Raw genomic sequence first — 57256 nt, forward strand, 5'->3', positions numbered from 1 at the left:
GTTTCCGTTTCCGTTTCCGTTTCCGTTTCCGTTTCCGTTTCCGTTTCCGTTTCCGGCAGAGTATCTTCAGCCAAGATTAAATCGAGCAAGGGTAAATCTGAGTCGATTAATTCAGCGGATAAATCCGCAGCAAAATCAGCCCCCACCAAAAGAGCATCAATCGGCTCATCCAGATGGTTTTCTACCAACGCTGGCATGGCCGTCGCAGCGCCCACCGCATCGCTCGCCAAAGCGAATGGCGCGACTTCCATACTCAAATCTGGCGATGTACTCGCCTCAAGTTCGCGATGACGTTCATCGCCAATGAGATCAAGTGCCGGTAGATCCAAGAGCGGAGCTTCGATGCTTGCTGCGGTTTGAGTTGCGATGCGCTCGGGCCATGATTCAGCCAGTAATGGCGTCGTCACGGCGGCATCCAATGCTATCGGCAGCACGTCGTCCAATGCATCAAGATCCAATAAATCGGCGTGATCGCTCAGCTCGATCTCATCGGACAGCGTGTGCAGGGCCACTAAGCGGGCAATTAAATCTGCTGCGGTGCATGGCGCTTGCTCAGCAAAAATATCTTGCAACATGCCATCGAGCATTTGCACGGCATCGGCAAATAATGGCACTTGCTCGCGATTAATTTGCGCGCCATTTTGCAAAGCATGTTCTAGGGCGTATGCCAGCTCACCTTGAGGTCTAAAGCCCGCTGTAGAGGCAATCCCCCCTAGGGTATGGGCGGCCAGTACAAATTGAGATTCAACCTCTCCCGACTCGGCGAGGACTTCTACGCCGCGCGATAAAGCCAGCAAATATTTACGCGCCTCTTCACAGAAAATCGCAAATAAGGTGGCAGAGACGGATACTTGGCCAATTTGAATATCGGCAGCGGGGGCCATATCCATTGCAATGGCCGTTTCAGGTAATGACGCTGGCCCTTTCTCTGGTAGATCCGCTTCATGACGTAGCGCCAATGCTTCGGCCTCAATCGCCGCTGACTCAACAGCCACAACGCCAGTTTTTTGTAATTGATCCACCCAAGCAACGAAAGCTTGATGCGTAAAGTCGAGTAAGGCCAATAAACGCGGTGAGGCGGGCTTATCCAATTGCAGCCATTTATTGAGTAATTGCTCAATTGACCAAGCCACTTCACCCAATTGATGCAAACCGACCATCCGGCCACTGCCTTTAAGCGTATGAAAGCTGCGGCGTATGGTGGTGAATGCCTCTCTGTCTTGCGAGTTGTGGTGCAATACGGCTTGCTGGATTTCAATGGTCGCCAGCACCTCAAGCGCTTCTTCTAAATAAATTTCCAGTAATTCGGCATCCATTGCCGCTTCTGACGTTGGCAAAGTCACTTCAATTGGCGCAGGCGCAGCTGTTGGCAAAGCCAACTCGGGTGTCGCGAGCTCTGGCTCGGCTTCCAATGCAATGCGTTCATCCACCTCGGCCGGTGCTGCAGTGCGACCGGTTAAGCGCAATAATAGCGGCAACAGTGCCGCCTCATCATCTCGCTCTTGTGCCAAATCATTGACATAAAAACCCAAGGCCGACAAGGCTTCAGCCAATTCTTCCAATTGATGCAACTCTGGATTGGCGTCATGACTTGCGTGCTGAATAATTCTTTGCAAACACTCATGGCTTAGTTCAACCGCAGTTTGCCGCTCCAGCATCATCAGTGCACCTTGCACTTGACGCAGCATGGGCTCAATCTCATTGAGCGCTTGTCGCTCGTTTGGATCGCGGAAAAAACCATCCAAGATGTCTTCAATGCCTTGCAAATTACTGTGCATTTCTATCGCTAAATGCGACAACAGCAAACGATCTTGTGCTTCTCGGCTCACTTCATCTAAGTGGGGTAATTCATTCTCCGCACTCGGATCAATTAAACGCAGCAATAAAGTGTCTACTTGCTCGATAAAGTCATCGGCCTGACTCGGATAAATAGCGAGCGCATTGTCAGCGAGCAATAAGCCCGTCGCCACTTCAAGCGCTAAATCTTGACTCAACGAGCCTTGCATCACGGCAGCCAACAAACCTTGCCATAAGGCATCTAGGCCATGAATCTGAAGTTGACTGGATTTTTGCGCCAATTGCTGCAGCAAATTTTTAACCGTGCTGGCTTTGTCTAATTGCCCAGCAGCCACTCGCGACCAAGACTCTTTGGCAATGCTTAATTCTTCTCGCAAACTACGCGCCAATTGCTCGGCAGCCATGCTTTCTGGCGACATAATCGTTTGCGCGTTTGGAAATAAATCGGCCAAGGCAAAAGATTGCGCCAAACGCTGCGCGAGGGCGCTATCACAATCGAGCTGTGGCAATAGATACAAAATATCGCGAAATAGCCGCTCAGCGACTTTGCTTGAGCCTTCAGCTAAACGCCGAATTTGGAGGTTAAGCCGTAATACAAGCTGCTGTGGATCAAGATCTAACTCGGCACGATTGCTGCTTAAACCATCCACCACGGCAGCCGCAGCCCACCAAAAATGTCGCGGCAAGCTAGTAGTTTGATATTTAGCCAGCTCAGCCAAACTGGCGGCCATCACCGGTCCAACTTCTTTTTGCCCTTGCACCCAACGCAGTAATGCACGCTCATAACGGCGACGTTGCTGCTTCACAATGCTGCTCATTTCTGCGGCGGAGGCGTGCTTTTGCGGCAAGCCCGCTGGCATGCTTAAAATAAGTTGCGGGAAAAATAGCTCGGCACCCGAGGTACTCGCGCCACGTAATTGCGCTAATTCACCAAAAGTGGGCAGTAAGGCCAGTGGAACATTGGGCATCCCTATCGTTAAACGATTGAGATACTGGCCAATTTCTTCGATCGCCCGTAATGCCAATGGCACGCCGACCGCATCATGCTGGCCTTGTTCCAGCAAGAGCAGCACTTGCTCAATTTCATCACAAAAGCGCGCTAAACCAGTCAATTCAACTAGATCGAGCGCGCCATAAGCTTGATGCAAATGCGTTTTGGCGTGTTTTAAGACTGCGGTATCTTTGTTGCTGCGGTATTGCTCAAGTGCATCACTGGCACGCGCCAAGGTGCTATCAATTTCAGCCTTGACCCACAACAAAGAGCCCTTATCAAATTCAGTATGCACACTCATGGCAGGGCCCCATGAAGAAGACCGGCCGGGCCGGTCTGGAGATTAATTAAGACAGTTTGAAACCAGAAACCGATGCTTTTAGTTCTGCAGCTAGGCCCGTTAACTGCCCCACTGCAATCGCCGACTGCTGAGTACCTGCGGTGGTTTGCTCAGTAATCGACAAAATATCGCGCATCGTGTTACTCACTTTGCTCGCCAATCGGGTTTGATCTTCGGTTTCATGCGCGATAGAGCTAATCAAGCGGGCCAGTTCACGCGAAACTTTACCGATCTCTGACAAAGCACTACCTGCAGCATCAGACAACTTAGCCCCTTCAACCACACCTTGAGTCGACAATTCCATCGCCGCCACCGCATCGTGCGTATCGGCCTGAATGGTTTTTACAATCGCGCCAATTTGCTTGGTCGCCTCGCCTGAACGTTCAGCCAAACGCTGAACTTCTTCGGCAACCACCGAGAAACCACGACCGGCCTCACCCGCAGCTGCGGCCTGAATCGCCGCATTCAATGCCAAGACGTTGGTTTGCTCAGTAATGTCGGAAATCAATTCAACGATTTCGCCAATTTCTTGTGACGATTCACCCAAGCGTTTAATACGTTTGGCGGTTTCTTGAATCTGCTCGCGAATCTCACCCATACCTTGAATTTGATTATTTACCGCCTCAGCACCCGATTCTGCCGCCGCCAATGAAGATTGCGCCACCGTTGCTGATTCGGCAGCGGTACTGGATACACCCTGAATTGAACTCACAATTTGCGCCACATTATAATTTGTGGTTTCAATTTCTTTCGACTGTCGTTCTGCCGCAGATAATAATTCAGTTGAAATACTTTGCGCTTGTGCCGATGAGGCATTTACTTTCTCTGTTGCGCGGTTAATACCGGTAATCAGATTACGTAATTCTTCAATGGTAAAGTTAATTGAATCGGCAATCGCGCCAGTTAAATCTTCCGTTACCGAAGCACGAATCGTTAAGTCACCATCGGCCAAATCACCCATTTCATTGAGCAAACGTAAAATTGCGTCCTGATTTTTACGGTTTTCAGCTTCCGAAGCCAAACGACGTTTCACCGATTCTTGATTAAAGACTCGAACTAATAATAAGAGTGAAGCGAGTGCAATAAAAATAAACGCCGCTTCTACCGCAGCAATAATCATACCGCCGACTGAATTATGATACTGATCAGCCAATGCTTGACTATCGGTTAATAATTTTTCTGAATCACGAACAATCGCTTGATTGGCCAATCGGGTATTCACCAAAGGCTGCATGTTTTTAGAAAACGCACTCACCACCACTTGAAAGTCTTTAAATAAAACTGAAATTTGTTCCAGTTTATCCACCATCTCGGTCGTAGAAACCGGGCGAATATTTAGCTCTGGATTACCGTCGATAAAAGATTTCACAATCTCATTAAATGTAGAAACATCTTTACCCAGCAAAAAGACCACTTCTGGATTAATTAGCTCACTGGCCAACATTGCATTGGCATTTTTTGAGGTTCTTTGCGACAACATCGCCAATTGATTGGCGTAATCTAATTCACGTAAAGTACCACCACCATCGGCAAGTAAAGAAGCAAATTGCTGAGTCAATTCCAGCAATTTTGCATCATTACTATTAATCCCCTCTACGCTCTGACCAATTGACATCAATGCGGTTTTTTGTTTCAAAATCGTATCAACAGTAGGTCGACTTGGATTAGGCCGAAATGAGGTATTCCATACGGTATCAATTTTGGCTAATTGCTCCGCGCCCGACACTTGAAATAAATTCCAAGCGTTACGTGTATTCATGAGGGTATTTAAATCGTCATTAAAATTATTATACGATTCATTAAGAATTTTAAAGGCGTCTGCATCACCACGAATCGCTTGGGTCGATGCGCGAGCAATTCGTTGCGACAACATTTGCATTTCAGTTGCAGTGGCTTGGTTACTGGCATTAATGCTGCTAGAGCGAAATGACAGAAATGCCGTTACTGCAAATAAAATAATCGCCAAAACCATGGTCAGCAAAAAAATTGCCATTTGCTGCCGAGCAGGCAAATGACCAATCAATGGCGTTGGTTTGAGCGCTTTAAGGTCATCCCCTTCGGGTAAACGAATTTTATCTAGAAACCAAGTGGTTCTAGATGGATCGAATGCTTTTTTGCTTTCGCTTTGCTGCGATTTTCCTGCCGTATCGCTACCTGAAAACAAGCCTCTGATGCGCTCCATCACTGCCATGATACCTCCCACGCCACCCCTGAGTGACTTTTGATTTTTTATGCAATACCTGTCTGCAAAAATGCAGCTTCATTGACTAATTTCACGACATCTAGCACTCGCCAAACCTGACCAGCCGCATCTTTATATTGCCCCCCCTCCCATGCGGCAGCGCTAGCATCCAAAGGCAAAGCCTCTAAATCAGACAAATGCTTTAAACCCAACATTTTATTAACCAAGACCGAGGCGTGCGGCAGATGGCGCGATGGCAAAAGCACCAAGCGTGCCAGTTGAGTAAAACCTTGATGAGACTGACCAAAAAAAGCCGGCAAATCAACAACACTGACTAAATTACCACGAATATTGGCAACACCCTTAAACCATGAGTGCGCTAATGGCACACCAGCAATCGTCGGCACTGGCATTACTTCTGACACATCACCGAGATCGACCAACCAATGATCATTACCAATTTGCAGGCCCAACCGTACATCAACCTGTGCCACCGTCGTGGCGCTCTGTAAGCGCTGCATCACGCCTTGCTGATAGTCACGCAGGCTTACCCTTTCGCTTTTTCTTTTTGCCATCGTACGCCCTCAGTGATCAAGCCTTATAGGGCGGCGATTTTATTGAGTAACTCTTGTGGGTCGACCGGTTTTACCACGTACTCAGTTGCACCTTGGCGTTTTGCCCACACCATATCGGTTTCTTGGTTTTTTGAAGTGCACATAATGATTGGAATATTTTTCGTTGGCTCATCACGCGAAATGGTGCGTGTGGCTTGAAAACCATTCATTCCCGGCATCACCACGTCCATTAAAATCAAATCCGGCATGATCTCTTTAGTGCGGCTCACCGCTTCTTCACCGGACTCTAAAGTAATGATTTGAAATCCATTTTTGGTGAGTAATTCACCCAGAAAATGACGCTCGGTTGGCGAGTCATCAACAATCAGAATCTTTTTGATCGTCATAATAAATTAAGTCCATTAGTTTCAATTAAGTTGCGCTTGAGTAAGTGCCTACAGCAGCCAATAGGCTGTCTTTGGTAAACGGCTTAGTTAAATACTCATCAGATCCCACCATGCGGCCACGCGCTCGATCAAACAAGCCATCTTTTGATGAAAGCATCACGACAGGGGTAGATTTAAAACGCGGATTTTTTTTAATTAAGGCGCAAGTTTGATAGCCATCTAAACGCGGCATCATGACATCGACAAAAATGACATCAGGGTTGTGGTCTGTAATTTTGGCTAAAGCATCAAATCCATCTTCAGCCAAAATAACAGTGCAACCAGCTTGCCCCAAAAATATTTCAGCACTGCGTCGAATCGTATTGCTGTCATCGATAACCATGACCTTAATACCAGCAAGACTAGACATTCGTGAATCCTCATGACTGGCTCACAACGAAAAATTCGTGTCAGACTCAGCGCGAACAAATAGTACACCGATGAGCAGGTGAACTGATAAACAGTTTATACGTAGAGGAAAATCATAAGGGCGTGACTGATATTAGACAAGGCTAATAGCGTGAGGTGTTGGCATTTGCAGCCATTTTTGCAGTGAAACTGACAAAAAAAGAAACCCCGACCTAAATAAAACCAGATCGGGGCCATATAGATGCTTCGAATCAACGAAGCCCCGCTCAGGGAGGAAAAGCGGGAGGTGCAGGGGCGCACCTGTAATTAGGATAGTTTCTCAATCGCAAACATCAAGAATTTGATTCGCCACCGGTCGGGTCAAGCTCGGTTCTGAGCTCTAATGCTGCGGCAAACCAAGTACCAACGACTTGTTCAACTTCATCGACACCTTGTTTTTTAAGGCTTGAAAATAGCTGAACAGTAATCATGGCGTCATCAGCAAATTCTGCTTTTACTTTGCGCAGCACTAATGCTTTTTCTTGATTATTTAATTTATCTGACTTGGTGAGTATGCAATGAATCGGCTTTCCGGTTGGGCGAAACCAACTGAGCATATTACGATCCAAATCAGTCAGTGGCCGACGGCTATCCATAATCAGCACTAAGCCAATTAAATTATCGCGATGCGATAAATACTGTGCCAGCAAACCTTGCCAGTGCTTACGAATTCGCTCAGGCACATCAGCATAACCATATCCGGGTAAATCGACTAAACGTCGTTCATTACCAAAATCAAAATAATTAATATGCTGAGTACGCCCAGGCGTTTTTGATACATAGGCTAGACGCGTAATATTCGCGAGTGTATTAATTGCGCTAGATTTACCCGCATTTGAACGGCCAGCGAAAGCAACTTCGACCCCTTCATGAGGTAAAGTCTTTAAATCATTTACAGTAGTGAGGAACTGCAAGCCTTGAAATAGGGACATCTGTGGGTGCCATTGTGGTTTGTATCGGAGTCTTGCTATAGAATACCAGTATTTGAACGATTATCGTCGGCACCTTAGACTGACGTACTCCAACACGGGAGCGGATTTATGCGCAGCATGTCTGTTGCAGTGAGCATTGCAGCACTTTTGATGATATCACCCGCCGCGATTTCGGCGATTGTTAAAGGCGATCCAAGCAAAGGCAAAGTCATCGCTGACCAAGTCTGCGCGGCCTGTCATGGCGTAGATGGAAATAGCGTAGCGAGCGCAAATCCAAACTTAGCTGGACAACATCCAGAATATATCATTAAACAGTTGCAAGAATTTAAAAGTCAAAAGCGTAAAAATGCCATTATGCTTGGCATGGCAACGCCATTAACTGCGGCAGATATGGCCAATGTTGCGGCTTACTATAGCCAGCAAACACCGAAAGCAATTGGCGCATCTGACAAGGCTTTAGTTGACGCTGGGCAAAAAATCTACCGAGGTGGCATTGCCGCCAAAAACGTACCAGCCTGTATGGCTTGCCATGGCCCTTCTGGCGCGGGGATTCCTGTTCAATATCCACTTGTCAGCAGCCAGCATGCTGGCTATACCGCTGCCCAACTTAAAGCCTTCCGTGACGGTCAGCGTGATAACAATGTCCCAATGATGGAAATCGCAGCCAAGCTCTCTGATGCTGAAATCAAAGCCGTTGCAGAATATATCCAATCAATTCACTAAGCGTTAATTGGAACTCATTTCGATTTACGCGTACTAAAGGGGGCGATTCGCCCCTTTTTTGATTTTATGATGACCTCAAATACACACACCTTCCGCCGCGCCCTCTTTGATTTATTATCATCGATGCGTTTTGCAATTAGTTTATTAACACTACTTGCGATTGCCTCAATTATTGGTACCGTGCTCAAGCAAAATGAGCCTTATGTTAATTATCGTGTTGAGTTTGGGGATTTTTGGTTTAGCATTTTTGAACCACTTGGCTTATTCGATGTTTATCATTCGATCTGGTTTTTGCTTATTTTAGCATTTTTGGTTTTTTCAACCTGCCTGTGTATTTGGCGACATTTTCCGGGTGTCATGCGGGAAATACGTAGTTACCGTGACAAAGCCAGCGCCAATTCTTTGCGTTTAATGTCGCATCATCACGAAATCAATCAGCCACTCGAACAAGAACAAGTTTGCCAACATCTCACTGAGCATGGTTATCGCTACCGATTGCGAATCGACGGTGATGCGACCTTAATTGCCGCTAAAAAAGGCAGTTGGCAGCGGCTGGGGTATTTATTTACCCACTCTGCCATTGTGGTTATTTGTATTGGCGGTTTAATGGACGGCAATTTACCATTAAAAGTCATGGAAATGCTGAACATTAAAACCGCAGAAACGCGCAATGTGCCGCAAAGTCAAATTCCTGAAATGTCCCGCCTCGCGTCAAATAATTTGTCTTTCCGTGGCAATGTGAGTTTAAGTGAGGGTAGCTCTGCCAGCGTGGTATTTCTTAATTCTGGCAATGGCTATTTTGTTCAAGAATTACCTTTTATTTTAAAACTGAATAAATTTCATATTGAACATTATTCAACCGGTATGCCTAAATTGTTTGCCAGTGATATTGATGTGCTGGATATTAAAACTGGCAAAGTCATTCAAAGTGGCACCATTAAAGTGAACCATCCTTTAGTTGTGGATGGCGTTGCTATTTATCAAGCCAGCTTTGGCGATGGCGGTTCTGGACTTGAGTTTGTGCAATGGGATTTATTGAGCAATGCCAAATCCAAATTGGCGGCTCAATCGCAAACCGAACTTGCGCTCACGGCAGGCCAAGCCAATTACCGCCTCGAAATTGGCGATCTACGTCCCTTTAATATTGAAACCCTAGATAAAACCGCGACGACGGGTGACACCTCCGCCGTTGCCGTTTCGCCACTGCAAACCGCGTTAGCATCTGCGCAATCGGTGCAAGGCGATCGGAACGTGCGTAATTTAGGGCCAACGATTCAATTTAAAGTGCGGGATGATCGTGGGCAAGCGGTTGAATATCAGAACTATATGCAGCCGTTTATAGAAAATGACAGCAGCTATTTCATTACAGGTATGCGCCGAGAAGTCGCTTCAGCATTTGCATTTACACGTATACCTCTAGATCAAGATATGCAACTTGATGCTTTTATGCGCTTTAGATCGACGATTTTAAATGAACATTTACATGCTGATATTACGAAAAGAACTGCGGCCAAAGCCTTAAAAGCTGGCGGTGTTTCCGCGAGTGGCGAGGCGCAGTTTGCTGAAATTGCTGAGGGCGTGTTGTTTCAATTTAGCCAAGGCGGTTTCCCGGCGATTGAAAGCTTCTTAGAGAAAAAAGTACCGCAGGCTGAGCGCCAAGTGGTCGCGCAAACTTACCTTAAAATACTGCAAAGTGCCGCAATCGATGCGATGGAGCTAGCCCAAGCGCAAGCGGGCCTGCCAGTCACGCCAACCGATAATATGCAGTATCGCTTTTTGATGGATAGTTTGGTCGCCACCAGCAGTTTGTTTGATTACGGCTCACCGGCTATTTTGCAACTCACCGGCTTTAACGAGGTGAAATCGAGTGGTTTTCAACTCACCCGCTCGCCCGGTAAAAACGTAGTCTATTTAGGCTCTTTGTTGTTAATCATCGGAATTTTCTGCATGTTTTATATTCGAGAAAATCGTCTATGGATCAGAATTAGTCCGCATTCAACCTTGATCGCCATGAGTAGCAATCGCAAAACCGACGATTTAAATCGTGAGTTTGCCGCCCATATCGAGCACCTTGCACCAAACCAGCAACAAGCCCCACTTTGAGAGCCTTTGTATGAATTCGCTAAGTTTGAAAAATCGCCGTTTTAATACTGCTGATGTGCTGTTTACGCTGTTTATCGTGGTAACAGCCTTGGTTTCGTGGCAGAAATACCACAGCTTTCTCGACTATTATGAGCAGGGTATTTTAATTGGCTCCGTCGCCGGTTTGTGTTGGTTTGGCTGGTTTTGGCCGGCGATGCGGGTGTTCTTTCCCGTGTGCGGCATTATTGCGCTCGGTGCCATTGAGCTCTATGCCGGTGACTTAAGCCGTGGGCAAACTGAGTTTTGGCTGAAGTATCTACTCTCGAGTCAATCGGCAGTGATGTGGATGTGCGTGCTGTTTTTCCTGGCCACCATCCTGTATTGGATTGGTTTATTACGCCAATCGGCCACCGCACTGAGTATTGCTTCGGGCTTAACATGGGCTGCGGCTGGCGCAGCGATGATTTCAAAACTGGTTCGCTGGTATGAAAGCTATTTAATCGGAGCCGATGTCGGGCATATTCCGGTCTCCAATTTATATGAAGTCTTCATCCTATTTTGCTTGATGACGGCTTTAATGTATCTGTATTACGAAGCGCAATTTGCCGCCAAAACCATGGGCGCTTTTGTGCTCTTGGTGATTTCTGCGGCAGTGGGTTTTATTATTTGGTACTCACTCGATCGCCAAGCGCATGAGATTCAACCGCTGATTCCTGCGCTGCAATCGTGGTGGATGAAAATCCACGTCCCGGCCAATTTTGTCGGTTATGGCAGTTTTGCGATTGCCTCAATGCTGGGTGTCGCGCAACTACTCTCTGCTCGCGGCATTCTCACGAATAAGCTACCCAGTTACGACACCTTGGGCGAGGTAATGTACAAGGCGATTGCCGTCGGATTTTTGTTTTTTACCATCGCCACCGTACTCGGTGCGATGTGGGCTGCAGATGCTTGGGGTGGATACTGGAGCTGGGATCCAAAAGAAACTTGGGCGCTGATCGTTTGGCTCAATTATGCCGCTTGGTTACACGTTCGTTTAATCAAAGGCTGGCGAGGTGATATTTTGGCGTGGTGGGCGGTTATTGGGCTGTTTGTTACTACGTTTGCCTTTATCGGCGTCAATATGTTTTTATCCGGGCTGCACTCTTACGGCGGGCTCTAAATAACGACAGATTAAAAGCCGCTCATCTTATGGGCGGCTTTTTTTATTGCACTGCAACCATGACAAGGTCTTGAATGAATAAACACATTCTGCGAGGTCACCATGGAAAGCACTTTTTATGAAAAAACCGCCGCTGGCATTAGCGAAATCAGCACACGTAGCCAGCAGCTTAATTTTAAAGAGCGGCAACTGCTGATCTTGATCGACGGCAAAATCAGTGTTGCGGCGCTCACTCAACTGATGCCGCTGGCTGATCTACTCCTGAGGCTAGAAAAACTACAAATGGCGGGCATGATTACATGCTCAGTGGCCAAACAAGGCAAAAAGACCGCATTCACCGAAAAATCTTTAGACCCATAGCAAAACCGCATGACAAGCAGAGGTTTTAGTTCAAAAAGTTGCCGCTTTACAACACTTATTAGCCTGCCATTTCATTTGATTTTCGATCAAAACGCGTTTCAATCGGGCCGCAAGCTCAGTTCAAAATAAGCCCTAAAGCATTAAAATCTAAGTCATTTATGCCATCAAGAATCAATATTCAACAACGGATCACGCCCCTAAGCATGATCCATCGCAGGATAAATTTTCAATCACAAGGCGTATACCCGATACCATTAGATTCTAATTATATGTAAGCTGAGGAAAAGGTATACCGAGGTAGTAATGAATCACAATTCTATTTTCAGCAAAACCGACGCGGGCTTTAGCGAAGTCAAAACCCGTAGCCCAGGCTTTCCGATTCGATTGCGACAACTGTTAATCATGATCGATGGCCAGAAACGCGTTGAAGAGCTACTCGCATTACAGCCCGATGGCAATGAGCTGCAAAAACAATTACAGCAATTGATGGATTTACATCTCATTCTTGAGCACGCCGGTTACGCAAGCCATACGCCGTCAGCGCCTATACCGCCATCACCAGCCACACAATCCATTGCTAGCGCAACACCGGCGAGCCGAACACTACCTAGCGCGAGTGCCAGACTCAAAATTCGCCGCATCATCCATATGACCGACCAAGCGTATTTATCCAATAAGCTTGAATTTATGCTGAGCGATGTATTTGACGCGCTAAGCAGCTACGACGAGCTACAATTTTGCATTGATCGCTGGCAAAAAGCCTTAAAAGAAGCTGGCCACCGCGATATGGCCGAGGCTTATCTCTATCAAGTTAAAGCGGCGATGGCGAGCTAATGAGTGTTGCCAGCAAAGCTTGCTGCAACGGTTGCCAATCGGGTGCTGGATCGCTCTGCACAATCACCTCAAAACGACTATCACGCCGATAAGCCGCAGGCGCGGCACTGGTCATGCTGTCGACCCAATCCAAGCGATACCAATCGCGCTCAGTATGAAAAATTCCTTTAGCGCGAGTCAGCCCCTGCAGATTTAAATCACTATTTTGCGACAGTGCCGTCAATAAATCCGCCACCTTGCGACTACTAAAAACCACTTCCGGCGGGAAAATCCAGCCACAGCTATGCGAGCCTAGGCTCGATTGCATTTTACAAATGGGCCAGCTCGTCACTTCGGCCTCCATATCAGTCGATTTGCTGACGACTGAGGAATGGATTTGCTGACTCGAAGTGTAGCGCCCCACTTGGGCATGCGCGCCCGAATGCTGCACCGGCCAACGCTCAGGGTGTAACTCTAAATCAAGTAAGCCAAGGTCAAACTGCCCCTTAATCGCCCGCGTAATGGCCAGCTTAGGCGGAAAGAAAGCCGCAGCCATCGCCTCAGCGCGCACAATTTGCGCTTCATCGGCCACATCGCACTTATTATTCACCAAGACATCGGCCAATTGCAACTGATCGCGCCAAGTTTCGTGCGAGTAATAACGCGAATCTTCCAACTGCCGAGGATCGAGCAAGCACACCACCGCCCGCACTTCAAAAGCGCTAGCGAGCATCGGATCACGTAGCAAATCAATAATACCCGCTGGATGTCCCAAGCCAGAAGGCTCAATCAATAAGCGATCTGGACGTATACCCCTTGCCAACTTCCCCAGAGTTACCCGCAGCATCGGGCTGGTGGTACAGCAGATACAACCGCCGGGCACTTCGGCCACTTGCAAGCCATCGCCAGCGCTCGACAACGTCGCACCATCAATGCCGACCTCGCCAAATTCATTCACGACAATCGCCCAATATTCATCGGCCGGCTTTTGTGCCAGCAAATTCATCAATGCCGTGGTTTTACCAACCCCTAAAAAGCCGGTGATTAAATTAACGGGGATTACGCTGCTTGTCATGAAATTTATCCATAGGTATATAGCCCAAAGCCATTCTGCACATTATTCAGAATGAAATACTTAACTTTTCGTTGGCTCTGGCTTATGTTCACGCTTTTTTGAATCGTCAGTATGCAAGATGCTCATTGCAGCACCTGTTTCGCCAACCACGATCTTTGGCATCACCAGCAAAGACTTATTAATGGCATCATCGATCAAGTCTTGTTCTTCACGCCGTGGTGGCTTGAGCACAAAATTGGCGACTTCATTTTTATTACCCGGGTGGCCGATCCCTAGGCGCAAACGCCAAAAATCAGCCGTCGATAGATGAGACTGAATGTCTTTTAAGCCATTATGTCCACCATTACCCCCGCCTTTTTTCAGCTTCACTAAGCCCGGAGCAATATCGAGTTCATCGTGGACGACTAAAATTTCATCCGGCATGATTTTATAAAACTGCGCCAATGCCACCACCGCCAAACCGCTGCGATTCATAAAAGTTTGCGGCTGCAATAACCAAACATCGTGATTAGCGATTTTAACTTTGCCACACAGCCCATGAAATTTGCTGTCGTGGCGTAAAAAACTCTGTCCATCACGTGCTAAAAAATCGAGTAACCAAAATCCGGCATTATGCCGCGTTGCCGCATATTCACCACCCGGATTACCCAAACCTACGATTAACTTAATCGCCATCTTATTTTCCTCAGTCTCGAGTACACAATCACGACCAGACTCAGTACACCACACCAATCAATCTTGAGTAGACATAAAAAAAACCCGCTGAATCAGCGGGTTTGATGAACTGCGAAGGTTAAATTAACCTTTAGCGCCGTTCAACATAGAAACGGCCAAGTCAGCATCGCGAAGTAACGATACTAATTGAACGCCTTCTGGCAATACGATGTCAGATAAGTGAACTGACAAGTTACCCACTGCCAATTTAGACTGGTCAACAGTAATGAATTCAGGCAGTTTCGAAGCAACGCAACGAACCATAACTTCTTTCAATACATTGCTGATCGCGCCGCCTTGCATTTTAACGCCGAGGCAAACATCGCCATCAACGAAGTGCAATGGCACACGCAATTCAACAACAGACTCAGCGCTAACGCGTTGGAAGTCGATGTGTAGAACTTGTTGTTTGAACGGATGGTATTGAACAGCACGAACCAAAACTTGTTCCGCAGCACCGTCATCAACCGACAATTGGATCAATGCAGTGTGGAATTTTTCGTCTTGCAATGTGTAATACATGCTGTTGTGATCCAAGTTGATCGCAACGGCTTCAGCAGCACCACCGTAAACGATACCTGGCAATTTGCCGGCTTTACGCAGGCGGCGGCTCGCACCAGTGCCCTGCTGTGCGCGGCTTGTAGCTTTTAATTCAAAAGTCATTGTCATACTCCAGTACAGATAAAAACATCAGCCCCCCGCGACCAGAGAAGCTGATGATTCGAGGGAAAATCCCTCTGAATTCTTGCTGGTTTACCGAGGCAAACCCGATGGTGCATCAATCAACGAATAGACTAGAAACCGATTCTTCGTTATTGATACGGCGCATCGTCTCTGCCAGTAAACCGGCAATCGACACCACACGAACACGGCCGCTGGCTTGACCCAATTCGCTAACTGGGATGGTGTCAGTAACAACCACTTCATCCAGTTCAGATTGCATGATGCGATCGACAGCAGCACCAGAAAACACCGCATGCGTGGCATACGCCATTACACGATTAGCACCGAATTTTTTCAACGCTTCAGCGGCTTTACACAATGTATTGGCGGTATCGATCATGTCGTCGATAATCACGCAATCGCGGCCTTTCACATCACCGATGATGTGCATCACTTCGGCCACATTGGCTTTTGGACGACGCTTATCAATAATCGCCATATCTACACCAAGCTGTTTGGCCATTGCGCGAGCGCGCAATACACCACCCACATCGGGCGATACAATCATCAGGTTTTCGTAATTTTTGGCGCGGATATCAGCTAGCAACACCGGAGTGGAATAAATATTATCCACTGGGATATCAAAAAAGCCTTGAATTTGGTCAGCATGAACATCGACAGTCAATACACGATCAACGCCAGCGACTTGCAACATATTGGCAATCACTTTAGCCGAAATCGGTACCCGCGCCGAACGCGGACGACGATCTTGGCGAGCATAACCAAAATAAGGTATCGCTGCCGTAATTCGACCTGCTGAAGCGCGTTTTAGCGCATCGACCATCAACATCATTTCCATGATGTTGTCGTTCGTCGGTACGCATGTCGATTGCAACACAAACACATCACGACCGCGAACATTTTCCAGTAACTCAACGGTAACTTCACCATCAGAGAAACGGCCAACGGTAGCGCGTCCTAATGAGATATCCAGATGATTTACTACACGTTCAGCAAGGCGAGGGTTAGCGTTGCCGGTAAATACCATGAGGCTGTCGTAAGCCATTTCCAAATCCTGAAAAAACGAAAAGCGTGTAATTAATATAATTACACGCTTTCTTTTTATAGGTGGCAGGGGAAGAAGGATTCGAACCTTCGCATGCTGGAATCAAAATCCAGTGCCTTAACCAACTTGGCGACTCCCCTAGCGATTTTTTGCTAATGAATTACTTAGCGTACTCGTATAACGGATGACGATCTAACGTTGAGACGACCAATCCGCTGATACTTTCAAGAAGGCCGGATAATACAGCATCTGCAGCAGCTTGTGAAGGCATTTCTACAAATACACAACTACCTGATCCGGTCATTCTCGCATCACCAAACGGCTTTAATAAAGCCAGCTGCTCAGCGATCTCTGGGTATTGACGAACAGCGCACGCTTGCAAATCATTACGTGTAACTGCCTCTTCAAGGTCGCCAACTTTAATAGAGGGGCTGTTTCTTGTCAAGAGAGGGTCTTTAAAAATTTCAGGGGTAGAAACATGCACCGGGGGGTGCAAAATCACAAAATAACGCGGTGGCGTTGCAATCGCCGTCATGATTTCGCCTATCCCTTCAACAAAAGCATTTTGCCCAAAAATAAAGAACGGCACATCCGCGCCTAAACGCAAACCGAGGGTCATTAAATCGGCGCGTGAATAATCTAATTGCCATAGCTGATTTAAAGCCAATAAAACTGTCGCCGCATCGGAGCTGCCGCCGCCAACCCCTCCCCCCATAGGCAGACGCTTATCGACCCGAATATCCACCCCCCAATCCGATGCCTTCGGCTGCAATAAGCGCGCGGCACGCACCGTTAAATCTAATTCAGCAGGTACGCCTGGCAAAGGATTGTGGTGAACGATTTGTCCGTCGTGGCGCAGTCGTAACCAGATCGTATCGTGCGCATCAATCAGCTGAAACACCGATTGCAATAAATGATAGCCATCCTGACGACGACCAATGAGATGCAAAAACAAGTTCAATTTGGCGGGGGCAGGAAAAGCCGCAAAACCCTGCTCATCCACAATAGGGGTAAAACTCATGGCGCAGCATGACTCCATTCTTTAATCATCACTAAAATTCGCAAATCGTCACGCGTCAGCTCGACCCGATACGGCCAATTCCCAGCCCGATAATCACTGGGGCGAATCCGCCAGCCAGACTGTTCAAAATCATCGGCACCACGGGTAAAAGGTTGTTTCGGATCAGGCAGTCCACGCAGCCACCAGCGCATTCCGGATACCGGCATCACTAAACCCGTCACTTGCGCCAAAAGCGCTTCGGGTTGCTCGGCCACATCCATCGTTGCGCCATGTTGCAGTTGTGCCGCGACAATCTCGCCAGCTTGATACTGAATCGTCAATTGGGCCAAGGTATTGCCCAATGGCGACGACAACGACAACACATCCCGCTGCGGGCTCGCCACCCAATCAAACAAAGCCGTATTGGCTTGATTTTGACTGCGTATATTCACTCGACCCTGTGCCGCAAAGCCCTCGCTGGGTGGCTTTAACGGCACTTGCACACAAGCCGACAGCAAAAACACCGCCAACAACAGGCCAGCAAGCGAACGAAAATGCACTGGCAACGCCAGCTGTTTAGCCAATGTCAGCACTTACCAGCCCATCTTCTGGCGCAGCGCGAGCAAACTCTCATCACTCGGTTCAAGCAAAATGGCCGCATTGATCACCGTCATCGCCTGCTTTTTATCGCCCTTTTGCCAAAGTACTTCGGCATAATGCGCGGCGATTTCAGGGTCGGGCAATTGGGCATAAGCACGTTTTAACAATTCGGCCGCTTCGTTTAGCTTGCCTTGCTTAAAGCGCAGCCAGCCCATACTGTCGAGCACCACTGGATTATTTGGTTCTTTGTCCATGGCCTGACTCAGATAGGTATCTGCCTCTGCGTAACGATCAGTGCGGTTTGCAAGGATATACCCAAGTGCATTCAAGCCATGAATATGCCCAGGATTGAGCTGCAAGTAATAGCGTAAATCGGCTTCTGCTGCGGGAATATCCCCGGCCAAATCCAGATATAAAGAACGATCATAATAAAGCTCAGCCGCACTCGGATGGCGCTTGATCGCGGCATTCATCACCGCAACGGCCTGAGTAAAGTTTTTGCGTTCACGCCAAACTTGCGCTTCGATTTGTGCTTTATTGATTTGCTCACTGAGCGACGCGACCGGCAACGCCGCTAAGGCCGCATCGGCAGTTTTTTGCTCGCCAATTCGGGCGTATAAACGCGGCAAGCGCGCCTGTACTCGCTCAGCTTGCGCATCAGGTACTTGCAAATACCATTGAATGGCATCACGTTCACGATGCTGCTGTTCGGCAATTTGTCCCAAATAAACCGCCAATTGCGGCGTGATTTTTGGATTTAACGCCACCGCTTGCTCAAGATAACGCTGCGCACGTTCTAAATCATGCAGCTCCAGCGCGATCAAGCCAGCACCAATTAAAGCCTCAATTTGCTGCGGATCACGATTCAAAACGGCTTCGTATTGCTGCTGTGCGGCAGGATAATTTTGCCCCTCGGCCATATTGCGCGCTTGCGCCAAAGTAATCGCTGTCGACATCGGGTTGGCTTTGGCCGCTTCTTGTAATAATTTAGTCAGCGCCGGGTCTTTTTTGCCCGAGAGCAGTTGCGCCTTATACAGTACTGCGGGCTCCCACGAAGCACGCGAACTCAACGCCTGCTCTAGCTCGGCCAAAGCTTGTGCGTCATCCGCCGCATTGCTATACGCCACCGCACGTGCAAACCGCGCTTCAGGCATAGGCAAAAAGCCCGCCGTTAATTGCTCTGTGACGGCAACAACGGCGGCGCGATCACTGTTTTTATCCCACAACTGGTGCATTTGCATAAAAAACGGTGCCATTTCTGCCGATTTGGCATTCAGCAGTACGCGTAAATGCGGCTCAACTTGATCGACTCGTTTACTGCGAATCAATAAGCCCACCAAAATTTGTCGTGCCTGAATCGAGTTAGGCGCGCCAGCCACCCACAATAGTGCGGCGTCTTGCGCCACCACCAACTGCCCGGCGGACAAAGCCAATTGCGTTGCGCGTTGCGCGGCGCGCGGATCTTGCGTGCGCTGCGCCAAATCCAACCAAGCCTGCGCCGCCAAAGCCGAATTGCCGCGCTGGGCGGCAATATCGCCAACCAAAAAGCGCATCATCAATTCGTCGCTCAGCTCAATTTTTGGCAAAATACTCGGATCAAAACCATCTAATCGTTCAGGCTCGGAGGCCGACTCAGCCGCTGAGCCACTTGAATTGGCCGCTGGATTGGCAGACGTCAGCGCCGCGCATCCTGACAGACCGGCAAGGAAAACCGCAATCAATGAATAAGAGCGCAAGGACATAGTCAGTTCCAAGATTTGAAAGATTAAGACGCGATATTAGGTAAACTGGGGGCGAAAGTCCAAACTCGCAAGTACAGCACACCGCTATACCGCATAGATTCGCTTTAATCGAGCCCACACCATGCCAGAATTACCCGAAGTAGAAACCACTCGCCGTGGTATTCATGATCATTTACTCAATGCCAAAGTCAGCGAACTGATCGTGCGTAACGGCCGCTTACGCTGGCCCGTTCCTGCTGATTTAGCCAGCCTGATTGGTGGCCAGACTATTCACAGCATAGGTCGGCGCGCCAAATATTTGCTACTGGGATTTGAGCACGGCACGCTGATTATTCATTTGGGCATGTCAGGTAGCTTACGCATTCTCACCGAAGCGTATCCAGCAGAAAAACACGATCACATCGATTTGATTTTGGATAACGGCAAAAGACTAAGGTATCACGATCCACGCCGCTTTGGTTCTTGGCTGTGGTGCGATACCCCAGTTGATGAGCATTCATTACTCAAATCACTTGGGCCAGAGCCGCTGTCTGATGCTTTTGATGCGCTGGCTCTACAACAAAAAATCGGCCAACGCCGCACTGCGATCAAGCAACTGATCATGGACAATCATGTTGTGGTTGGCGTTGGCAATATCTATGCCTCTGAATCGCTGTTTCGCGCCAAAATTCACCCCACTCGCCCCGGGCAAAGCTTAAGCGCTGAAGAACGATTGCGCTTAGTCGCTGCCATAAAAGAAACACTTCATGAAGCGATTGCTGCAGGCGGCAGCACTTTAAAGGATTATGTCGATAGTGAGGGGAAAAACGGCTATTTCATGCTCAATAGCTACGTTTATGGCCGAACAGGCCAGCCGTGTCGACTTTGCGGCAGTCTGATCAACACCCTACGCCAAGGCCAACGCGCCACGTTTTATTGCAACAACTGCCAGCTCTGATAAATCTCTGGTAAGTCACGCCCAGCAATTCTAATATATTAAAGCGGGAACCAACCCGCTGAGCACGTGTTTTCACGCAAGGGGACAGTATGAGTACCGACGATCTACAGCCTGTAGCCGCCAACGACCATTTAGTCGCTGACTTTCAAGCCTATAGTGCTTGGCGCGGTCATTTAAGCCAATCGATTGCGCAATTATCGCGCTGGTTAAACGAGCAAGACCTCAACGATTCGCAAACCACACTCCGAATTCAAGGACTGCTCGACCGCTTAAAAGAAGACAAACTCAATATTGCCTTTGTGGCTGAATTCTCGCGTGGTAAATCCGAGCTGATCAACGCCATCTTTTTTGCCCACTATGGCAAGCGGATTTTGCCCTCATCAGCCGGACGCACCACCATGTGCCCGACTGAACTGTTGTTTGACGCTGGCCGCGCACCGAGCTTGCAACTGCTGCCAATCGAAACCCGTGGCAATAACGTCACCACCGTTGAATATCGTCGCTACCCCGATGAATGGCAGAGCATTGCCCTCGACATTGACGACGCCGATTCAATGCAAGACGCCTTTAAAGAAATCGGCCGCACCCAGCGCGTCAACGTGGAAACCGCCAAGCGCTTTGGTCTTTACGACGAAAGCGATCCCGATCAAGTGGTGGCGCTGGACGCACATGGCGAAGTCGAAATCCCCTGCTGGCGTCATGCCATGATTAACTTCCCGCATCCCTTGCTAGAACAAGGCTTGGTGATTTTGGATACGCCCGGCTTAAACGCCATCGGTACCGAGCCCGAGCTCACGCTCAACTTGCTACCCAACGCGCACGCGATTTTATTTATTTTGGCCGCCGACACCGGCGTAACCAAGTCCGACATCGAAGTTTGGCGCAATCACATCGTTCGCAATCAAAGCGGCAAACGCGGGCGCTTAGTCGTGCTCAATAAAATCGACGGCCTGTGGGATGATTTACGCACCAGCGCCGAAATCGACGCCGAAATTGCCAAACAAGTTAAAACCACCGCCGAATTATTGGCGATGCCAAGCAGCCAGATTTACCCCGTTTCGGCACAAAAAGCCTTGCTGGCCAAAGTACAAAACGACGATGCGCTGCTACAAAAATCCTGCTTAAGCGCGCTTGAGCGGGCGCTATCGGACGATCTACTGCCCGGCAAGCAAGACATCGTTCGCGATGCCACCCAAACCGAAGTCGAAGACTTGGTCTCGGCGATTCGCTCTATTTTGCAAGCGCGCCAAGACGGCATCCAAGAGCAACTGGCCGAATTAACCGGTTTACGCGGTAAAAACCAAGACGTCATTGCGCAAATGATGGTCAAAGTCAGCGAAGACAAAAAACACTTTGAACAAGGCTTGGTGCGCTTTCAAGCGCTACGCTCGGTCTTTAGCCAGCAAACCAATAAGCTGTTTTCGCTACTGGGCAAAGAAGCGCTCAAAGCCGAAATCGAACGCATCCGCGACCAAATGGACCGTAGCTTGTTCTCGTTTGGCGAAGGCGGTTTACGCTCAACAATGGATAATTTCTTTATTGACGTGAACAGCTCGATTGCCAAATCGGCCGAACAAGTCGCCGAAATCCAAGCGATGATGGCGGCGATGTATAAAAAATTCAGCGAAGAGCACGGTCTTGGCCAAGTGACACCACCGCCGTTTTCAACGCTGAAATACCACAAAGAACTCGCCCGTTTGGAAAAATCATTCCGCGAGCATTTCAATACCATTGGCAAATTACTCACCACCAGCCAAGGGCGTTTAACGCGCAAATTCTTTGAAACCGTCGCCAGCCGCGTGGTCTACGTATTTGAAGTCGCCAACCGCGACGTTGAAAACTGGCTCAAAGCGGTGATGGCACCAATGGAAACGCAAGTGCGCGAACATCAACTGCAATTGCGCCGCCGCCTTGAAAGCATTAAACGCATTCACAACGCCACCACCACGCTAGAAGATCGCATCCAAGAATTGGAAGAAATGAACCGCCAGCTCACCGAACAAATCACCGAGCTGAACGGCAAATTGCGCCAAGTCTACGGCGCGCTACAAGCCGAAATGCAGGTGTTCGCCGCCAAAGCGGCTTAAGCTTTTCACGTCCAAGCAAAACGCAGCCCAAAGGCTGCGTTTTTTATTGCCGCTAGGTATTGCTAGCTAAGGCAAATCAATAAAGACCTAGACGCCTATACCCAATGATGACTGGAGCTATTCAGATGACGTATTCATCGTTTTAAGTGCGCGGAATGTTGCTCACAATCCAATCCGCAGCTACCACCCAATTAATCCACCAGCGCCAGCCAAATCTCAGTGCGCAAATCTTTGGGGGCCGTATTACATGGATCGTTCAGATATTGCTCAATCGTCGGCACGCTGGCCGCCTGCTCGCCGCTTTGCGGTAACCACACGCCAAATAGCCAGTGATAAGCGCGTTCTAACTCGCTATACGGGCCAATATGCTCGATCACCGCGTAGCGAGCGGCAGGAATCTGCGCTTGCCCAATATCGGCCGGTAAACTTGCTGTGCCTTTGATTTCAACCGCCGCATCCGAGCGCAATTGGTCTTCGGCAACGGTTTTTGGATCGTCAAAATACAGACCAAACCAGCGCGCATCGGGCGCAACTTGCGCCTGCAGCGCCAATTGCAACAAGCTAAACGTCTCGCCAATTTGCAAATACGCACCCCGATGGCGGCGCGTGGCTAAATGAATTGGTGCGGCCAAAGTACGAAATTCAACGGTATACATGTCCATCTCCTGATTAATTCGAGATTGGAGGTGAGATAAACGCTGCCGACGATACACACCTGGCGTCACACCATGCGCGGCTGCAAACGAGCGCACAAAGGCCGCGCTACTTTGATACCCCGCTCGCTGGGCAATGCGTAGCAAAGGCCAATCGCTGGCCTGCGCTAAATCGCGTGATGCAAAATGCAGGCGCAAGCGCTGCTGCGTCGCCGTCACCGTTTCGCCCATCGTTTCACGGTAAATCCGGTGAAAATGAAACGACGAAAAATGCGCCACATCCGCAATTTGCTCCAGCGAATAATTGCGCGTTGGCTCTTGCCACAACAACTGCACCACCCGCATCAACCGCCGCGAATAATCATCCCGAGTTCGGCTTTTATTCATCACACCTCCAAGCGCAAAGTCTAGGCAAAGGCCGTTGATTTAGGTTGCGAAGTTTGCCAACACATGACAAATAAATATTGCGATTTATGGCCTGCATTTGCATAATTCACATCCTTACAAAAAACAGAAGAATTTTTCAATTATGTTACGCAATTTGTCATTACTTGGATTGGTCGTTTTAATGAGTGGCTGCTCAACCTATACCGTGCAACGATATTCAGTGAAAGCTGACAATGTGGTTGCTTACCGCGATAGCCAAAAAAAATTCAACGTTGCACCATTTAGCTCTAAACAAGCTGCGCAAACCGAAATCATGTGCCGTGGTGTAGGCCCAATTAAAACGCCAGACAATCAAACTTTTGCTGACTACGTGAGCGGCGCAGTCAAAGACGAATTGAAACTTGCTGGCGCGTATGACGCACAATCGCCTCTAGTACTGAGCGGCGTACTCGACGAAGTGAAATTTGATTCAATGGCTGGCTTGTGGACTTTGTCGCTCACCATGTCGTCGAGCAACGGTAACTCGGCCACCAAGCAAGAACTCTATAAATACACCAGCAGTTTTTACGGCGAAACCGCCTGCAATCAAACGGCACAAGCCTTTATGCCTGCAGTACAAAATCTACTCGCTCAATTTGCAAACGACGCCAAGCTAAAATAATTACTCAAGGGTATATTCATCTAGCTACTATTCAATAATACCGCTAAAGATATACCCATTGGTTTAAGAAAAACAGTAGCATCGTGCGGGTTAGCCTTTAAGCCAAACCCGCCAAAATCGTTGAAAATCCAAATCTAATTACACGTGAATCACGCCCCCACACCGCTAAGCGGCGAAACGCTGACCCAAAGCGACGCAGAGAGAAAACCAGTGATGTCTTCACCCCTGACTTTAAGCACCGAACGTCTTATTTTGCGCCAATGGCAGATCAGTGATGCCGAGCCATTTGCTCAAATGAGTGCCGACCCCAAAGTGATGAACATGCTATTAGGGCCGATAGATGCTCAGGCCAGTGCGGCAATGGAGCAAAAAATCATGGCGCAGATTCTCGAAAATGGCTGGGGATTCTGGGCGCTAGCGCTCAAAGAAACCCAAGAGTTTATTGGTTTTACCGGCTTAAACAGGCCAAACGCTGACCTGCCGTTTTCTCCATGCGTAGAAATTGGCTGGCGGCTGGCTTTTGCCCATTGGGGCAATGGCTATGCCACCGAGGCAGCAAAGGCGGCATTGGCCTTTGGTTTTAACCATCTAGAACTAACAGAGATTGTGGCTTTTACCGCGCTGAGCAACCATCCCTCCCAAGCCGTTATGCAAAGGCTGGGCATGCAGCGCGAGCCGCAAAACTTTATGCACCCCAAAGTTCCCGCAGGGCATCCATTGCAAGCACATTGTCTTTACCGTTTAAGCCAGTCGGCTTGGCGTCGCGAAGGATAAAATCACCGACAGCATTGCACCGCCTTGCGAGCCAGCACCCCGAAAACGCGGCTAATCGAGCTTCTGCCGAGGCGCAAAGAGCGCCAGCATGCCGGCCAAAATCGCCAAGCCCACCATCACCCCCAAAAATCGATGCACACCGTAACGATCATTGAGCAGCGACGCCGAATCATGCACACTCACCATCAATAAACCCACGGCAAATTGCGCGCCCATATACGATGAATCGGCACTGCTATCTTGCAAGATTTTACCCAAAGCCGTGCCGACTAAAGTCAGCAGCATTAATAAGGCATAAGACGAAAAATACACGCAAATAAAATTAAACCCCATCCCGAGCAAAGCCCCAGAAAAACACCCTAGCGCCCGATAAATAATTTTTTTCATTGATGCCGCTGGCAAATCAATCGACGCCGTTCGTGGCTGATTGGACACCGCCAAAATACTCACCGCAGCCTGAATAAAAATCAATTGCCCGCCCAACATCACCAATAACGGCGTTAGCGCAATGGCCCCGCCGGACAATAATGCAAAAAAAAGATGTTGTTTTTTATCCGAATGAAGCTGCGGCGATACCAATTTTATTGGGGATAAAGAAGAAGAACTCGCGGCGTGTGCAATTGGCATTGCGCGATGTTTAATCGCCAATTGCAATACGGCAGAAACAAAAATAGTCGATAAAGACCCGACCATCACATCGGCAGCACGCATCAAGCCAATCTGCAAAATATCTTGCTGTGGCTCAGCAAAGGCATGGCCCACAATTAAAATAAACGTCAGACCAAAAAATAACACCGCATAATTATATTGATCAGAAAGCACATTGGCATAATAAGCCGATACGCTACTCACAATAAAAAAGATCAGACAAACGCTGAATACATTTAATTCGCGTTGAAACAACAATACCAAGACAACACCACACGCTCCGCCCAATAAAGTACCGGCAATCCTTAATAAACCACGACTTAAAGTTTGTTTAAAAAAAGGCCGCATCACCACATAAGCGCTAAAAGCCGCCCACATTGAATATTCAAAATTAAATACATAGGTAATATAAATCGCCAACGCCACCGAACACACCGACGCGGCCACATCCAATAATGAAATCCCATTGTTTTTGATATTTAGCCAAGCCTGATTTAAATCAGAGCGTATTATTTTCAATTCATTCAAAAATGAAAACTGCATCCGCATTTCCTTAAAAACCCCAGCCCCGTAGCAACACCGCATCCATAGCCCAAATCCTACAACGCATTGTAGGCCATGGCGCGCAGTGAAATAAGCGATGAAAAACCAACACAAACCACGCGGCGCAGCCGCATAAAAAACAAAACCGCCGAGATTTAATCGGGCGGTTGATTTATACGGCATGCATGCGGCGCAATGCGCTCCGCTTATTGTCGCCCTACAGAAGCATTGCAACGCACGCGATTAATGATGTATCTCGACCTAGCCTTTGAACAGCAAAGCTTTGCTGGCAATACATCATAATATCGTCTTGATCGTGGGTCTGGGGCTGCTAATCCCCTGTATCAAGCCGAGTGAGGAACAAGCGGGGCGGGGTTTTTGCGTTCATTGTTTGAGGCCGCAGGCCGAGTTTTGAGCGCAACCGCCTCGATTGTCCGCAGCGAGGGCACCGACGCAGTCGGCGCAGATACCGGGGGCTGCTTTGGGGTGAAGGGGGCTTTGCAGAAGCAAAACCCCCTTCCTGCCCGCGCGGCGGAACGCGCTCCAAAAACCACGCGGCGCAGCCGCATAAAAAACAAAACCGCCGGGGTTAATCTGGCGGTTGTTGGGTTGCGGTAAACGTTGGGCTACGCAAGCTTAGCCCAACCTACGGCGCTACGGTGATACAAAAGCATTGCGACGTGCACGATAATTTATCTTGCCTTTACAGCATCGCGATTAATATGTTGAGCATGAAGCTTTAATTCTTGAGTTTCTCGCTCAATACTAGGATCTATAAATACTTTATCAAGAATTAATTTCAATGTTTTAAATGCAAATGCAACTTCATATTCTTGAAGTTCGCCTTCATGACTAGCTTCATTACCAAGCCATTTAATCGCCATCAAAAATTCTTTTATTTTTTCATTTTCTTCTTTTAATGCTTCAATTCTTTTATGCAGTCTAACCCCTTTACCATCAGGATCAATACTATTCATTACTTCTTCAACAACCACTCTGAGTTTATTTCCACAGGATGCGAAATCACAATAAGCCAAAGCAAACGCATCATTTATTTTAACTTTAATTTCACTAGGAATCCATTCAGCAATTAAAAATTGCGGAATGGGCGGGTGAAAATATTTTGGCTTATATTCAGTAACATAGTCTCGACTATAACCATCCTCATCTTCAAATTGAACTTCAGAAACACGTCCATCGCCTAGACAAAAAACTTCATTAGAGCAGTTTTTACAATTCAAAACAGCTGAGAAATTTGACTCAATCCATTCAACTTCCCAACTGGGATCATCATGCTCAAGCTTAGACTTTTCAGTCTCAGATGAAGTAATATTTTTAGTATATAAAATCCCAACATAACAAAATGGGCACGATAAATTACAGCAACCGCTTTCTGGTATAGGTTTAATGAAATTAGTTCTCTTATATCTAGGACGCTCGCTTTCAATTTCATCACTCACATGTAAATCCTTGTCATAAACATAAATCTGTGCGTAGGGTGGAATAACTGAAAGGCATTCCACCGATTTGCGAACTATCAATAAAACGGTGGAATGCGCGCAGCTTTCGCACCCTACATTTCATTTCGCCCATTCATGAAATAAGGCGCAACAACATTGCGCCTCAGTCTCATCACTCCACCATCAACACCACCAGCGCCGCAGCCACATCATCGGCACTCACGCCTTCGGCCAAGGCCACTGGCGCGTCAGGCAAGGCGGTGATGCCTTCTTTTTTCAAACGCCCCACCCATTGCCCAGCGTCTTTACCCGAGGCAAAGCCGGAACTGGTCAATAGCAAACGCCCGGCTGCATCGCTGAAGTTGAAGTAGAACTGGCCGTCTTCAAGGCGGAATTGCTTGAACGTTGGCAAGGCGATTTTGACGGCTTTTTCTTTGACTGCCGGCAGCGCGTTCATTTTGCGCAGACCGACTGCTTCGCGCACTTGCTTAAGTAGTGGCGCGGCAATCGCGCGCGCTTTCATCGCACCAATCTGCAGCAATTCTTCGATTTGCTCAGGATGCGCCATCAGTTCTTGGTATTTCTCGCGCATTGGGCCAATGCGGCTTTCGATCAGTTCAATTGTGTGCTTTTTCGCGTCGCCCCAGCCAAGGCCAGCGACTAGATCGGCGCGGAATTTCGCGGCCTGTTCTGGCGTCGCGAACGCCTCGTAAATCGTCACCAAATGGCATTCTGGGTCTTTCGGTTCGCCCGGCAGTAGGCTGTTGGTGACAATCTTGGCCACGGCATCTTTGAGCGCTTTAGCGCCGCCTTCAAATAGCGGAATGGTGTTGTCGTAGGATTTACTCATTTTGCGACCGTCGAGCCCCGGCAGCGTGGCGACTTGCTCTTCAATGTGTGCTTCGGGCAGGACGAAGAAATCTTTGCCTTGGCCGAATAAGTGATTGAAACGCGCAGCAACGTCGCGGGTCATTTCAATGTGCTGAATTTGATCGCGACCAACCGGCACTTTATGCGGGTTAAACAGCAAAATATCCGCCGCCATCAAAATCGGGTAGCAGAACAAGCCCATGGTGATGCCCGCATCGGGATCTTCACCGGCTGCTTCGTTGGCATCGGTTGCGCCTTTGTAGGCGTGGGCGCGGTTCATTTGCCCTTTGGCGGTGACGCAAGTGAGCAGCCAGTTGAGTTCGGTTACTTCCGGCACGTCCGATTGGCGATAGAACGTCACGCGCTCAGGGTCTAGCCCCGCAGCCAACCATGTCGCAGCGATTTCAAGGCGCGAGCGCTCAATGCGGGCGGGATCATCGCACTTAATCAGCGCGTGATAATCGGCCATAAAAAAGAAGCAGTCGGTATTGGACTGTTGGCTGGCGACAATCGCTGGGCGAATCGCGCCCACATAATTACCCAAATGCGGTGTACCCGTGGTGGTAATGCCCGTTAAAACACGCAAACTCATTATTTTTTCCTCAAACTAAAACCGTGCCAGCCCCTGCAAATGGCAGAAAGCAAATTGATGGCGGCAAGTCTAGCAGGCGGCGCAGCAAAACCATAGCGTCTGTGCGCTGGCGCGGGGTTTATGCCAAGACGCAGTCAGCGAATGCCATCACGACACTGGCCAAGGCCGTCAACGGTTATCTGGCTCGGGCTTGCTTTAGCGCAGAGCTTGTCGATGCGATGACTTATTTTGCCGATTTGATCGCCAGACATTAAGCACAAAGCGCGCTAAGTCGCCGATAATCACAGCACTTATTTCAATTGGACTCACCACGATGAACGCCACTGCTCACTCTGCCATCACCCTCGAAATTTGCGCCGGTTCGGTGACGTCCTGCCTTGCAGCACAAGAAGGCGGCGCGCAGCGCGTTGAGTTTTGCGACAACTTGCTCGAAGGCGGCACCACGCCGTCGTACGGCCAGCTTGCCGCAGCGCGCGATCGCTTATGGATTACTTTGAACGTGATCATCCGCCCACGCGGCGGCGATTTTTTGTATAGCGATTTGGAATTTGAAGTGATGGAGCGCGATGTATTGGCGTGTAAAAAGATAGGGGTGGATGGTATTGTCATCGGCCTATTAACCAGCGATGGCCGCATCGATATACCCCGCACCAAGCGCTTGGTTGAGCTGGCAGCACCAATGCCAGTGACGTTTCACCGTGCTTTTGATGTGGCTTGCGATCCGGTGCAAGCGCTAGAAGACATCATTAGCGCGGGCTGTGTTCGACTGCTCTCCAGCGGCCAAGCGGCCAGCGCACTCGAAGGCGCGGCTTTACTGCAGCAACTGCAAGCGCAAGCGGGCGATCGATTGATCGTCATGCCGGGCGCTGGCGTGCGTGGCCACAATATCGCCGAACTGGTGGCAGCAACCGGCTGTAATGAGTTTCATAGTTCAGGCCGTGCGCCATTCCCAAGTGGCATGGTTTACCGTAATCCCAACGTTAAAATGGGTGCGCCCGGGCAAGATGAATACAGCGTGGTGGAGACCGATCCGCAACTGGTGCGTGAATTACTCAGCAACGCGCAAAATGCCGCCGCGCTGCGTAGTTAATGTCTAGAAATTGACATAAAACTTTCATTACCACCTGTTTATCCTGCGCATTTGCTGTATGTTATTAGCTATGCCAACTCGCGCAGGATGAATCATGTCACTTCAAAATAAAGTTGCTTTGATTACGGGCTCAACCAGCGGTATTGGTCTGGGCATTGCGCGCGCTTTAGCCGAGCAAGGCGCGACAATTATTCTCAATGGTTTAGGCGATCCGGCGCAAATTGAATCCATCCGCGCCAATTTAGCCGTCGAATTTGCCACCCCAGTACATTTTATCGCTGCTGACCTAAGTAAAACCGCCGCAGTGGAAGACTTAATGCAGCAAATCGATGCGCTATGTGGCCGCGTGGATATTTTGGTTAACAATGCCGGTATGCAGTTTGTTAGCCCGATCGAAGACTTCCCGCCGGAAAAATACGATTTAATTATCGCGCTCAATTTATCTGCCGCCTTTCACACCATACGCCTGGCTGTTCCCGGCATGAAAGCACGCGGCTGGGGCCGCATTATCAATATCGCCTCAGCGCATGCCTTAGTCGCCTCGCCATTTAAATCGGCGTATGTGGCGTCAAAACACGCCGTGCTAGGGCTGACTAAAACCGTAGCGCTTGAGCTCGCCGAACACGGCATTACCGCCAACGCCATTTGCCCCGGCTATGTAATGACGCCGCTGGTGCAGCAACAAATCCCCGATACCGCCAAAGCGCGTGGCATTAGCGAAGCTGCGGTGATTCGCGACGTGTTGCTCGCCGCACAGCCAACCAAACGCTTTGTTGAAGTCGATGAACTGGGCGCTTTAGCCAGTTTCTTATGCAGCGATGGCGCGCGCTCTATCACCGGTGCCGCACTGCCGGTCGATGGCGGCTGGACAGCGCATTAATCAGAATCACTGTTTTTAGCGACTGCAAGTGCATGCGTGACAGTCGGGAATGCGGATAAACGGATAAACGGATAAACCGAGGATCAATCATGAGCAAAAAGAAAATCGCGATCACCTGCCAAGGCGGCGGCAGCCAAACTGCCTTTACTGCGGGTGCGCTCAAAGCCTTGTACGACAATGGTTTTGCCGAGCACTATGAATTAGTCAGCATTACCGGCACCTCGGGCGGCGCGCTGTGCGCCACGCTGATTTGGTACGCCCTACTGAAAAAAGACGCTTACATTCCACAGCGCATGCTCGACCTGTGGGCCGACAATACCGCGCAATCGGATGCCGAATTAAGATTCAATAATTACTTAGTAGACGCAATGCGTAAGGTCAATAGCGGGCAAATGCCGCAATTTAATATCAGCCCCTACTCGCCCATAATGCAAATGATGAGCAGCATGACCGGCAAGCAATTTCGGCCAAACTTTACCGACTTTCGCGCCTTGCTCGAATCGCATATCGATTTTGCTGAACTCAAGGCCATGGGGGCCAATACCGAAATGCCCGCGCTGATTTTGGGTGCGGCCGAAGTGTTAACCGGACAATTGGCGAAATTTAATTCCCGCACCGAGGCGATTCGCGTCGAGCATATTTTATCGTCGTGCGCAGTGCCGAATATTTTTGAAGCGGTTGAATTTGATGGCCACGCGTATTGGGATGGTTTGTTTTCTGACAACCCGCCCATTGATGAAGTGATCAAACCGGTTTATGTTGGCGAAAACAATCTGCCGGATGAAATTTGGGTAATTAAAATCAACCCCAATGGCTGCAAAGCAGTGCCCAAATCCCCTGAGGCCATTAGCGATCGGCGCAATGAAATGATCGGCAATATGTCTTTATTTCAGCAGCTGACCAGCATTCGCACCCTGAATGAATTACTGCTCAATCACGCCTTTACGCCCGAATTTTTAGCAAAAAACGGCGTAAAAGAACCCGTCAAGCTACCGCGCTGCCTCAGTAGCGACGATATTCGCCCCTACCATATTCCATTTATTGAGATGTCTGAGGCGCTGCAAAGCACTTTAGATTATGAAAGCAAGCTCGATCGCAGCCCAAAAAATATCCAGAAATTAATGCACGACGGCGAGCAACAAGCTAGGCTATTTCTTGCAGAAAGACGGGCGGCGGCGTAAAGCCGCTCGTGGCAAGGCCAGCTTACCGCTGGCCTATTTTAAAGCACCATCACGCGGCGACCTTGCGCGTCGCTTTGAATGGCTAATTCTAAGATTCGCATCCCATTCCGCGCCTGCGCCGATGTCACTGGATTGTCCCCAATACCGAGTAAGGCATCACGAACACCGGCGTAATACGCCGCATAATTGCCGGCGGGTAATGGCATCGCTTTGACCGAAATTTGATCATTTTGACTTTGAAAATGCTGCGCCTCTCGGGGATCATCCCCCCATGCCGCATGCTCAGGCAATAAACCGGCCTTTAACCAAGTCTCTTGCGCATCTAGCCCATTGACCGACCATGCGCCTTGTGTGCCCTGCACTAAAAAGCGCGGCGTGCCGCCACTCACCAAGGTGCTCGCGGCCAAAATCACCCGCATTTTTGGGTAGTGCAAAATCACATGAAAATCATCCACCGCCTGCGCGCCACTGCGCCGCAAAGCCAAATCGGCAGTCACGGCATTGGGCATGCCAAATAGCTGCAAAGTCTGGTCAATTAAATGCGGACCTAAGTCATACCACAGCCCAGCACCCGCAATATTCGCTTCGCGCCAACGCGCTTTAACCTCGGGGCGGTAGCGATCAAAACGCGAAGTAAATTCAACCACATCGCCTAAAACGCCACTTTGCAGCGTTTCACTCAAAGCAATAAAGTCATTATCCCAGCGCCGATTATGAAACACCGATAGCAATAATCCCGCTTGCTCGGCGCGCACTGATAAGTCTTCTGCTTCACGCACATTCAAAGTAAAAGGCTTATCAATCACCACATGTTTACCCGCCGCCATAGCGGCACGCGCCAAGGGATAATGCGCATCATTGGGCGCAGCGATAACGACTAAATCTAAACCGGGATGCGCCAATAAGCGATCTGGCTCGGTTTTGACCACAATATCCGGCCAATCGGCCAGCACGTCCGCAGGGCGTGAGCTGGCAATGGCGACCAAATGCAATCCCGGTGTCGCATTAATCAGGGGAGCATGAAAAGTTTTACCCGCGTAGCCATAACCAATCAGGCCTACGCGCAAAGTTTTGGTCTTTGGCATAAGTACTCGTGCAAAAAATTTTATGGCAAGACGTAAAGGCCAATAAGACATCCAGTACGACTAGGCGATACAACGATGCAAAAACGCTGTTACGGGTCTACTTACGTCTTCAAAATTGAATCACTGAGTGTTGCTTATATCGCAAATGAAAACCCTTGTCGCTAAGTTAATACCGCAGGCCGACGCATTAACCGCGCCGATTATTACTGACAAAATGCAAGCTAAGCCGTATTAATTGCGGGCATTAATTTAAAGCTTTGTTTTTTATCGCAGAATAATTAAGCCATTAAAAACATTTAAACCACGCCAATTTAAATCGCCACAATCGGTGAATATTGCCACAACATATCCACATGAGAAATATCATCTTCAAGATAAGGCGCAGAGACGGTGGCAAAGCCACTTTTGGCGTAAAAACCTTGCAAATGCGCTTGTGCCCCAATTTTATTATTCATACCAGGGTATTGCTCGGCAGCCCCTTTTAAACCGCGTTCTATCAATTGATACCCAAGACCAGTACCGCGAAAATCAGCCTGCGTAATCACCCGACCCAAAGAAGGTTCGGCGTATTTCAATCCCGGTGGCACCAACCGTAAACAAGCAACTAAACGATCATCGCAATACGCTAATAAATGCGTTGCGACTAAATCCAAATCATCGATATCGGCATAAGCACACGCCTGCTCAACAATAAATACTTGCTGTCTGAGTTGTAAATATTGAAACAATCTCGGGGTATCAAATTCATCAAAAGCCAACCAGCGCCAAACTATCTTCATCATTACACTCAAAATAAATCAATTACATCGATCATAAAAAAATGCGGCATGCAATAAAAGCCAAATGCTGACTTCAATCGTTCGCATTTATTTCAACAGGCAAAACATTTGCAAGCCCATCAACGGCGACGATGCCATCGCTGATCAGCATCTGCCTATAAAAAAAGCATCACTTCCTGAATAACACAGGATTAATGATGCTTTTAGAGCCGGCTAAGGTCAATTTAGCAGCCTAAACGTTCACGCCATTTTGCCACCTGAACCAATACTTGGAACGGCGCGGTGCCGCCGACGTGATTGCGCGCTTCTAAACTGCCTTGCAATGTCAACACATGGCAAACGTCTTCTTCGATTAAAGGAGAAAAGCTTTGCAATTCAACCAAGGTTAAGTCCGACAAATCTTGGCGTTTTTGCTCGGCATAACGCACTGCCAAAGCCACGGCTTCATGCGCATCGCGAAACGGCAAGCCGTGCTTGACCAAATAATCGGCCAAATCGGTTGCTGTCGCAAAACCTTGCTTGGCGGCACGCTCCATGGCATCGGGCTTCACGGTAATGCCGCGCATCATATCGGCATAAATCCGCAAGGTATCGGTGAGCGTATCCACGGTATCAAATAGCGGCTCTTTGTCTTCTTGATTGTCTTTGTTGTAGGCCAACGGTTGGCCCTTCATTAAGGTCAACAATGAAATCAAATTGCCATTCACGCGGCCGGTTTTACCGCGCACCAGCTCTGGCACATCAGGATTTTTCTTTTGCGGCATGATCGAAGAGCCAGTGCAAAAACGATCGGCAATATCAATAAAGCCAAAACGCGGATTCATCCACAAAATTAGCTCTTCAGAAAGGCGCGACAAATGCGTCATGATCAAAGCGCCAGCGGCGGTAAATTCAATCGCAAAATCACGATCGGACACCGCATCGAGTGAATTTTCGCAAATGCCCTCAAAACCCAATAATTTAGCGGTAATCGAGCGATCAATCGGGAAGGTCGTCCCGGCCAATGCCGCCGAGCCCAAAGGCATGCGATTCACGCGTTTACGGGTATCGACTAAACGCTCAGCGTCACGGCCGAGCATTTCGACATAGGCCAGCATGTGATGACCAAAAGTCACCGGTTGCGCCACTTGCAAATGAGTAAAGCCGGGCATCACGGTATTGGCGTTGTTTTCAGCCAAATCGAGCAAAGACTTTTGCAGTTCGCGCACCAAGCGCAGCAGCACATCAATCGCTTCGCGCAAATACAAACGAATATCGGTGGCCACTTGATCGTTGCGTGAACGACCGGTATGCAAGCGTTTGCCCGCATCACCGATTTTATCGGTCAAACGACGCTCGATATTCATATGCACGTCTTCGAGATCCAAGCTCCATTCAAAACGGCCGGCGCGGATGTCATCCAAAATATCCGCCATGCCACTTTGAATCGAACGCAAATCGTCGTTGGATAAAACGCCCACTTGATTGAGCATCCCCGCGTGCGCCAGCGAGCCTTGAATATCAACTTCCGCCATGCGGTTATCAAAAAATACCGATGCGGTATACCGCTTTACCAATTCACTCACTGGCTCATTAAAGCGACCAGACCAAGCTTTGTTTGCAGATTCGGACATGCGAAAAATCCAGATATAGTTGGAACAATGACCACGATTATAACGACAGCCGAGCAAAAGCTGCACTCGACTTGCTCGATGCGCTAGAAACCGCCCACTTTAAGCCATCATTGCGACGGCAAAGAGACACCCGCGAACACAATCAGCCTCGCCAGTGCCGCAAGTCGGCCCTTTATCGGCCGCGAACGCGCAGTGTTAAGCCTTTTAAGAAGTTCCGTAAGAACTGATCGCCGCAAGGGCGAAAATGCTTGTGATCTTTTTTACGGAATAACGCCGATAGCTCAGGCTTAGACACTTCAAATCCGGCATCGGCCAGCATGGCGTAAATATCTTCGTCTTTGAGTTCAAAAGCCACACGTAATTTCTTGAGCACTAGATTATTGGTGACCGGCAATTCAATCGGTAATGCCGGACGGCTTTGGTCTTTACCACGGCGCAAATACACCAAACCATCGAGAAAATTGGCCATCGTCACATCATCACATTCTTGATAGTCGAGCTCTTCTTCTTTTTTTAGAAACGCCATCATGGTGGCTTTATCTAAAGTTTGCTCGGCCAATTGCAGCACATCGACTAATTTGGCATCGCTCAAATCGAGCATGTAGCGAATGCTACGCAGTACGTCATTATTTAACATCGTGGTGTCCTTTCATTCAGATGGTGCTCATTGTACCTGCTGCGCTGCGCTTCGCTGTGCGCAATCACGCATTGCCAATGCCCACAACGCACGAAAGATAAAGCCAACGCCAGATCAAAAAAGCGTTTTGCTCGACTTTAAATCAAACTCGAGCAACGTAAAATCAAACAGATTAGCTGTCGCTTTTCTGCTGATCTGGCCGCATTGACTAGGGCTGAGATCGATAATGCGCTGCTGGAACTTGCAAAGCGCGGTAGAATCACGCGATTCGTAGAATCATTTCGCGCAGCGATCAATACCCCGCTGTACGATAAAAAGGCCTTATCCGCCGGAGACCAGAGTAAGCCATGAGCCGTGATATGAAACCCAGCCGCAGTAGTAACCGCAGTGCCAGCAGTAGCAGCGCCAATAGCCAACGTAAAAGTGGCGGTAGCTCATTAATTACCGGCTTGCTACTGGGTTTATTTGTTGGTATTGCCATTGCGGTCGCCGTGGCGCTGTATTTAAATCGCAGCGGTAATCCATTTAAAAACGGCAATACCACCCCAGCGGATGCGGTGAGCTCGGCGCCTGAAACCGCCGTCGCGCCACCAGAAGTCTTGTTGCCAGGCAATGGCAAAGAAGTCGCACTCAACCCCGCACCAGCCAGTACTGTCGCCAGCAAACCGGCGAGCGTCAACGCCAGCGGCGAGCGTTTTGATTTTTATAAAGTGCTGCCTGAGCTCAACGAAGAATCGGCCGTTGCCAGTACGCCCGTCCCGGTAAAAACGGCTAGCCCCAAAACCAGCACCAGCCCAACCGCCGCACCGGCTGCGACGCCTAAAGCAGAAGCCAATAAAAATGCTTGGCTGCAAGTGGGTGCTTTCAAAGATGAAGGCGATGCCGATAACCTAAAAGCCAAACTCGCCTTATTGGGCATTGAGTCGCGCATTCTGACCTCGGACATTCCTGACAAAGGCATTTGGCACCGAGTTCGCGTTGGCCCCTTTAATTCGGCCACCGATCTAGATAAAGTTCGCGGTCAACTTAAAGCCAACGGCATTGATAGTGCCACGGTAAAAGCCAACTAAACGATCCGCAGGTGATCATTCTGTGCCGCAGATTGGGATCGGGCCAATCTGCTCCAGCCCCAGTCCCAAATGCAGCCCCAATCCCCCATACCCACTCTTTTCTAAGGAAACATGATGTTAAAGCACTGGATTAAAACCATCGTCGTCGCTGCGTCATTACTGAGCGCCACTGCGGCTTTTGCTTTTACCGAAGGTAAAGATTACAAAGCCTTGGCCAAACCGATGCCAGTCGCCGTGCCTGGCAAGGCCGAAGTGATCGAGTTCTTTTGGTATGGCTGCCCCCACTGCTTTTCTATTGAGCCATCTGTTGAAGCTTGGGCTGCAAAATTACCGAAAGACGTTAATTTACGCCGTGTTCACGTGATGTGGGATGGCCGCAATGATATGGAAGGCCACGCCAAAATCTTCCTCGCGCTACAAGGCATGGGTTTAGACGCCAAATACCAACAAGCGGTAATGAAAGCGATCCAAACCGACCGTATCGAATTACGCAATGAAGCCAAATTGCTAGAATGGGTTAAAAAACAAGGCATTGATGTTGCCAAATTTAAAGCCAATTACAATGGCTTCTCAAGCCAAATGCAGCTGAAAAACCTGACTAAAATCACGCAAGACTACCAAGTGGATGGCGTGCCGATGTTTGTGGTTAACGGTAAATGGGTAACTAGCCCAGCAATGGTCGGTGCAGAAGATGCCACCGTGACCAAAATGGTCGATGAGCTGATTGCTAAAGATCGCCAAGCACCAAAAAAGAAATAAGCCTTTAATCCTGATAAAATACGCCACGCTGCCTAGAAGTAGCTTGGCGTATTTTTTTATTGAATCAACGTATATCAAGCTAGTCTTTATCCACTATGGGCTAGCGATCAATACTCTGTTGAATAAATCTCAACCCGGAAGGACAACATGCTCCGCATTACCGAACTCAAACTGCCGCTGGACCATACTGAAGCCGAACTCAAAACCGCCATCGCCGCTTATTTGGGCATCGCCGAAACAGCCATCAATAGCTTTAGCGTGTTTAAACGCAGCTTTGACGCGCGTAAAGGCCATATGCTGCTGGCCTACATCATCGATTTGGACCTGGGCACGCTCGAAGCGCAACTGCTGGCGCAATTTAAAAACAATGTGCACGTACTGCCAACGCCAGACACGCGCTACCACTTTGTCGGCCAAGCGCCTGCGACCTTCAGCTCGCAGCGCCCTATCGTCGTTGGTTTTGGCCCATGCGGGATTTTTGCTGCGCTGATTTTGGCGCAAATGGGCTTTAAACCCATCGTGCTTGAGCGCGGTAAAAAAGTGCGTGAGCGCACTAAAGACACTTGGGATTTATGGCGTAAAAACACCCTGCATCCCGAATCGAATGTGCAATTTGGCGAAGGCGGCGCGGGAACTTTTTCAGACGGTAAGCTCTACAGCCAAATTAAAGATCCGCGTCATCTCGGCCGAAAAGTGCTCAATGAATTTGTCAAAGCCGGTGCCCCCGATGAAATCCTGTTTGTCGCCAAGCCGCATATCGGCACGTTTAAACTCGTCAGCATGGTCGAAAAAATGCGCGCCGAGATTGAATCACTCGGCGGCGAAATTCGCTTTCAGCAGCGCGTTGACGACCTCATTCTCGAAGACATGCCCGATGGCAACAAGCAAATCCGTGGCGTTCGCGTCACCGAGATCGGCGTCGAAGGCCAGCCTAGCAGTGAAATTTTGAGCGAACACGTGGTCATCGCGCTCGGCCACAGCGCGCGCGATAGCTTTGAAATGATGCACCATCGCGGCGTCTTTATGGAAGCCAAACCGTTCTCGGTCGGCTTTCGCATCGAGCATCCGCAATCCTTAATCGATGCCGCGCGCTGGGGACAATACGCCGGCCATCCGATCTTGGGCGCTGCCGACTATAAACTGGTGCACCACGCCGCCAATGGCCGCGCCGTGTATAGCTTCTGTATGTGCCCGGGTGGCACGGTTGTTGCCGCGACTTCTGAAGTCGGCCGCGTCGTCACCAACGGCATGAGTCAATATTCGCGTAACGAGCGCAATGCCAATTCCGGCATGGTGGTTAGTATCAACCCAAGCGACTATCCCGGCGGCGCTATGGCGGGGATTGAATTCCAACGCCAGCTCGAAAGCCAAGCCTATGTTCTGGGTGGTGAAAACTACAACGCGCCAGCGCAATTGGTCGGCGATTTTCTCGCTGGCCGCGCCTCCAGCGGCGTCGGCGCAGTCGAGCCATCGTACAAACCCGGCGTGAACTGGACTGATCTGGCCGCAGCGCTGCCCGATTACGCCATTAGCGCCATGCGCGAAGCACTGCCCGCCTTCGGCAAAAAAATCCGTGGCTACGATATGCACGATGCGGTACTGACTGGCGTTGAAACCCGCACCTCTTCACCACTGCGTATCACCCGTAATGAGGCCTGCCAATCGCTCAACGTGCGCGGTCTCTACCCCGCAGGCGAAGGCGCAGGCTACGCCGGTGGGATTTTATCGGCTGGGGTGGATGGGATTAAGGTCGCCGAGGCATTGGCGCTGGATATCTTAAAATAAGGGTATAGCCTTGTAGGCACTATTTAATGATGACTACAAGGCCATACTGGCTTTTACTGGGCAAAGACTAAACATAAGGCTTAGTTATGACTCTGAATTTTGATCACCTTGAACGCAGTATTCAAACGCTGGATCAGTCACTGCAATATCTGCACGGCAGCGAACCGGGCAGCGTGCCATACGAGGTTTTTCGTAATGCGGTGATTAAAGGCTTCGAGCTTTGTCTAGAAACCAGCGGCAACTTGCTACGTAAATCCTTGCTGGAGTTTGTCAGCGATCCGCGCAAAGTTGCTACGCTCAATTACAAAGATGTTTTGCGTACTGCGGCGCAATATGGGCTATTGACGGTCGATGAAGTGGAACGCTGGTTTACTTATCGCGATAGCCGCAATCAAACCGCACATGATTATGGCGAACAACTGGCAGAGCACGTTTTGACCGTCATAGTGCAGTTTCATTTAGATGCACAAACATTGCTGCGACGACTCAAGGCCTTGCCGTAATGAAAGAGCACTTATTCTTACCACCGCAACACTGGGCGACGCTGTGCCGGCTGTTACAACTCTATCTGCCGCACGCCGAGGTCTGGGCATTTGGTAGCCGTGTCAAAGGCACGCACTGGGATGCCAGTGATATTGATTTGGTCGTTCGCTGCCCAGCAAGTCCGCAGCAAGCCACGGATTTAGCCGCACTAAAACAAGCGTTATCCGATAGCCCGATTCCCTACCTGGTGCAAATACACGACTGGGCAAAGCTGCCTAGCCAGTTTCAAGCTGAAATGAGTGCGACTCATCGATTGATCCAAACACCGCAGCAATACTAAATCATGCCTAATGCGGTCTCTACCTACCCTGCTGGCGAAGGTGCAGGCTACGCCGGTGGGATTTTATCTGCCGGGGTGGATGGGATTAAGGTCGCCGAGGCATTGGCGCTGGATCTCTTGAAATAAGGGTATATCCATGTAGGCCTGAATTAAAAATGGCTACAGATAAATACAATGGGCAGGTATATCCTGCCCATTTTTTTGCTGCCGATTCAAGCCTAGGGTCGATTGACGTTGGGTTTACCAACTGCGGTGGTGCGGATTTTGGCCTGAGGCAAGGCATGCAGCGCCTAGCCAACAAATCAATTGCGTAACACACAGCACGACTCACTATAATCAAGCCACCCCTTCACGACGGCAGATCAGCCATGCGCATCCTTCCTTATGTACTCAGTGTTTTGCTTGTCGCCAGTCATCATGGCTGGACAGCCCAACCCAGTTCGGACGACGAGTGGCAAATCAGCAAAGTAGTGATTCTCAATCGGCATGGGGTCCGTTCCCCCACCAAAGACACAGCACTGATGCAGCAAGTGACGCCAGATAACTGGCCAACTTGGCCGGTCGCATTGGGTGAACTCACGCCACGGGGTGGGCAATTACTCCAGCTGCTTGGCCAGTATTATCAAACCGCATGGCAAAAAAACGGACTGTTACCCGCCCAAGGCTGCCCAGCAACCGGCCGCATGCTGGTTTGGGCCGATAGCGAGCAAAGAACCCGCGCCACCGGTCAAGCGTTCATCGACGCCGTTGCGCCCAATTGCGGCGTTGCGCTGCAAACCCAAGCGGATTCCAGTCAAGTTGACCCGCTATTTCACCCCCTCAAAATGGGGATTTGTCAGCTTGATCCTAAGGCAGTACGCCGCTCGATTCAGCAACAACTGGGGGCAAAGCCCGTCGATCAACAATTTGCCAGCGCATACCAGCAACTAGCAACAACGCTCAATTTGAACGCCGCGCCGCTGTGCGCGGCTCAGCAGCAAGGTGATTGCAGCCTGCCACAATTATTGCCCAGCCGTTTGCATGTCAATCACCACGGCGCGCATTTTGAAGGCGCGCTGGGCTTGGCTTCTACATTCAGCGAGATTTTTTTATTGCAATACGCCGACGGCATGCCCGATTCACAAGTCGGCTGGGGACGAATTGCGCAACCCGCGCAGTGGCAGCAACTCTTTACTGCGCATAATGGCAATTTTGCGCTGACCCAAAAAAACCCACTCATAGCCAGCGCCAATGCCACGCCCTTATTGCAGGTCATTAGCGATGCGCTGCAAGATCACATACCGGCCAACGGTGGCACTTTGGCCCAACAAGCAGCGACCGCCAAAATGGTTTGGCTGATTGGGCATGACACCAATATTGCCAATGTCGCCGGCGCGCTCGGCCTTAATTGGCGGCTCGCCGAGCAACCCGACAACACAGCGCCAGGGTTAGCGATGATTTTCGAGCGCTGGCAACATCCGCGCAGTCAACGAGAGCAAATCAAAATCAAATTGGTCTATCAAACCTTGCCACAAATGCGCGCCATGACGCCGCTCAGCCTGCACGGCGAACAACCGGGCATCGTTGAGCTCACTCTGCCGCAATGCACGGGTGCGGCTTGCACCCCAAGCCGTTTTGCCGAGCTCAGCCGTAGTCGGCAAGTCAAGGCCTGCCAATATCAGCCATAAGCCGACATCGCGGTGTCCGTGTCTGCGTGGGTTTAGATCGATGAAGTTATTCGCCGCTCGCTGAATCGCGGCGAATGGGTGGCAGCCATTGAATCACGCTGATGGCTTGTTCTAGCCGCTGTAAACTCAGATTTTTTTTCGCTAAAGCCATATTCAGCGCCGCAGCCAAAGGCATGGCTTGTGCGGTTTCGCCTTTGGCGTTTTTAATCGCCCGCGCAATCATTTTGGCGTCGCTCTCGGTAAAACGCGTGGCCGTTTGTGCTGGAACAGCAGTGGCTTGCGTAGCGATTTTTTCTTGCATCACAAACTGAAACGCCACATCGCCCATCATCACAATGTATTGCGTGCCATTGCGATCTAGCGCGGCCTGTGCGGTTTTAATTTCGGCGATTTGCTGGCGTAATTCTTCAACTGGCGTCAATTGCGCCTCCTGATCTTGCAAAGGAAATGGCATTGCATCCTCAAAGTACAAAAAAATTGAGGATAACAGAAGGCGACAGCGCGCGGTCATTCGGCCGCAATTGGCTGAACGGGTTGCGACTCAGGCGTGACAAAGTCGCCAGCACCGCGATGGCCGTGAGCCAAACGATATCTCTGTTGATCGCTGACGCACTCGATCGATGCGCTGGGATTGATCAGCCCAACCCACGAGCGCGGCACAGCATCAAATCTGAACATCGGTAAAATCAATAGGTATTACTGCAAAAACCATATAAAACAAAGCTTGCAAAGCAATACCCACCTATCCGCTTTAAATCATGACTTGATCATTCGCAGCCTTCTGGACGACAAAATCCAGCGCCATCTGCCGGCAAAGTTGCGGGTGCTTGCTGCTGTATCCACGCCACAAAAGCAGCGGGCTGACCTAAAAATGGACCTAAATCAATGCCTGCCCCCTCCGCGAAACGCAAAGATGGAAAACCACGCAAACCGTGCTGCGCCATCTCTTGCTGGGTTTGGGCAAAATGCGCGGCAATCGTTGTGGCTTCATGCTGCATCGCTTGCTCAAACGCTGCTCGCGTGAAACCGAGTTCCGCCGCCAGATCAAGTAATACTGCGGGATCGGCAATTTGCCGCCCTTGCTGATAATGCGCTTGCTGGATTTTTTTTAGCATTTGCAAATCCGATCCTCCTAGCGCTGCAGCGGCAAAAATCGCCAAGGTCGGCGGTGTGGAATCAAACACCGCCTGCGGATTACGCAGCAAACCGTCGAAATACGCTGGTGCAAATATTTGCCCGCTTAAAGCCGCGATGCGCTGATCATGCGGCATCACATAATCGCGCAATGCCGGCGTTACCGGCTGGCGGCGCTCGCCACTCATCATACCGCCAGCGTGGAGTACGATTTCAATGTCGGGGCATTGCTCAGCCAGCGCCTGCAGTAAGGGCGCAGCGGCGTAACACCAGCCACACAATGGATCAAAATAATAATCTAAATGCTTTACCATTTCATTTCGCCTTGATTCACTTTGGCTCCGATTTCTAAGGACATATCGGTCTCGATTTGCGGGTAGGCATTTTGCATGCTGCGAATGAGCTCAGCACTATTTTTAGCCATGGCGGCATTTTTCTCAAATTGCTGCAAATATTGCTGAGTAAACGTAATCTGGCTGGCATCCAATGGCGTACCGGCACGCATATGCCCTGGAATCACCGTCACCGCTTGCAATGCGGCCATTTCATCCAGTTGCGCTAACCACGCTTGGCGTTCGGCAATGGTTTGGGTGTCGGCAGTCCAAACATGAAGCCCACCCGTCACCGCGATATTACCGGCAATGGTTTTGATCGATGGAATCCACACATACGGGCGGTGCGCCAAAATGCCAGTATTGCCACGAATTTCGATGGTTTCCCCTTCTAACTTCAGGGTATTGCCCTGCAAAGCTTTGGGCAAAACTGGGTTTTTAGGTGCATTGGCACCCATTTTTGGCCCCCAAAATGCGACCTTTCCCGCCAATTTACTGTTGATTTTGGCCAGTACCGCTGGCGTCGCCACGACTTGGGCTTGCGGGAACATGTTTTTTAACACTTCAACGCCAAAATAATAATCCGGATCGGCTTGGCTAATCAAAATCGTGGTTAATTGCTTGCCACTGTCGAGCACATTGGCCGCAATGCGCAAGGCATCGGCACGCGTAAAACCGCTGTCGATCAATACGGCTTCTTTTTCTCCGCTAATCAACACTGAATTCACATGAAAGCTGGCTGCATCAGCGTTGTAGACTTTAAGTTGCAAAGGCGCTTTGGCGCTATCTTGGGCTTGAGCGACGTTAAAGCTTAAAGCTAAAGTGCTGGCGAGTAGTGTGGTACGCAACATGGTGATTTCCTTGGGTGGTTTAATTGAACTGACGCCAGTGTAGTTGCGTTAAACAGCCAGATAAATACGCTATCATGGCCATGATTGTTGCAAAATTCGATCAAATAGATAGGAAGTCGACGATGGATAGACTGAAAGCCATGCAAGTATTTAGCAGCGTCGCCAGCACCGGCAGTTTTAGCGCTACGGCCGATCAGCTCGATATGTCGCGAGCCATGGTGACGCGCTATATCGCCGAGCTGGAGCAATGGTTGGGCGCGCGGCTACTGCAAAGAACCACCCGCAGCGTGACCCTAACCGATGCCGGAGAAAACTGCCTGCGGCGCAGCCAGCAAATGCTGGCGCTGATGCAAGATATTGAGGAAGAAAGCACCCAGCATGCTGGCGAGCTGCGCGGCCAATTGCGCTTAAGCTGCAGCATGTCGTTTGGCCATGCGCATTTGGCGGCGGCGATTAGCGATTTTTTAGCGCAGCATCCGGCGCTAAAAATTGATTTAAATGTCAATGATGTGGCGGTGAATCTAGTTGAATCCCGCATTGATTTGGCGATTCGAATCAGCCTTGACCCTGATCCTTTATTGATTGCGCGCCCTTTGGCAGCTTGCGAATCGGTTTTAGTTGCCTCGCCGGGGTATCTAGCGCAATACGGCATTCCGAAAAGCCCAGAGGCGCTTACCCTGCATCATTGCTTAAGCTACGCCAATTTTGGCAAAAGCATTTGGCATTTTCATCGCGACGAAGTTCGCAGCGAAGTCGCCGTCAGCAGTCGCTTTAGCGCCAATGAAGCCACCGTTTTACTGCACGCGGCAATAGCGGGCAGCGGCATTGCCTTGCAACCGAGTTATTTGGTCAAACCGTGGCTTGCCAGTGGCGATTTACACCTCGTCTTGCCTGAATGGCAAGCGCCAACAATGACGATTTATGCGCTGTATCCATCACGGCGGCATTTGTCCCCCGCCGTTCGCGCCCTGCTCGACTTTTTGCTCGCCCGCTTTAGCACGCCGCCGTGGTAAGCACTCCCCATTTGTGTAAGCATCACGACCGCTAGTCCGCAGTGAACCCGCACTCAGGCATAATAAGCATGCGCCAACAGATCGTACCCAGCGAGCTGGTAACGATTCTAGCGCTGAATTTGAATCTGAAAAAATCAGGGTATATGCCTGTAGCCTAATTTTTAAATAGGCTTCAGTAATATACCTGCAAGAATTGGAATTATCGTGCTGACACCCAACATCAATACCGACATTCCCGCGTATGGCGTGGATGATTTAACCGAGCAAAGCTGGCAATGGCTGCACGCCATTGGTCAATTGGCAGCGCAAGAGCTCGCCGCCATGCCCAAAGGCACTTTGGCGCTACTTGAAGCGCAAGATCGAGTGTATTGGGTGGCGCTAATCCACGATGAATATTACCTCGCCACCGCCACCATATTTGATGGCGAAATCAATATTCAACACGGTGCACTATTGCGCGATTTATATGGTTTTAGTATTGAAGAACTCAATTTTATGCGTGAAGGTCTGACCGACTGGCTCACCGCACAAACCACAATGAAAATCGCCGAACCACGGCAATTGCAGCGCTGGAGCGAGCTCCCAGTGCACAGCGCGTGCGACGATTTCCACAGTTAAATTTACAAATCAGTCGATCGCACCGAACGCCCCTTCGCTAAAGCGACGGGGTATTTTTCGGCATTGAGCTGCAATTTGGCTTGCGCAGCAGCCACTAAGTCAATTTGCGTTACTTGGCAAAATTGCAGTAAATACAACAAAATATCTGCCACTTCATGCTCACACGCTTGGCGCTGCGCGGCACTTAAGGGCGTGGTGGTGCTTGATGCTTCCCATTGAAAAATCTCCAGTAATTCAGCGGCTTCGACCGATAGCGCCATGGTTAAATTCTTAGGACTATGAAACTGTCGCCAATCGCGCGCTAGCGCAAATTGATTCACTTGTTCCGCCAGCTGTTGTAATGAATCACCCTGCTTGATCTGCTCCATTTATGCTCCAATTGTGCCAGCCGCACGCTTTCAACCCAAAAAAAATCAATATCATCAATAACTTATAAAAACGCACAGCAGTCCATTCATACGTATTGTCTTGACATTCAATAGAATTCTTCAAAAATAACCACATTGGTTTCACTTGTAATACCACCTCATCGCTGCAGTGATTCACCGTCGTGGAGCAAATAAATGCAAATCTCAATCCAACAACGTTTAATCTATACCGTGTTATTTTTATCTTTATTGCTCACCGCTTTGGGCAGCATTGGTTTGTATAACCTGCAACAAGTCAATCAATCGCTTAAAACTGTATATGAGGACCGGGTAGTACCACTCAAACAACTCAAAATCATTGCCGACGCTTATGCAGTCAATATCATCGATGCCGCCAATAAAGCGCAAGTTGGGCTAGTCAACGCTGAAACTACCGCCCAACAAGTCGCGGCAGCGCAACAAATGATTGATCAACAATGGCAGGCCTATAAGGCGACCAGCCTCACCGCTGACGAGTCGCGTTTAGCGCAAACGGCCGAACAGCGCTTTGCTGTAGCCAATCAAAAAATTATGCTGTTAAAGCAATTTTTGGCCAATCAACAAGGCCCGATCCCAGGCCAACTGACGGAGCTGATCGGCATTTTATATCCAGCGATTGATCCGGTTGGCGAAATTATTGGCGAAATCATGAATCTACAGCTTGACGTTGCCAAGGCCGAATACTTGCAAGCGCAAACCAGTTACCAGCAGGTAAAAACACTCACGATAGGGTTAATTTTATTTGGCCTATGCTTGGCCGCTGTATCGTGCTTTTTACTGATTCGAGCGATTTCAATCCCGCTTTCTCGGGCGGTAGGGATTGCCGAAAATATCGCTCAAGGTCAGCTGGATAATACCATTGTGATTCATTCACAAGACGAAACCGGGCGCTTGCTGCAATCAATGCAAAATATGCAGTTAACCATCCAAGGTTTTGTCCTGTCACAATCCGAAATGGCCAAACAACACCGCGCCGGCTGGACTAGCCACCGTATGGATCCGGCGGCATTTCCCGGCACATTTGGCGAAATGGCCGAAGAAACCAATCAACTGGTGCATTCACATATTCTGGTCACCGAGCAAACCGTACAAGTGATTGCGCAATATGCCCAAGGTAATTTTGAAGCTGCGATGCCACGATTAAATGGCGATCAAGCGCAAATTAGCCAAGCGATCGATCAAGTCAAGCAAGCTTTACTCAATATCAGCAATGAAATAAAAACCTTGGTCGAAGCTGGCGCGGCAGGTGATTTTGCCGTGCGTGGCGACGCCCAGCGCTATCAATTTAAATTTAAAGCCATGATTGAAGACCTCAATCGCCTAATGAATACCTGCGATATTGGTTTTAACGATATTTTGCGCGTCGCCAATGCGCTGTCGGTTGGCGATTTAAGCCAAACGATTCAAAAAGAATATCCGGGCTTATTTGGCAAAGCCAAAGACGGCGTGAATCACACGGTGTTTGCGCTGAGTCATATCGTTGCCGAGATTGAAAGCATGGTGACTGCGGCGGCCGAGCAAGGCAATTTTAGTTTACGGCTCGATATAAAAGATAAAACCGGCTTTAGCGCCCGCATCGCCCACTTGCTCAATCGCCTGTCTGAGGTCACCGAGATGGGTTTGCGCGATGTGATGCACGTTGCCAGTGCCTTGGCGCAAGGTGATCTAAGCCAAACGATTCGTAAAGACTACCCAGGCTTACTCGGCGAAACCAAAGAAGGCATAAATGCCACCGTGTATAAATTGCAGCAATTGGTCGGAGAAATTCAACAAGCGGGCAGCACGATTCATGTTGCCGCCACAGAAATCGCGCAAGGCAATCAAGATTTATCCCGCCGTACCGAAGCACAGGCCGCCAGCTTAGAACAAACCGCCTCTAGCAGTGAAGAGCTTGCCAGCACGGTAAAACAAAATGCCGACAATGCGATTACTGCAAGGCAATTGGCCCAAAATGCGGAACTCATTGCCAAAAAAGGCAGCGGCTTAGTGCAATCGGTCGTCAGTAGCATGGCGTCGATCAATACCTCGTCCGGCAAAATCGTCGACATTATTAGCGTGATTGATGGCATTGCGTTTCAAACCAATATTTTGGCACTCAACGCCGCGGTAGAAGCGGCTCGAGCTGGCGAACAAGGGCGCGGTTTTGCCGTAGTGGCCACCGAAGTGCGTCATCTGGCACAGCGCTCGGCGATTGCCGCCAAAGAAATCAAAGCGCTGATTAACGACAGTGTCGACGAAGTCGGCCGTGGTAGCCAAATCGTCAGCTCAGCCGGCAGCACCATGGCCGAAATCGAGCAAAGTATTCAACGCGTAACGCACCTGATGCATGACATTGCCGCCGCATCCAAAGAGCAAAGCGACGGCATCGGCCAAGTTAATCAAGCGGTCGGCCACATGGACGAAGTCACGCAGCAAAATGCAGCTCTGGTCGAACAAGCCGCAGCAGCGGCCACTTCATTACAAGAGCAAGCCGATCAATTGGCGCAACTGGTCGGCGTTTTTAAACTTAATCATTCGACCCCGCGCCCTGTGCTATCAGCACCTAAGGTCTATTGATGCTTGGTCTTCCTCTTTGGCATATTGCGCGCGGTAAATCCAAGCGTCGTCACTGCGAGCAATACAAATTGCGCGCATAAAAAAGCCGATGCATCGCACCGGCCTTGGGCTAATCGGTGCGCCAATTAGGCGCTTTGATCAACCTTAGCGGCGCTGAGTGCCGCTTGAAGCTTGCTTTCATCTTCATGCGATAAGGATGTTTGCAGCAAAGTCCCGCCGGTGCCACGCAGTTGCTCAAGGACTTTATCTGGCGTCATGCTACGCACCAAAACAAATAGCGTTGAGCTTTCTGGCTGCATATTGCCCGCCAGATCTTTCATAAACTGATCGTTAATCCCCAAATCAGTCAACGCGCCCGACAAAGCGCCGGTTGAGGCACCAATTGCCATGCCGACGACCGGCATTAAAAAAATCATCCCAATCAAAGCGCCCCAAAAACCACCGCTGACTGCGCCGGTGGCGGTCAGATTCAGCGCTTGATGCAATTTAACTTTGCCAGCAGCGTCTTTAGTGGCTACGACTGCGTCTTCTAAATCAATCAGATATTCAGTTTGTAATTTACGCAAAGCCAAACGAACTTCTTCGGCTTTATACATATTGTCATAACCCACGACCACTAATGAACTCATCTCAATTCCTTTCAAAAAATTAAAATTAAATTTCAACAAAACAAAGAAATAACACTATTGATTATTGCACAGTCCTTTCAATCAATTAAGACAAAGCCAAGCGCAAACCAATGAAATAGCTTTGTTTGGTATTTTTTACGCTCGGCGCAGCAGCAAAAAATCCAGTGCAAACACCAGTAACACACTGATCAAGACCATTGGCAATAACAAGGCCAAGGCCAGCAAAATCAAACTGCCAGTTTTCCAGTGTAGTAGGCTCTGCGCGGTTTTGGGCGCAGCAAATTGGCCAACAGGGCGACGTTTTAACCACATCACCACGCCACTGATTGAGATCAGGATGAGCAACAAGCAGGCCGACAGCATTAGTAATTGGTTCGGCAGACCAAAATACTTACCTTCATGAATCGCAATCCCATATTCAACCGCCTTGGGCACCCAGCCATAGTCAGCAAATCGAATGTCGGCCAACACTTGGCCGCTGTATTGATCTAAATGCAGCGTTCTTTGCTGCGCCGGATCGTCCACCGCTAAAGACAGCGTATAAACGCCCTTGGCATCTTTGGGCGGGCTGATCGATAAACCTACTGGCATGTTTAGCTTACGGGCAATGCCTTGGATTTGCGTTAAGGTCAAAGCCGTCGTCGCCAATGGCTGCGACTGATGCGCCGCGTGCTCACTATGTGGCAATGGTGCGGCCTCTACCGCCCAAGGGACGGCCTTATCCACCGTTGAATTTAAACTGCGAGTGAGCGGCGTCGATTCTGGCAATTGACTCCACAAGGCACTGGGGTAGCGCTGCCAAACTTCGGCAAATTTTTCACCCCAAATCCCGGTCCACGGTAAACCGGTAAGCAGTAAAAACAGCAGTACGCCCGAGCACCAAAATCCGCCGACCGCATGCAAGTCTCGCCAAAAAACTCGCTTGCCGGCGCCAAGCCGAGGCAAAAAAGTCCCCCACACCCCCGCCTTGCTGGGCCACCACAAATACAATCCCGACAGCACCAGCAAAATACCCCAGCTGGCCGCCAACTCAATCAGCGCATCGCCCCACGGCCCGATCAATAATTCACCATGCAAACGCAGCGCAATGCCTTGTAAAGTCCAAGCAAAATCTTGTTCGCCTAAAATTTGATTGCGATAAGGGTCAATAAATACCAAGCGCTCAGCGCCATCGGCCAATTGAATTTTAAATTGCGCGCTACGATCGATTTGTTCGGCCGGCGTATATTTCGTCACCTGCATCGCCGGATAATTTTGCGTGAGCGTCGCCACCATGGCATCGGCCGTCACCGGCTGGTGGCCTGGCGTAACTTGCATTAACTGCGGATATAACAATGGATCGAGCTGCGGTTTAAACAGATAAATTGCGCCAGTCACCGCCAGCAGCATGAGTACCGGCATCACCAATAAACCGGCGTAAAAATGCCAGCGCCAAACTACGGCATAAAAGTTTGCGGGTTTTGTTTTTGACATACCAAGTCTCCCGCCACTAGCGTTGAAGTTGGATTTTCTGCGAGCAGAGCCAAATCAACCGCGCTAGCGGCCTAAATTTAAAATCAATGTGTGTTTTTAAATCGAGAGAACAGACGGCGGGGCGTGACTTGGCGGGCGTAAAAAATCAACTAAAACAACATGCCAAACCGCTAAAACACGCGGCAGATCACCGGCAAAAAAAGTAAGCAATGGCAGTAAAATCGCCACCGTCGGGGGGCACGCGGCATTGGCGCTAGCGGCCAATAAGCAAATTTTACAAATACTGTTCGTTGGCGCAGCAGGCGTAGAATCAACGGGTACATCGCTCGATTTAACTACGCTACTACACAATGCTGGGCGTGCGAAATCCGGCATCGGCGGGCGATGCACCATACTCAGCAGCAGCATCGCCAGCACAGCAAACAGCGCCAACGACAAACCGCTTAATCGAAATTTACGTGAAGCCAGCATTGAGAACTTGAAAATAAAAGGCCGGCGGATTCTACGAAGCGCAACAAACCGGCACAAGCGCTATTTTCAATTGTCATAAAAAACAATGGGTATATTGATGCACCCTTTAATGAAAAAGAGCCACAGCAATATACCCATAGATAACAATAAACAACACCCAAGCCAAACGCTTGGCTTAGCTCGCCTAAATAGAATTAAGCCGACACAAAACGCTCATGCGACGCTGGCGGTATAAATGTCCAAGCAATAAAGCGGCTTTGCTTTTGCCCTTGGCTCATTTCAATCGTACGCACATCATAGGCACCGGCTTTTTCTAAAGTGCGATACAACAGCGGCAAGCTACTGGCTTTAGACACTAAGCTGGTAAACCACAAGCAACGCTGCGCAATTTGTCGGCTCTCTGAAATCATGCGCTGAATAAACGCTTCTTCACCGCCCTCACACCACAGCTCGCCACCTTGCCCGCCAAAATTAAGCAGCGGTTTTTCTTCTGCGGCGCTCGCTGCCTTACTGGTACGCGGTGCTTTGCCGAGGTTTTTCCATTTACGCTGCGAGCCGGCACTGGCCTCGGCCAAAGACGCATGAAATGGCGGATTGCAAAGGGTTAAATCAAAAAATTCATCATCTTGCATAATGCCTAAAAACATCGCACCAGGAATTGCTTGCTGGCGCAATTGGATATTCAATTGCGGATTGGCCGCCGCAATCTGCTGGGCATTGGCCAGCGCTACTGCATCGATTTCGGAGCCGACGCATTCCCATCCGTATTCGCTGGCCGCAATCAAGGGATAAACGCAATTGGCACCGCAACCAATATCCAGCACCCGCACCGTGCTCGGCATCTGCCCACGATGGCTATCAATCAATAAATCCGCCAAATTATGAATATAATCGGCGCGCCCCGGAATCGGTGGGCACAAATAACCTGCCGGTACATCCCAATTTTGTACGCCATAAAATGCCGCCAATAGTGCTCGATTGAGCATTTTCACCGCCGCCGGATTGGCAAAATCAATCGACTCATCACCATACGGGTTCACGGCCACAAACGGCGCTAGTGCTGGGCAAGCCGCAATCAAGCTCGGAAAATCATAGCGACCACGATGCCGATTGCGCGGGTGCAATTGTGCTGGCGGTTTGGTCACGCTGGGCGCGGCAGGGCGAGAAGGTTTAGAACGCGGTTTTGCTTGCATATTTTTTAGCCTTAAATCAGTGCTGCCATTCTCGCACATTCACAGAGCGATTCGGCGGAATCGAATTCGGTCTAGCGATAGCGCCGCAAAAATGACCTTCCATCGGAATGACGTCGTCCTAAGCTGCCGTTCATACCATGACTAAAACCGTTTTTATGATCTCGGCGTAAACTGGCGATCTTTTTTCATTGGCTCACACAAAAATGACTCCAAATAGCCAAACGATTCGCTTTTTACGCCAACGAATTCCCAGCTTTGAATGTATTGTCGGTTGCCATGATTGTTGTGGACCGGTCACCACCTCGCCAGAGGAAATGTCGCGTTTACCTCGCAAAACCGCTGCCGAACATGAGGTGGCGCTGGCAGAGTTATCTTGCCCGCATTTAGCGGAAAAAGGCTGCAGTGTGTATCTAGAGCGTCCACTGATTTGCCGCATATTTGGCACAACGCCCGCCTTGCCCTGTCCGCATGGTCGTCGACCTGAGTTCATGATAGACCCGCAAATTGAGCAACAAATTCATCACTATATGGCCAGTACCCGGCAAGTCTTGGTTTAATCAAAAACTAAGGTCTGTTCATGCTTGCACTTTAGAAAGCGAAATCAATGCCGATACCTTATAAAACAATAACATTGTCAACCACGGCGATTACAACAAAGCGGCATCGCTTGTCATTACCAGCGCTTTATTGATTTCAATGAATCCACCCTACCGCCCGCAACGAAAAATTGACGCAGTATTCGCCAGGAGCTTTGACCATGTTTGCTAAAATTTCTACTCGACTCATGCTGGGCTTTGGTTTATTGCTCGCACTCTTACTCGCCATTATCGCCATCAGCGTGTTGAATATTCGCAATTTACAGCAGTCTAGCGCGCAAATTTTGCAGACCGACGTGGCCGTTGGCGATCAAGCACAAGAAATTCGCTATCTCGTCACCCGAACCCGCCAAAGAGAAAAAGATTTATTTTTTGCCGTTGATGTGCAAAACCCTGATGCCGTCAAAAAACTGAAAGCCGAATGGGATAGCCAACTTGCTGAGCTCAACACTGCGATTAGCACTTTCAGCTCAATGCCACTCTCGCCAGAACTCAAAAGCATTGCCACTCAAATGCCCTTGCAAGTGAAAGGCTATCAAGACGCACTGAACACCGTGTATAGCCAAATTGCTTCAGGCCAAATCACTACGCCACAACAAGCCAATCTGGCACTTGAGCCCTATAAACAACCGATTCGCGATCTGAGTGACAATGTGAAACAAAGCTACGATGTGTCGCATCAAGCGATGTTGGCAGCACAATCAAAAATCACCGAACACGCCAATCAAAGTCGCAACTCTCTCTTACTGATGGGCGTGATCGCCCTACTGGCTGGTATTGCCGGCGCGATATTGATCAGCCGCTCGATTATTCGGCCGCTGCATTTTATGCAGCACGAAATCATGCAAATTGATCAACAGAATGATTTAACTCGCCGACTTCCGCTCAATGGCGGCACCGAGCTCGCCGATATGGCGCAGGCGATTAATCGTTTACTCGGCGCGCTAGCAGCCACCTTGGGTGAGTTGCAAAATCAGTCATCGCAACTTAAAAATTCCGCGCAGCAATTATCAAGTACCTCTGCACAAGTCAAAAACAGCTCTGAAATACAGTCCGATCAAAGTATTTCAATGGCCGCTACGCTAGAAGAAATCTCCACCAGCATTAGCCATATCGCCAATTTATCGGGCGACGCACGGCAAATGTCACAGCAATCAGGGCAAGCCGCCAGCAATGGCGTCGAGCACATTAGCGCCATGGTTACCGATATTGGCCGCATTGCCGATTCGATTCGCCAAGCCGCACTCACCGCTGAAGAACTCGATGCATCATCGGATCGAATTTCTGGCATTACCATGGTGATTAAAGATGTCGCCGACCAAACCAATTTACTTGCGCTTAATGCCGCCATCGAGGCCGCGCGTGCCGGTGAGCAAGGCCGTGGTTTTGCTGTGGTCGCCGATGAAGTGCGTAAATTAGCCGAGAAAACCGGCCGTTCCGCGCAAGAAATTTCGGCCATGATTAGCACGATTCAACATGGCGCTAAAAACATGGCCGAACAAATGCGAACGTCAGTCAGCAGCGTCGAAACCGGCATGCAAGTGGCTCAAAATGCCGGCCAAGCTATGAGCAGCATTAGTGGCAGCGCGCAATCGGTGGCGCAAGTGATTGAAGAAGTGAATATTGCGTTGGCCGAACAATCATCGGCCAGCCAAATTCTCGCCAATCGCGTTGAATCTATCGTTCAAATGATTGATGAAAACACCCAAAGTACCGCCCACGTGGCCGGTACGGCACAGACACTCGACACGATGGCCGATACGCTGAGCAATCAAATTGCGCGCTATCGCGTCAGTTAGGATCTGTTAACGTTTAGTTTTCCGCCGCGCTGGCGCCAAAAATGAATCACGGCTGCGTATGCAGCCGTTTTTATTTCAGCGCATTGATTCAATCAGTTAAAATTAAATTTTTCCTTACACAAATCAATCATGCCTATTCGTCCAGTGTTAAAAATGGGTGAGCCTTTGCTACTAACTACGGCGCAAAAAGTCAGCGAATTTGATACACCCGAGCTACACGCACTCATCGTCGATTTATTCGACACGATGGCCGACAACCACGGCGTGGGCATTGCTGCGCCGCAAATTGGCGTTAGCTTGCAAGTGGTGGTGTTTGGTTTTGCGCAAAATGCGCGTTATCCCGATGCCGATGCGGTGCCACAAACGATACTCATCAATCCCATCATCAGCCCCATTAGCATCGAGCTCGAATCTGGCTGGGAGGGGTGTCTGTCTGTTCCTGGCTTACGAGGTGTCGTACCTCGCTATACCCAGATACGCTATCAAGGCTTTGATCAATTCGGTACACCGATTGATCGCACCGTCAGTGGCTTTCACGCGCGCGTCGTGCAACACGAATGCGACCATCTATTTGGCGTGCTCTACCCGCAACGCATCACCGATATGACGCAATTTGGCTATACCGACGTGCTATTTCCCCAGCTGAAGGCTGGGCAAGATGAGTAAAAAATCCAGCGGTGGACTCGTCTATTCAACCGAGCACGGCACCATGTGCCCAACGTGTCGTCAGCCGATGGCTGCTTGCAGCTGCCAAGCAGCGCTCCCCAGTGGCGACGGGATCGCCCGAGTGGGCCGCGAGCTTCGCAAGGGTAAGGCGGTGATTGTTGTCAAAGGCTTAATTTTAGATAGCGCGGCACTCACCACTCTGGGCAAACAACTCAAAACCCTATGCGGCACGGGCGGCACAGTCAAAGACGGACAAATTGAAATCCAAGGTGAACATCGCGACAGCATCATCAGCGAGCTCAACCGCCAAGGCTTTAAAACCAAACGTGCTGGCGGCTAGCGCCAGTTGGCGCTGGCTTGGTCGTTGCAGAATTGGGCTAAAGATAAGACGAAAAGCGCGGAAAGACTCGCTGTAGCGCAAAATTATCATCCCCAGAGTGGCCTGCATCATAGCTGCAATCGAAGATAGAACTTATGCTCAGCACGGGTGTAAAAGTGTAATCGCCATTGGCCAGAACACGTTTGCGTTATAAGTTAATCGCTGCTTTCTATTGATAATTGTGTCTATGAACAAACTCTTTATTCTGGCAATCAGCGCCGCATGTGCTTTTCCGCTGAGCGCCGCCGCCAGTATCAATATCTCCATCGGCACTCCGGTGGTGATATCTCCTGCAACGCCAATTTTGCAACTCGGGTCGCGCAATCATCGAGGTTATTATTGGGATGGCCGCCATTGGCAAACCCCACGTTATTGGTCGTCGCATTACCGTTACCATCAAGGGCGCTGGCATGATCGCGACGATAAGCGATATAAGAAATATAAAAAGCATCACCACCACGGGCGTGATCGTGATCGTGATCGCGACTGGGATGATGATTAATCAAAACAG

The 57256-nt window shown here is 49.5% G+C and carries 56 protein-coding genes and 1 tRNA gene; 27 read left to right on the forward strand and 30 right to left on the reverse strand.

Annotation, left to right across the window (positions count from 1 at the left end):
- The 6 genes from Q0V82_RS04035 to yihA form a co-directional block, all read right to left on the reverse strand.
- Positions 1-3089: Hpt domain-containing protein (locus tag Q0V82_RS04035; protein WP_297572932.1), on the reverse strand; the 3089-nt coding region annotated here is incomplete at its 3' end.
- Between the two features lie 46 nt (positions 3090-3135).
- Complete coding sequence (locus tag Q0V82_RS04040; protein ID WP_297572933.1) at positions 3136-5319, reverse strand: methyl-accepting chemotaxis protein; 2184 nt, start codon at positions 5317-5319, stop codon at positions 3136-3138.
- A 38-nt stretch (positions 5320-5357) separates the two neighbouring features.
- Entirely contained in the window at positions 5358-5885 is a 528-nt protein-coding gene (locus tag Q0V82_RS04045) for a chemotaxis protein CheW (protein ID WP_297572935.1), read from the reverse strand.
- 23 nt (positions 5886-5908) lie between these two features.
- Positions 5909-6271 carry a PleD family two-component system response regulator gene (locus Q0V82_RS04050; RefSeq protein ID WP_173532919.1) on the reverse strand — a complete coding sequence of 121 codons (363 nt, stop codon included), beginning with the start codon at positions 6269-6271 and terminating at the stop codon, positions 5909-5911.
- Between the two features lie 25 nt (positions 6272-6296).
- Positions 6297-6680 carry a twitching motility response regulator PilG gene (gene pilG, locus Q0V82_RS04055; protein ID WP_297572938.1) on the reverse strand — a complete coding sequence of 128 codons (384 nt, stop codon included), beginning with the start codon at positions 6678-6680 and terminating at the stop codon, positions 6297-6299.
- 331 nt (positions 6681-7011) lie between these two features.
- Positions 7012-7650 (reverse strand): ribosome biogenesis GTP-binding protein YihA/YsxC, encoded by a 639-nt coding sequence (yihA, locus tag Q0V82_RS04060; RefSeq protein ID WP_297572939.1) that lies wholly within the window; start codon positions 7648-7650, stop codon positions 7012-7014.
- A gap of 108 nt (positions 7651-7758) precedes the next feature.
- On the opposite strand from yihA, the gene Q0V82_RS04065 reads away from it, so the two are divergent.
- From Q0V82_RS04065 to Q0V82_RS04085, 5 genes are all read left to right on the forward strand, one after another.
- On the forward strand, positions 7759-8373 hold the full coding sequence (locus Q0V82_RS04065; protein ID WP_297572940.1) for a cytochrome c: 615 nt from the start codon (positions 7759-7761) through the stop codon (positions 8371-8373).
- A 66-nt stretch (positions 8374-8439) separates the two neighbouring features.
- On the forward strand, positions 8440-10476 hold the full coding sequence (locus Q0V82_RS04070) for a cytochrome c biogenesis protein ResB (RefSeq protein WP_297572941.1): 2037 nt from the start codon (positions 8440-8442) through the stop codon (positions 10474-10476).
- A 10-nt stretch (positions 10477-10486) separates the two neighbouring features.
- On the forward strand, positions 10487-11614 hold the full coding sequence (gene ccsB, locus Q0V82_RS04075; RefSeq protein WP_297572943.1) for a c-type cytochrome biogenesis protein CcsB: 1128 nt from the start codon (positions 10487-10489) through the stop codon (positions 11612-11614).
- 102 nt (positions 11615-11716) lie between these two features.
- Complete coding sequence (locus Q0V82_RS04080; RefSeq protein WP_288842367.1) at positions 11717-11974, forward strand: hypothetical protein; 258 nt, start codon at positions 11717-11719, stop codon at positions 11972-11974.
- Positions 11975-12277: 303 nt separating this feature from the next.
- A complete protein-coding gene (locus tag Q0V82_RS04085; RefSeq protein WP_297572945.1) occupies positions 12278-12808 on the forward strand; it encodes a hypothetical protein in 531 nt (176 codons plus the stop codon).
- Here the strand turns inward: Q0V82_RS04085 and Q0V82_RS04090 are convergent.
- From Q0V82_RS04090 to Q0V82_RS04125, 8 genes are all read right to left on the reverse strand, one after another.
- Positions 12786-13862: a GTP-binding protein gene (locus Q0V82_RS04090; RefSeq protein ID WP_297572947.1), complete on the reverse strand. Its 1077-nt coding sequence runs from the start codon at positions 13860-13862 to the stop codon at positions 12786-12788. The genes Q0V82_RS04085 and Q0V82_RS04090 overlap by 23 nt on opposite strands.
- A 60-nt stretch (positions 13863-13922) precedes the next feature.
- Entirely contained in the window at positions 13923-14537 is a 615-nt protein-coding gene (pth, locus tag Q0V82_RS04095) for an aminoacyl-tRNA hydrolase (protein WP_297572949.1), read from the reverse strand.
- Between the two features lie 123 nt (positions 14538-14660).
- Positions 14661-15239: a 50S ribosomal protein L25/general stress protein Ctc gene (locus Q0V82_RS04100; RefSeq protein WP_297572951.1), complete on the reverse strand. Its 579-nt coding sequence runs from the start codon at positions 15237-15239 to the stop codon at positions 14661-14663.
- A 115-nt stretch (positions 15240-15354) separates the two neighbouring features.
- Complete coding sequence (locus Q0V82_RS04105; RefSeq protein WP_173532908.1) at positions 15355-16305, reverse strand: ribose-phosphate pyrophosphokinase; 951 nt, start codon at positions 16303-16305, stop codon at positions 15355-15357.
- A gap of 63 nt (positions 16306-16368) precedes the next feature.
- A tRNA-Gln gene (locus Q0V82_RS04110) sits at positions 16369-16445 on the reverse strand.
- A gap of 20 nt (positions 16446-16465) precedes the next feature.
- The gene (ispE, locus tag Q0V82_RS04115; protein WP_297572954.1) at positions 16466-17326 is read right to left on the reverse strand and encodes a 4-(cytidine 5'-diphospho)-2-C-methyl-D-erythritol kinase; all 861 of its coding nucleotides are present in this window, start codon (positions 17324-17326) and stop codon (positions 16466-16468) included.
- On the reverse strand, positions 17323-17898 hold the full coding sequence (lolB, locus tag Q0V82_RS04120; protein WP_297572956.1) for a lipoprotein insertase outer membrane protein LolB: 576 nt from the start codon (positions 17896-17898) through the stop codon (positions 17323-17325). Before lolB ends, ispE begins: the two co-directional genes overlap by 4 nt.
- A complete protein-coding gene (locus Q0V82_RS04125) occupies positions 17899-19647 on the reverse strand; it encodes a tetratricopeptide repeat protein (RefSeq protein WP_297572958.1) in 1749 nt (582 codons plus the stop codon).
- A 121-nt stretch (positions 19648-19768) separates the two neighbouring features.
- Here Q0V82_RS04125 and mutM point away from each other — a divergent pair, with 121 nt between their 5' ends.
- Positions 19769-20584 carry a bifunctional DNA-formamidopyrimidine glycosylase/DNA-(apurinic or apyrimidinic site) lyase gene (gene mutM / locus Q0V82_RS04130; protein ID WP_297572959.1) on the forward strand — a complete coding sequence of 272 codons (816 nt, stop codon included), beginning with the start codon at positions 19769-19771 and terminating at the stop codon, positions 20582-20584.
- 89 nt (positions 20585-20673) lie between these two features.
- Positions 20674-22671, forward strand: a complete 1998-nt coding sequence (locus Q0V82_RS04135; RefSeq protein WP_297572961.1) for a dynamin family protein — start codon at positions 20674-20676, stop codon at positions 22669-22671.
- 191 nt (positions 22672-22862) lie between these two features.
- On the opposite strand, the gene Q0V82_RS04140 is transcribed toward Q0V82_RS04135, so the two are convergent.
- Positions 22863-23711, reverse strand: a complete 849-nt coding sequence (locus Q0V82_RS04140; RefSeq protein WP_297572963.1) for a GyrI-like domain-containing protein — start codon at positions 23709-23711, stop codon at positions 22863-22865.
- A 142-nt stretch (positions 23712-23853) separates the two neighbouring features.
- Here Q0V82_RS04140 and Q0V82_RS04145 point away from each other — a divergent pair, with 142 nt between their 5' ends.
- Both Q0V82_RS04145 and Q0V82_RS04150 read left to right on the forward strand, forming a co-directional pair.
- Entirely contained in the window at positions 23854-24372 is a 519-nt protein-coding gene (locus Q0V82_RS04145; RefSeq protein ID WP_297572965.1) for a hypothetical protein, read from the forward strand.
- 213 nt (positions 24373-24585) lie between these two features.
- Positions 24586-25146: a GNAT family N-acetyltransferase gene (locus Q0V82_RS04150; RefSeq protein ID WP_297572966.1), complete on the forward strand. Its 561-nt coding sequence runs from the start codon at positions 24586-24588 to the stop codon at positions 25144-25146.
- Between the two features lie 51 nt (positions 25147-25197).
- Here the strand turns inward: Q0V82_RS04150 and Q0V82_RS04155 are convergent, their stop codons facing one another.
- From Q0V82_RS04155 to Q0V82_RS04165, 3 genes are all read right to left on the reverse strand, one after another.
- A complete protein-coding gene (locus Q0V82_RS04155) occupies positions 25198-26337 on the reverse strand; it encodes an FUSC family protein (RefSeq protein WP_297572968.1) in 1140 nt (379 codons plus the stop codon).
- Between the two features lie 692 nt (positions 26338-27029).
- Complete coding sequence (locus tag Q0V82_RS04160) at positions 27030-27797, reverse strand: DUF4145 domain-containing protein (protein ID WP_297572970.1); 768 nt, start codon at positions 27795-27797, stop codon at positions 27030-27032.
- Positions 27798-27969: 172 nt separating this feature from the next.
- Positions 27970-29262 (reverse strand): tryptophan--tRNA ligase, encoded by a 1293-nt coding sequence (locus Q0V82_RS04165; protein ID WP_297573049.1) that lies wholly within the window; start codon positions 29260-29262, stop codon positions 27970-27972.
- Positions 29263-29572: 310 nt separating this feature from the next.
- On the opposite strand from Q0V82_RS04165, the gene Q0V82_RS04170 reads away from it, so the two are divergent.
- From Q0V82_RS04170 to Q0V82_RS04180, 3 genes are all read left to right on the forward strand, one after another.
- The gene (locus Q0V82_RS04170; protein WP_297572972.1) at positions 29573-30349 is read left to right on the forward strand and encodes a copper homeostasis protein CutC; all 777 of its coding nucleotides are present in this window, start codon (positions 29573-29575) and stop codon (positions 30347-30349) included.
- Positions 30350-30443: 94 nt separating this feature from the next.
- Complete coding sequence (locus tag Q0V82_RS04175; RefSeq protein ID WP_297572974.1) at positions 30444-31229, forward strand: 3-hydroxybutyrate dehydrogenase; 786 nt, start codon at positions 30444-30446, stop codon at positions 31227-31229.
- Between the two features lie 89 nt (positions 31230-31318).
- Entirely contained in the window at positions 31319-32410 is a 1092-nt protein-coding gene (locus Q0V82_RS04180) for a patatin-like phospholipase family protein (RefSeq protein ID WP_297572976.1), read from the forward strand.
- A gap of 38 nt (positions 32411-32448) precedes the next feature.
- Here Q0V82_RS04180 and Q0V82_RS04185 read toward each other — a convergent pair whose 3' ends face one another.
- From Q0V82_RS04185 to Q0V82_RS04200, 4 genes are all read right to left on the reverse strand, one after another.
- Positions 32449-33495: an oxidoreductase gene (locus Q0V82_RS04185; protein WP_297572978.1), complete on the reverse strand. Its 1047-nt coding sequence runs from the start codon at positions 33493-33495 to the stop codon at positions 32449-32451.
- Between the two features lie 311 nt (positions 33496-33806).
- The gene (locus tag Q0V82_RS04190; RefSeq protein WP_297572980.1) at positions 33807-34277 is read right to left on the reverse strand and encodes a GNAT family N-acetyltransferase; all 471 of its coding nucleotides are present in this window, start codon (positions 34275-34277) and stop codon (positions 33807-33809) included.
- Positions 34278-34498: 221 nt separating this feature from the next.
- Positions 34499-35887: an argininosuccinate lyase gene (gene argH, locus Q0V82_RS04195; RefSeq protein ID WP_297572982.1), complete on the reverse strand. Its 1389-nt coding sequence runs from the start codon at positions 35885-35887 to the stop codon at positions 34499-34501.
- 172 nt (positions 35888-36059) lie between these two features.
- Complete coding sequence (locus Q0V82_RS04200; RefSeq protein ID WP_297572983.1) at positions 36060-36524, reverse strand: DUF1456 family protein; 465 nt, start codon at positions 36522-36524, stop codon at positions 36060-36062.
- A 347-nt stretch (positions 36525-36871) separates the two neighbouring features.
- Between Q0V82_RS04200 and Q0V82_RS04205 the strand changes: the two genes are divergently transcribed.
- The 7 genes from Q0V82_RS04205 to Q0V82_RS04235 all read left to right on the forward strand — a co-directional run bounded on the left by Q0V82_RS04205 (position 36872) and on the right by Q0V82_RS04235 (position 42628).
- Positions 36872-37594: an SPOR domain-containing protein gene (locus tag Q0V82_RS04205; RefSeq protein ID WP_297572985.1), complete on the forward strand. Its 723-nt coding sequence runs from the start codon at positions 36872-36874 to the stop codon at positions 37592-37594.
- A 111-nt stretch (positions 37595-37705) separates the two neighbouring features.
- Positions 37706-38353: a thiol:disulfide interchange protein DsbA/DsbL gene (locus Q0V82_RS04210; RefSeq protein ID WP_297572987.1), complete on the forward strand. Its 648-nt coding sequence runs from the start codon at positions 37706-37708 to the stop codon at positions 38351-38353.
- Positions 38354-38500: 147 nt separating this feature from the next.
- Positions 38501-40138: an NAD(P)/FAD-dependent oxidoreductase gene (locus tag Q0V82_RS04215; protein ID WP_297572988.1), complete on the forward strand. Its 1638-nt coding sequence runs from the start codon at positions 38501-38503 to the stop codon at positions 40136-40138.
- An 86-nt stretch (positions 40139-40224) separates the two neighbouring features.
- A complete protein-coding gene (locus tag Q0V82_RS04220) occupies positions 40225-40641 on the forward strand; it encodes a nucleotidyltransferase substrate binding protein (RefSeq protein ID WP_297572990.1) in 417 nt (138 codons plus the stop codon).
- Complete coding sequence (locus Q0V82_RS04225; RefSeq protein WP_297572992.1) at positions 40641-40961, forward strand: nucleotidyltransferase family protein; 321 nt, start codon at positions 40641-40643, stop codon at positions 40959-40961. Before Q0V82_RS04220 ends, Q0V82_RS04225 begins: the two co-directional genes overlap by 1 nt.
- Positions 40962-40964: 3 nt before the next feature.
- The gene (locus Q0V82_RS04230) at positions 40965-41087 is read left to right on the forward strand and encodes a hypothetical protein (RefSeq protein WP_297572994.1); all 123 of its coding nucleotides are present in this window, start codon (positions 40965-40967) and stop codon (positions 41085-41087) included.
- 242 nt (positions 41088-41329) lie between these two features.
- Positions 41330-42628 carry a histidine-type phosphatase gene (locus Q0V82_RS04235; protein WP_297572996.1) on the forward strand — a complete coding sequence of 433 codons (1299 nt, stop codon included), beginning with the start codon at positions 41330-41332 and terminating at the stop codon, positions 42626-42628.
- A gap of 46 nt (positions 42629-42674) precedes the next feature.
- On the opposite strand, the gene Q0V82_RS04240 is transcribed toward Q0V82_RS04235, so the two are convergent.
- The 3 genes from Q0V82_RS04240 to Q0V82_RS04250 form a co-directional block, all read right to left on the reverse strand.
- Positions 42675-43082 carry a hypothetical protein gene (locus Q0V82_RS04240; RefSeq protein ID WP_297572998.1) on the reverse strand — a complete coding sequence of 136 codons (408 nt, stop codon included), beginning with the start codon at positions 43080-43082 and terminating at the stop codon, positions 42675-42677.
- Positions 43083-43395: 313 nt separating this feature from the next.
- Positions 43396-44076: a DsbA family protein gene (locus Q0V82_RS04245; protein WP_297573000.1), complete on the reverse strand. Its 681-nt coding sequence runs from the start codon at positions 44074-44076 to the stop codon at positions 43396-43398.
- On the reverse strand, positions 44070-44945 hold the full coding sequence (locus tag Q0V82_RS04250) for an MBL fold metallo-hydrolase (RefSeq protein ID WP_297573002.1): 876 nt from the start codon (positions 44943-44945) through the stop codon (positions 44070-44072). The genes Q0V82_RS04245 and Q0V82_RS04250 overlap by 7 nt, the downstream gene beginning before the upstream one ends.
- A 122-nt stretch (positions 44946-45067) precedes the next feature.
- On the opposite strand from Q0V82_RS04250, the gene Q0V82_RS04255 reads away from it, so the two are divergent.
- Together Q0V82_RS04255 and Q0V82_RS04260 are read left to right on the forward strand one after the other, a co-directional pair.
- The gene (locus tag Q0V82_RS04255; RefSeq protein WP_297573004.1) at positions 45068-45958 is read left to right on the forward strand and encodes a LysR family transcriptional regulator; all 891 of its coding nucleotides are present in this window, start codon (positions 45068-45070) and stop codon (positions 45956-45958) included.
- A 204-nt stretch (positions 45959-46162) separates the two neighbouring features.
- Positions 46163-46576 carry a hypothetical protein gene (locus Q0V82_RS04260; RefSeq protein ID WP_297573005.1) on the forward strand — a complete coding sequence of 138 codons (414 nt, stop codon included), beginning with the start codon at positions 46163-46165 and terminating at the stop codon, positions 46574-46576.
- Between the two features lie 2 nt (positions 46577-46578).
- On the opposite strand, the gene Q0V82_RS04265 is transcribed toward Q0V82_RS04260, so the two are convergent.
- Complete coding sequence (locus Q0V82_RS04265; RefSeq protein ID WP_297573006.1) at positions 46579-46944, reverse strand: nucleotide pyrophosphohydrolase; 366 nt, start codon at positions 46942-46944, stop codon at positions 46579-46581.
- Between the two features lie 195 nt (positions 46945-47139).
- Between Q0V82_RS04265 and Q0V82_RS16530 the strand changes: the two genes are divergently transcribed.
- Positions 47140-49539 (forward strand): methyl-accepting chemotaxis protein, encoded by a 2400-nt coding sequence (locus tag Q0V82_RS16530; protein ID WP_308445215.1) that lies wholly within the window; start codon positions 47140-47142, stop codon positions 49537-49539.
- A gap of 125 nt (positions 49540-49664) precedes the next feature.
- On the opposite strand, the gene Q0V82_RS04280 is transcribed toward Q0V82_RS16530, so the two are convergent.
- The 4 genes from Q0V82_RS04280 to rlmF all read right to left on the reverse strand — a co-directional run bounded on the left by Q0V82_RS04280 (position 49665) and on the right by rlmF (position 53305).
- Positions 49665-50168 carry a DUF1269 domain-containing protein gene (locus Q0V82_RS04280; protein ID WP_297573008.1) on the reverse strand — a complete coding sequence of 168 codons (504 nt, stop codon included), beginning with the start codon at positions 50166-50168 and terminating at the stop codon, positions 49665-49667.
- A 135-nt stretch (positions 50169-50303) separates the two neighbouring features.
- Positions 50304-51641 (reverse strand): PepSY domain-containing protein, encoded by a 1338-nt coding sequence (locus Q0V82_RS04285; RefSeq protein WP_297573010.1) that lies wholly within the window; start codon positions 51639-51641, stop codon positions 50304-50306.
- A gap of 96 nt (positions 51642-51737) precedes the next feature.
- Positions 51738-52112 carry a hypothetical protein gene (locus tag Q0V82_RS04290; RefSeq protein ID WP_297573012.1) on the reverse strand — a complete coding sequence of 125 codons (375 nt, stop codon included), beginning with the start codon at positions 52110-52112 and terminating at the stop codon, positions 51738-51740.
- Positions 52113-52306: 194 nt separating this feature from the next.
- Positions 52307-53305, reverse strand: coding sequence for a 23S rRNA (adenine(1618)-N(6))-methyltransferase RlmF (gene rlmF / locus Q0V82_RS04295; RefSeq protein WP_297573013.1), 999 nt, complete (start codon positions 53303-53305; stop codon positions 52307-52309).
- A gap of 203 nt (positions 53306-53508) precedes the next feature.
- Here rlmF and Q0V82_RS04300 point away from each other — a divergent pair, with 203 nt between their 5' ends.
- The 5 genes from Q0V82_RS04300 (at position 53509) to Q0V82_RS04320 (ending at position 57247) form a co-directional block, all read left to right on the forward strand.
- Entirely contained in the window at positions 53509-53862 is a 354-nt protein-coding gene (locus Q0V82_RS04300) for a YkgJ family cysteine cluster protein (protein WP_297573014.1), read from the forward strand.
- Between the two features lie 200 nt (positions 53863-54062).
- Entirely contained in the window at positions 54063-55700 is a 1638-nt protein-coding gene (locus Q0V82_RS04305) for a methyl-accepting chemotaxis protein (protein ID WP_297573015.1), read from the forward strand.
- A gap of 129 nt (positions 55701-55829) precedes the next feature.
- Positions 55830-56366 (forward strand): peptide deformylase, encoded by a 537-nt coding sequence (gene def / locus Q0V82_RS04310; RefSeq protein WP_297573016.1) that lies wholly within the window; start codon positions 55830-55832, stop codon positions 56364-56366.
- Complete coding sequence (locus Q0V82_RS04315; protein ID WP_297573017.1) at positions 56359-56706, forward strand: translation initiation factor Sui1; 348 nt, start codon at positions 56359-56361, stop codon at positions 56704-56706. Before def ends, Q0V82_RS04315 begins: the two co-directional genes overlap by 8 nt.
- Positions 56707-56932: 226 nt before the next feature.
- Complete coding sequence (locus tag Q0V82_RS04320; RefSeq protein ID WP_297573018.1) at positions 56933-57247, forward strand: DUF2502 domain-containing protein; 315 nt, start codon at positions 56933-56935, stop codon at positions 57245-57247.
- Positions 57248-57256: the final 9 nt, after the last annotated feature.

This window comes from uncultured Deefgea sp., from assembly GCF_947072475.1.
Taxonomy (GTDB): Bacteria; Pseudomonadota; Gammaproteobacteria; order Burkholderiales; family Chitinibacteraceae; genus Deefgea.

What these genes read in the sequence shown, in the direction of transcription:
- Q0V82_RS04255 (WP_297573004.1), top strand. Translation starts at nt 45,068, where the DNA reads ATGGATAGACTGAAAGCCATGCAAGTATTTAGCAGCGTCGCCAGCACC.
- Q0V82_RS04220 (WP_297572990.1), top strand. Translation starts at nt 40,225, where the DNA reads ATGACTCTGAATTTTGATCACCTTGAACGCAGTATTCAAACGCTGGAT.
- Q0V82_RS04250 (WP_297573002.1), bottom strand. Translation starts at nt 44,945, where the DNA reads ATGTTGCGTACCACACTACTCGCCAGCACTTTAGCTTTAAGCTTTAAC.
- Q0V82_RS04170 (WP_297572972.1), top strand. Translation starts at nt 29,573, where the DNA reads ATGAACGCCACTGCTCACTCTGCCATCACCCTCGAAATTTGCGCCGGT.
- Q0V82_RS04215 (WP_297572988.1), top strand. Translation starts at nt 38,501, where the DNA reads ATGCTCCGCATTACCGAACTCAAACTGCCGCTGGACCATACTGAAGCC.
- Q0V82_RS16530 (WP_308445215.1), top strand. Translation starts at nt 47,140, where the DNA reads ATGCAAATCTCAATCCAACAACGTTTAATCTATACCGTGTTATTTTTA.
- Q0V82_RS04305 (WP_297573015.1), top strand. Translation starts at nt 54,063, where the DNA reads ATGTTTGCTAAAATTTCTACTCGACTCATGCTGGGCTTTGGTTTATTG.
- Q0V82_RS04280 (WP_297573008.1), bottom strand. Translation starts at nt 50,168, where the DNA reads ATGAGTTCATTAGTGGTCGTGGGTTATGACAATATGTATAAAGCCGAA.
- Q0V82_RS04080 (WP_288842367.1), top strand. Translation starts at nt 11,717, where the DNA reads ATGGAAAGCACTTTTTATGAAAAAACCGCCGCTGGCATTAGCGAAATC.
- Q0V82_RS04290 (WP_297573012.1), bottom strand. Translation starts at nt 52,112, where the DNA reads ATGCTGGCTTCACGTAAATTTCGATTAAGCGGTTTGTCGTTGGCGCTG.
- pth (WP_297572949.1), bottom strand. Translation starts at nt 14,537, where the DNA reads ATGGCGATTAAGTTAATCGTAGGTTTGGGTAATCCGGGTGGTGAATAT.
- Q0V82_RS04185 (WP_297572978.1), bottom strand. Translation starts at nt 33,495, where the DNA reads ATGCCAAAGACCAAAACTTTGCGCGTAGGCCTGATTGGTTATGGCTAC.
- Q0V82_RS04175 (WP_297572974.1), top strand. Translation starts at nt 30,444, where the DNA reads ATGTCACTTCAAAATAAAGTTGCTTTGATTACGGGCTCAACCAGCGGT.
- yihA (WP_297572939.1), bottom strand. Translation starts at nt 7,650, where the DNA reads ATGTCCCTATTTCAAGGCTTGCAGTTCCTCACTACTGTAAATGATTTA.
- Q0V82_RS04065 (WP_297572940.1), top strand. Translation starts at nt 7,759, where the DNA reads ATGCGCAGCATGTCTGTTGCAGTGAGCATTGCAGCACTTTTGATGATA.
- Q0V82_RS04140 (WP_297572963.1), bottom strand. Translation starts at nt 23,711, where the DNA reads ATGAATAAAAGCCGAACTCGGGATGATTATTCGCGGCGGTTGATGCGG.
- Q0V82_RS04225 (WP_297572992.1), top strand. Translation starts at nt 40,641, where the DNA reads ATGAAAGAGCACTTATTCTTACCACCGCAACACTGGGCGACGCTGTGC.
- Q0V82_RS04315 (WP_297573017.1), top strand. Translation starts at nt 56,359, where the DNA reads ATGAGTAAAAAATCCAGCGGTGGACTCGTCTATTCAACCGAGCACGGC.
- Q0V82_RS04145 (WP_297572965.1), top strand. Translation starts at nt 23,854, where the DNA reads ATGTTACGCAATTTGTCATTACTTGGATTGGTCGTTTTAATGAGTGGC.
- Q0V82_RS04235 (WP_297572996.1), top strand. Translation starts at nt 41,330, where the DNA reads ATGCGCATCCTTCCTTATGTACTCAGTGTTTTGCTTGTCGCCAGTCAT.
- argH (WP_297572982.1), bottom strand. Translation starts at nt 35,887, where the DNA reads ATGTCCGAATCTGCAAACAAAGCTTGGTCTGGTCGCTTTAATGAGCCA.
- ispE (WP_297572954.1), bottom strand. Translation starts at nt 17,326, where the DNA reads ATGAGTTTTACCCCTATTGTGGATGAGCAGGGTTTTGCGGCTTTTCCT.
- Q0V82_RS04210 (WP_297572987.1), top strand. Translation starts at nt 37,706, where the DNA reads ATGATGTTAAAGCACTGGATTAAAACCATCGTCGTCGCTGCGTCATTA.
- Q0V82_RS04125 (WP_297572958.1), bottom strand. Translation starts at nt 19,647, where the DNA reads ATGTCCTTGCGCTCTTATTCATTGATTGCGGTTTTCCTTGCCGGTCTG.
- Q0V82_RS04045 (WP_297572935.1), bottom strand. Translation starts at nt 5,885, where the DNA reads ATGGCAAAAAGAAAAAGCGAAAGGGTAAGCCTGCGTGACTATCAGCAA.
- Q0V82_RS04320 (WP_297573018.1), top strand. Translation starts at nt 56,933, where the DNA reads ATGAACAAACTCTTTATTCTGGCAATCAGCGCCGCATGTGCTTTTCCG.
- def (WP_297573016.1), top strand. Translation starts at nt 55,830, where the DNA reads ATGCCTATTCGTCCAGTGTTAAAAATGGGTGAGCCTTTGCTACTAACT.
- Q0V82_RS04105 (WP_173532908.1), bottom strand. Translation starts at nt 16,305, where the DNA reads ATGGCTTACGACAGCCTCATGGTATTTACCGGCAACGCTAACCCTCGC.
- Q0V82_RS04040 (WP_297572933.1), bottom strand. Translation starts at nt 5,319, where the DNA reads ATGGCAGTGATGGAGCGCATCAGAGGCTTGTTTTCAGGTAGCGATACG.
- mutM (WP_297572959.1), top strand. Translation starts at nt 19,769, where the DNA reads ATGCCAGAATTACCCGAAGTAGAAACCACTCGCCGTGGTATTCATGAT.
- Q0V82_RS04100 (WP_297572951.1), bottom strand. Translation starts at nt 15,239, where the DNA reads ATGACTTTTGAATTAAAAGCTACAAGCCGCGCACAGCAGGGCACTGGT.
- Q0V82_RS04230 (WP_297572994.1), top strand. Translation starts at nt 40,965, where the DNA reads ATGCCTAATGCGGTCTCTACCTACCCTGCTGGCGAAGGTGCAGGCTAC.
- Q0V82_RS04285 (WP_297573010.1), bottom strand. Translation starts at nt 51,641, where the DNA reads ATGTCAAAAACAAAACCCGCAAACTTTTATGCCGTAGTTTGGCGCTGG.
- Q0V82_RS04050 (WP_173532919.1), bottom strand. Translation starts at nt 6,271, where the DNA reads ATGACGATCAAAAAGATTCTGATTGTTGATGACTCGCCAACCGAGCGT.
- Q0V82_RS04150 (WP_297572966.1), top strand. Translation starts at nt 24,586, where the DNA reads ATGTCTTCACCCCTGACTTTAAGCACCGAACGTCTTATTTTGCGCCAA.
- Q0V82_RS04245 (WP_297573000.1), bottom strand. Translation starts at nt 44,076, where the DNA reads ATGGTAAAGCATTTAGATTATTATTTTGATCCATTGTGTGGCTGGTGT.
- Q0V82_RS04205 (WP_297572985.1), top strand. Translation starts at nt 36,872, where the DNA reads ATGAGCCGTGATATGAAACCCAGCCGCAGTAGTAACCGCAGTGCCAGC.
- pilG (WP_297572938.1), bottom strand. Translation starts at nt 6,680, where the DNA reads ATGTCTAGTCTTGCTGGTATTAAGGTCATGGTTATCGATGACAGCAAT.
- Q0V82_RS04155 (WP_297572968.1), bottom strand. Translation starts at nt 26,337, where the DNA reads ATGCAGTTTTCATTTTTGAATGAATTGAAAATAATACGCTCTGATTTA.
- rlmF (WP_297573013.1), bottom strand. Translation starts at nt 53,305, where the DNA reads ATGCAAGCAAAACCGCGTTCTAAACCTTCTCGCCCTGCCGCGCCCAGC.
- Q0V82_RS04085 (WP_297572945.1), top strand. Translation starts at nt 12,278, where the DNA reads ATGAATCACAATTCTATTTTCAGCAAAACCGACGCGGGCTTTAGCGAA.
- Q0V82_RS04240 (WP_297572998.1), bottom strand. Translation starts at nt 43,082, where the DNA reads ATGCCATTTCCTTTGCAAGATCAGGAGGCGCAATTGACGCCAGTTGAA.
- Q0V82_RS04090 (WP_297572947.1), bottom strand. Translation starts at nt 13,862, where the DNA reads ATGACAAGCAGCGTAATCCCCGTTAATTTAATCACCGGCTTTTTAGGG.
- ccsB (WP_297572943.1), top strand. Translation starts at nt 10,487, where the DNA reads ATGAATTCGCTAAGTTTGAAAAATCGCCGTTTTAATACTGCTGATGTG.
- Q0V82_RS04265 (WP_297573006.1), bottom strand. Translation starts at nt 46,944, where the DNA reads ATGGAGCAGATCAAGCAGGGTGATTCATTACAACAGCTGGCGGAACAA.
- Q0V82_RS04135 (WP_297572961.1), top strand. Translation starts at nt 20,674, where the DNA reads ATGAGTACCGACGATCTACAGCCTGTAGCCGCCAACGACCATTTAGTC.
- Q0V82_RS04300 (WP_297573014.1), top strand. Translation starts at nt 53,509, where the DNA reads ATGACTCCAAATAGCCAAACGATTCGCTTTTTACGCCAACGAATTCCC.
- Q0V82_RS04070 (WP_297572941.1), top strand. Translation starts at nt 8,440, where the DNA reads ATGATGACCTCAAATACACACACCTTCCGCCGCGCCCTCTTTGATTTA.
- Q0V82_RS04200 (WP_297572983.1), bottom strand. Translation starts at nt 36,524, where the DNA reads ATGTTAAATAATGACGTACTGCGTAGCATTCGCTACATGCTCGATTTG.
- Q0V82_RS04190 (WP_297572980.1), bottom strand. Translation starts at nt 34,277, where the DNA reads ATGATGAAGATAGTTTGGCGCTGGTTGGCTTTTGATGAATTTGATACC.
- Q0V82_RS04180 (WP_297572976.1), top strand. Translation starts at nt 31,319, where the DNA reads ATGAGCAAAAAGAAAATCGCGATCACCTGCCAAGGCGGCGGCAGCCAA.